The sequence below is a fragment of the Pseudomonas extremorientalis genome, assembly GCF_001870465.1.
GTDB classification, from domain to species: domain Bacteria; phylum Pseudomonadota; class Gammaproteobacteria; order Pseudomonadales; family Pseudomonadaceae; genus Aquipseudomonas; species Aquipseudomonas extremorientalis.
This window is the reverse complement of record NZ_MDGK01000009.1, coordinates 1-56,689: the sequence shown is the minus strand read 5'-3', so window position 1 is coordinate 56,689 and position 56,689 is coordinate 1. Positions and strand designations below refer to the sequence as shown.

The window sequence follows — 56,689 nt, the reverse complement described above, 5'->3', positions numbered from 1 at the left end:
ATGAGTACTGACGAAAAACGCATAAAAGAGTTGGCGCACCAGATCTGGGAGTCCGAAGGCAAGCCCCATGGGCAAGACGCGCGGCATTGGGAGATGGCGCGCAAACTGGCCGAAGCCGAAGCGCTGACGCCGAGCAAACCCAAGGCGGCCGCCAAGCCCAAGCCAGCCGCCAAAGCCAAGCCTGCGCCCAGCAAGCCGGCGCCACCGGCCGCGAAAAAACCACCCGCGCCGAAGAAACCCAAGCCTTGATACCCCCTCTTGTCGGCACGGTCGGCAAGAGGTGATTCCACCTTCCAGATTCTCAGCTGAAATTTCGTCGGCACGGCCGCGTTCGGCCTGAAAAACATCTTTGCAGGAGCAAGTTTTCAATGAGCAAACCCGATAAAACCCCACCGACGCCGGGCAATGAACCGTCGCGGATCCGTGAAGGTTTGCCCTTCCCGCTGGGCGCCACCTGGGATGGTCTGGGCGTCAACTTCGCCCTGTTCTCGGCCAACGCAACCAAGGTCGAACTGTGCCTGTTCGATGATTCCGGCGAGGTCGAGCTGGAACGTATCGAACTCCCCGAATACACCGACGAGACCTTCCACGGCTATCTGCCCGACGCCCACCCCGGGCTGATCTACGGCTACCGCGTGTACGGTGCTTACGACCCGGCCAACGGCCACCGTTTCAACCACAACAAATTGCTGATCGACCCCTACGCCAAGCAGTTGGTGGGCGAGCTCAAGTGGTCGGAGGCGCTGTTCGGCTACACCATCGGCCACCCGGATGACGACCTCAGCTTCGACGAGCGCGACAGCGCACCCTTCGTGCCCAAGTGCAAGGTGATCGACCCGGCGCACACCTGGGGCAACGACCAACCGGTACGCGTGCCGTGGGACCGTACGATCATCTACGAGACCCATCTTCGCGGTATCAGCATGCGTCACCCTTCCGTAGCCGATGAAGTACGCGGCACCTGCGCCGGGCTGATGGAAGACGACGTGCTCAAGCACATCCGCCAACTGGGCGTGTCGTCGGTGGAGCTGCTGCCGGTGCATGCCTTCGTCAATGACCAGCACCTGCTGCAAAAAGGCATGACCAACTACTGGGGGTACAACAGCATCGCGTTTTTTGCCCCCGACCCGCGCTACCTGGCCAGCGGCAAGATTGCCGAGTTCAAGGAGATGGTCGCGCACCTGCATGAACAGAAGCTCGAAGTGATCCTCGACGTGGTCTACAACCACACCGCCGAAGGCAACGAGCGCGGCCCGACACTGTCCATGCGCGGCATCGACAACGCTTCGTACTACCGACTGATGCCGGACGACAAGCGTTTCTACATCAACGACTCCGGCACGGGTAACACCCTGGATCTGAGCCACCCGTGCGTATTGCAGATGGTCACCGACTCGCTGCGTTACTGGGCCACCGAGATGCACGTCGACGGCTTCCGTTTCGACCTGGCGACCATTCTCGGCCGCTACCGCGAGGGTTTCGACGAGCGTCACAGCTTCCTCGTGGCTTGCCGCCAGGACCCGGTGCTGCGCCAGTTGAAAATGATCGCCGAGCCCTGGGACTGCGGCCCCGGTGGCTATCAAGTGGGCAATTTCCCGCCGGGCTGGGTGGAATGGAACGACCGTTTCCGCGACACCGTGCGTGCATTCTGGAAAGGCGATGACGGCCAACTGGCCGACTTCGCGGCCCGCATGACCGCCTCCGGCGAAATGTTCAACCACCGTGGGCGCCGTCCCTACAGCTCGGTGAACTTCATCACCGCGCATGATGGTTTCACGCTGCATGATCTGGTCTCCTACAACGACAAGCACAACGAAGCCAACGACGAAAACAACCAGGATGGCAGCAACAACAACCTGTCCTGGAACCACGGCGTCGAAGGCCCGACCGACGACCCGCAAATCAACGCCCTGAGGCTGCGCCAGATGCGCAACTTCTTCGCCACATTGCTCCTGTCCCAAGGCACGCCGATGCTGGTGGCTGGCGATGAGTTTGCGCGCACCCAGCACGGCAACAACAACGCTTACTGCCAGGACAGCGAGATCGGTTGGATCAACTGGGACCTGGACGAAGATGGCAAGGCGCTGCTCAAGTTTGTGAAGCGCCTGATCAAGCTGCGCCTGGCCTACCCGATCCTGCGTCGTGGCCGCTTCCTGGTGGGCGACTACAACGAAGACATCGGCGTGAAGGACGTCACCTGGCTGGCGCCGGATGGCAACGAGATGACCACCGAACAGTGGCAGGACAGCAACGGTCGCTGCCTGGGCATGTTGATGGATGGTCGCGCCCAGGAAACCGGGATTCGCCGTCCCGGCGCCGACGCTACCTTGCTGCTGGTGGTCAATGCCCATCACGACATGGTCAACTTCCGCTTGCCGCCGGTGCCTGAAGGTGAGTTCTGGACCTGCATGCTCGACACCAACGAGCCCGCCGTACGCGGCCAGGAACGCTTTGAGTTCGATCACGAGTACGCCGTGACCGGGCGCTCGCTGTTGTTGTTCGAGTTGCAGCGCGAAGACGAGGTGTGAGATGGCTCTGCATGGATTCCTTCAAGGCTTCCAGGGCTATGCGGACACGCAAGCCCTGGGCGACGCCCTGAAGGCCCTTCAGGAAGAAGGCCTGGACCAACTGCCGTTGCCCGGCGGCGGTCAGACCCTGGCGCGATTCAGTCGCCTGGCGCAGGTGGCGGGTCATGACCTGCGCCTGTGCAAGCTGTTCGAAGGCCACACCGATGCCCTGGCAATCATTGCCGAGCTCAACTCCCCACTGCCGCCCCTGGGCAGCACGTGGGGCATGTGGGCCGCCGAGCCGCCAACGGCGAAGGTGCGCGTGCGCCAGGAGGGCCATCGCCTGCGGGTGCAAGGCCGCAAGGCCTGGTGCTCCGGCGCGGCGGTGGTGAGCCATGGGTTGTTGACCGCCTGGGACGAAGACGATCGCCAGCAGTTGGTGGCCGTGCACATGGATCAACCCGGCATTGTGGTCACGGATGAGGGGTGGAACGCGGTGGGTATGGCGGCCACCGGCAGTGTGGAAGTCGTGTTCGACGGGGCCTGGGGATTGGCGGTGGGCGGACCGGGGGATTACCTCGCCCGCCCAGGCTTCTGGCAAGGCGGTATCGGTATCGCCGCCTGCTGGTACGGCGCCGCGCAACGCCTGGCTGAGGTCTTGCGCGCGCAGTGCAGTAAACGCCCGGAACCCCACGCCATGGCTCATCTAGGCGCCGTCGACAGCGCACTGAACAGCGCCGCCTGTGTGCTGCGTGCCAGCGCGGCACAGATCGACCTTGAGCCCAAGGCTGACGCCCGGCAATTGGCCCAGCAGACGCGGGCCTGTATCGAAGACACGGTTGAACAGGTCATACGCCATGTCGGGCGCGCCGTCGGCGCCGGTCCTTACTGCAAGGACCCGCACTTTGCCCAGTTGATGGCAGACCTGCCGGTGTATGTACGCCAGAGTCATGCCGAACGCGACTTGGCCGGGCTCGGAGAGCTGGTGGCCGGTGAACCCACAGGGAGGTGGCAGTTATGAGACCCAATCCAATCGTTGGCCAGGGCACGCCGCTGCATCACTGGCAGGCCTCGCCTAAAATGGCCGATTTACCGTCGATCAGCGTCGAGCAGTTGGTGCCCGCCGGCCACCGTGCGGTGATCATCGCACCACATCCGGATGATGAAGTCCTCGGCTGCGGCGGCCTGATGCAGGGCCTGGCGGCACTGGGTCGGCCGATCCAGCTGATCTCAGTCACTGATGGCAGCGCCAGCCACCCCGGTTCACAGCGTTGGCCGGTGGAACGTCTGAGCGTAGTGCGCCCGCAGGAATCGGCACAGGCCCTGCACCGCTTGGGGTTGCCGCTGCACAGCCTGAAATGGCTGCGCGCCGGTTTTACCGACAGCCAGGTGGCGGCGCGGGAACAGGAACTTGTAGGGTTTATCCAGCGCTACCTCAAACCTACCGACGTAGTGTTTACCACCTGGCGCGAAGACGGTCATTGCGACCATGAGGCCGTTGGGCGTGCAAGCGCCCAGGCCTGCACGGCGGTCGGCGCTACCCTGTATGAGCTGCCGGTGTGGACCTGGCACTGGGCAACGCCCGAAGACAGCGGGGTGCCCTGGCACCGTGCACGCAAGATTCCGCTGACCTGTGAAGCCGTTGCCCGCAAACGGCATGCCATCCACGCCTTCGCCAGCCAACTGGAAGGCGACCCGCAGATCGGCCTCGCGCCGGTGCTGGCGCCCTATGTGGTGGAGCGTCTGCTGCAACCCTTTGAAGTGGTATTTGTATGAGTGTGGCCACGCCTTACTTCGACCAACTGTTCGCCGACAGCGATGATCCCTGGGCCTTTCGCCAACGCTGGTATGAGCGGCGCAAACGTGCGCTGACCCTGGCGATACTCACGCGGCCACGCTACGCCTCGGTGTTCGAACCCGGCTGCGCCAATGGTGAGCTGAGTTTCGAACTGGCACCGCGATGTGATCGCCTGCTGTGCTGCGACACCGCCGCGGCCGCCGTGGCCCTGGCGCGCACTCGCTTGCTGGGGTTCCCCCAGGCCCAGGTGCAGCAGTGCCGCTTGCCCGAACAGTGGCCGGCGGGCCAGTTCGAGCTGATCGTATTGAGCGAGTGGTGCTACTACCTCGACGCCGATGACCTGCGCCAACTGATCGATCGCGTCCGCACCGCGCTGACCGCCGACGGCCAACTGCTGGCCTGTCACTGGCGCGCGCCTATCGACGGTTGCCCGCAAACCGCGGAGCAGGTACACGCCCTGCTCCAGGAACGCCTGGACATGCCTCGCGTCGCCAGCCACCACGAACCTGATTTCCTGCTCGACCTCTGGAGCCGCGACGGCACCTCGGTCGCCACCCTTGAGGGCCTGCGATGATCGGCATTCTGATCCCGGTGCATAACGAAGAGGCGTTGCTCGGCGACTGCCTGGAAGCCGCGTTGGTCGCCGCCCGCCATCCTGGCTTGCTCGGCGAAACCGTGACTATCCTGGTGGTGCTCGACAGCTGCAGCGATGCCAGTGCCGCCATTGCCCAGGCCTACCCGGTGCAGTGCCTGGAAGCCCAGGCGCGCAACGTGGGGCATGTGCGTGGCGTGGGTGCGCGGCATTTGCTCAATCAGGGCGCACGCTGGATCTCCTGCACCGATGCCGACAGCCGGGTAGCCCCCGACTGGTTGGTGGCCCAATTGGCGCTGGAGGTGGACGCGGTGTGCGGCACCGTCACGGTCGATGCGTGGAGCGAGGGTTTCGACCCCGTCGCGCAGATTCGCTACCACCAGGGCTACGAGGCGCGCGACGGTCATCGGCATATACACGGGGCCAACCTGGGGGTGAGCGCCGGTGCGTACGTACGCGCCGGTGGTTTCGAGCCGTTGGCGTGCCATGAGGATGTGCAATTGGTGCGCAACCTGGAACTATGCGGCGCCTCCATCGCCTGGAGCCACGGCCCGCAGGTGATTACCAGTGCGCGCCTGGACGCCCGTGCACAAGGGGGATTCGGTGATTACTTGAAGAGCCTGATGCACGCCACTTGAAAAAACGCCGTTACCGAATGTGAAACCGAGCAATCCTTGTCTATGCTGAGAACGCCTTGCTGGCATTCCAGGGTTGGGATGCCATGCAGCCACTGCGGCGGAGCCTGTGGTGGAAACAAGAGAGTCGTCCCGTCAACGGGGCACGACCCCGCATCAACCGACAAGGATGTGACACCCCATGAAGCTTGCTTCCTTAAGCGACGGCCGCCGCGGCCCCGCGCAAGTCTGGAACAGCGCCCCGCAACTGGCGCTGATCCCCCCCGTTACGCCCTACTCATTAGTGCCGCCTGGCGCACGCGTGGTGATCATCGCGCCTCATCCCGGCGATGAAGTGCTGGCCTGCGGCGGCTTGCTGCAATTGCTCAGCACGCTGGAACACCCGCTGCAACTGATCTCCATCACCGACGGCAGCGCCAGCCATCCTGGGTCCAACGTGTGGCCGGCGAGCCGCTTGAGCGTGGTCCGCCCCCAGGAAAGCGCTGAAGCCCTGCGCCGCCTGGGCATGCCGCTGCACAGCCTGAAGTGGATTCGCGGTGGTTTCTGCGACAACGCCCTCGCCGCTCGCGAGCCGCAACTGAGCCAATTCATTGCGCGTTACCTGCAGCCCGGCGACGTGGTGTTCAGCACCTGGCGCAACGACGGCAATGATGACCATGACGCGGTCGGTCGTGCCAGTGCCAAGGCGTGCAGCCTGGTGGGCGCGCAGTTGCACGAACTGCCGATCTGGGCCTGGCACTGGCCTGCTCGCGAAGGCGCGCTCATCCCCTGGCAACGCGCGCGCAAAGTACGCCTGGACACCTGGACCGTGGCGCGCAAACTCCACGCCGCCCATGCCTATGCCAGCCAGTTGGCCGGTGACCCGCAAATCGGCTTGCCGCCCATACTGGCCCAGGTGCTGCTGGAACGAATGCGTGAACCTTATGAAATCGTGCTGTCCTGACACCCAACTCGTTCATACCTGTTAATTCTGACAGTGGCGGCCTGGCGAATGGGTGGCTAGGGTGGAAAAAGCGCTGCACCACGTCAGGTGCAGTCGAGAAAGCCATGCCAACCCTTTGCATTGGCCGGTGTTTTCAGAACGGGTAACCCGCTGTCCCTGCTCCGTATCGCGCATCACGTTGTCATGGTCTGGCCCACACTTGCCTTTGCAGGCGCGGGCAACCATCACCTCGAGCGAGGAGCGATCATGCGCGTACGGACACTCTCCTGGTTGTACCCGATTGTCATAGCGATATGGCCGCTGGCCTCTTATGGGGCCTGCACGATCAACAATACGGTCGGCGATGACATCTCCACCTGCGACAGCGACTCAGCACCAGGCTTTACCGACACTGGGGGCAACAACACGCTCAATGTTTCCGGAACGGGCCAGGTGAACGGCAATGTAACGTTTGGCGGGGGGGTAGATAAGGTGGAGATCAGCGGCGGTCAGGTCGGCGCTATCAGCCAGGGGGCCGGTATCGACAGCTATGCCCAGAGCGGCGGCACTGTAGCGTCCGTGGCTCAAGGCGACGGCCGGGATACCTTCAGAATGAGCGGTGGCACCATCACAGGCGCCTTCGAAGACGGCGACGATGCCAAAATGACCGGCGGCACCATCGGCCGCGTCGACATGAAACTCGACAACAACATCTTTGATATGTCGGGTGGCCGCATCATCGGCAACCTGGTCACCGGCTTAGGCAACGACACCATCCTGATCTCGGGCACCGCATTTGTGGGCGGCAACATCAGTGTCAGCGGCGGTGACGACCACGTGACCGTCTCGGGCGGTGAGGTGAACGGGCAGATCCTCCTCAGTTTCGGCAATGACGACTTCATCTGGACCGGCGGCAACCTGCATTCGTTTGTGCTGATGGGTGCGGGGGATGACACGGCACTGCTGCAGAATCTGACAAGCGCTCAATTGGCGGCAGCGCAACTGGTGGACGGCGGCCTGGGCAACGACAAACTTACCCTGGACAACACCAAGGCCGGGGACCCAGGCCTGCTGCCCAACTGGGAAACCATCCAGCTGGACAACGGTTCCGAACTGACGCTGAGCGGTACGACGCTCAAGCTGGGTGACAGCGGCTCCGGTACCGGCACGCTGGGGCTGGATGGCACGAGTACATTGCTGGTCGGTACCGGGGTCATCGAAGCCTTTACCGCCGGCCAATTGGTGAGCGTCAGCAACAGCGGCCTGATCGACATGACCACGGGCAGTTCCAGCCCCAACGACACACTGACCCTCAAGGGCAATTACACCGGCAATGGCGGGCGCCTTGCACTGCAAAGTGTTCTGGGGGGCGACGGTTCGCCCAGCGACAGGCTGGTGATTGACCAAGGTGTCATTGGGGGTAGCACAGCGATCAGCGTGACCAACCTGGGGGGAGCGGGCGCGGCGACGCTGCAGGATGGTATCCAGGTGGTGCAGGCCCTTAATGGTGCCTCCGGCAGTGCCAACGCCATCACCCTCGCCGCCCCGGTCTCCGCGGGTGCGTTCGACTACCGCCTGTTCAAGGGCGGTGTAACCGCAGGCACGGCAGAGAATTATTACCTGCGCTCCACTGTCCCGGTGCAGCCACCAGGCCCTGAGATCATCGTACCTTTACCGAGCCCGGGCGAGCGTCCCTTACCCCCTAACCCAGGGACCGAGCCAGAACCTATCTACCGCAAGGAAGTGCCGATCTACGCCGCACTGTTTCCGGCCGCCGACCAGATCGTGCGCGCCATGCTGGGGACCTATCACGAACGCATGGGGGACCAGAGCCAACAACAGAGCGGCAACGGCTTGGCCGGCTGGGGCCGAGTCTACGGCAGCAGCAGCCGTCAAGGGTTTGCTGGCACGGTGAGCCCGACGCTGGACAGCACGGTCAAGGGCTTCCAGGCAGGCAGCGATGTCTACACCGCTACCGACGACAGCGGGCGTACCCATCGCGTGGGGCTGTTTGTGAGCCACAGTACGCTCAAAGGCAGCGTCAAGGGCTTCAACGGTGGCTGGCAAGATCTGGACGCCGGCAAGACCACCTTGCGCGCTGACAGCCTGGGAGTGTATTGGACGCTGATCGGTGCCAATCAGGCGTATCTGGACCTGGTACTGACGGGTAGCCGTTTCAATGGCAACAACGAATCGGACCGTGGCGTGAAGATGAAAACCCGTGGGCATAACATCACTGCGTCCGCTGAAGTCGGCTGGCCAGTTCAGGTCACCCAGGACTGGAAGGTGGAGCCGCAGGCTCAATTGATCGTCGGCAAGACAAAGCTCGATAGCCAGAACGACGGCATTTCCGACGTCAAGTACGACGCCGATACCAGCGTCACCTCCCGCCTGGGTGTAAGGCTACGCGGTGATTACAACGTCCGTGGCATGCCGTGGCAGCCCTATGCGCGCGCGAACGTCTGGCATGCCAGCGCCGGGGACAACAGTGTGATTTACAACCGCACCACCCGGATCGATACCGAACAGAAATCCACCACCCTGGAAGTGAGCCTGGGCGCCACTGTGCAGGTTGCGCCCGATGTGAGCCTGTATGGCGAAGTCGGCTACAACCGCAATCTGGACAGCAACACTTACAACGGCCGCGAAGGCACTGTGGGTGTCAGGGTGGCGTTCTAGGTTTGTATCGCAGTGTGTACGCAGCCCGCTGCGATACACAGCCTTTAACTCGGCGGGTTTCCTGAAACAGGCCAGATACAGCCGGGCGTTCAACTGAGCACCGGCACACATCCAGCCGCAGGAGGCTCGCCATGCACGCTCAGTTGAACCGCCGCTCCACACCACTTTTCCTGGCCATTGCCCTGGCGCAATTCGGCATCCTGGGCATGGCCCACGCCGAAATGCCCGAGGCACCCACCAAAGTTGTCGCCAGTGCGCAAACCGCCTTCGGTGCCCTCAAGCACGTCAAGGCCGGCCTGCTCGATGTGGCCTACGCCGAAGTCGGCCCCGCCACCGGCCCGGCGGTGATCCTGCTACATGGCTGGCCCTACGACATTGACAGCTACGCCCAGGTCGCGCCGTTACTGGCGGCCAAGGGCTATCGCGTGTTGATCCCTTACGCACGGGGTTATGGCGACACACGTTTCCTCTCGAATGACACCCTGCGCAACGGCCAACCGGCGGCGCTGGCCAGTGATGTGATCGACTTCATGGACGCCCTGAAGATCAAGCAAGCGGTACTCGGCGGCTACGACTGGGGCGCGCGCTCGGCGGACATCGTCTCGGCATTGTGGCCGGAGCGGGTCAAGGCGCTGGTGTCGGTCAGCGGTTACCTGATCGGCAACCAGGCCGCCGGCAAGAACCCACTGCCCCCCAAAGCCGAGTTGCAATGGTGGTACCAGTTCTACTTCGCCACCGAGCGCGGCGCCGCCGGCTACCAGAAAAACACCCACGACTTCGCCAGGCTGATCTGGCAATTGGCGTCGCCGCAGTGGAAATTCGATGACGCCACATTCGACCGCAGCGCCAAAGGCCTGGAAAACCCGGATCACGTGGCAATCACCCTCTTCAACTACCGCTGGCGCCTGGGCCTGGTCCAAGGCGAGACGAAGTACGACCCGCTGGAGCAGAAACTCGCCCAGGCGCCGTCCATTGGCGTGCCGACCATCACCCTCGAAGGCGACGCCAACGGCGCCCCGCACCCGCAGCCCGAGGACTACGCCAAGCGCTTTACCGGCAAGTACGAGTTCCGCCTGATCAAAGGTGGCATTGGCCACAACCTGCCGCAGGAAGCGCCCGAGGCATTTGCCAAGGCGGTCATCGATGCGGATCACTTGTGATGAAGCGCCTGTGCATGGCCGCATTGGCCCTCGCGAGTTCGACCGGCGCCTTCGCCGACAGCGCAGCCTCGCCGATCTACGGCGTGACCATCCCCGACGGCTACCGCCAATGGGAACTGGTGGCGCCGGCCCAGGAAGCCGACCCGTTGAACGAACTGCGCGTGGTGCTGGGCAACAGCGCTGCGCTCAAGGCTTACCGGGAGGGCAAGTTGCCTTTCCCGGATGGCACCGTCCTGGCCAAGTTGGCGTGGAAACACGAGCCGTCACCGGACTTCAAGACCGCGTCCATCCCTGGCGCGGCGACCACGGTGCAGTTCATGGTCAAGGACTCGAAAAAATACGCTTCCACCGGTGGCTGGGGGTTTGGACGCTTCATCAATGGCAAACCCGCCGATGAAGCGCAGCACCAGACGTGTTTTGCCTGCCACCAGGCGTTGGTGAAAGACCGCGATTACGTCTTCACTAGGCTGGCACCCTGAAAGCCAGCCCGTTAAAGGTCTGGCGATAAGTACCCTGTGGCGAGCGGGCTTGCCCCGCGCTGGGCTGCGGAGCAGCCCCAACACCAGCGGCCGAAGAGTGCCTGATTCACCGCATGCCTCCTTCCAGGGTCGCTTCGCAACCCAACGCGGGGCAAGCCCGCTCACCACAAATGGGAGGGTATCAGCCAGATATGGCCGGTTTTTCAACGACCTTGAAAGCGCAGACCCTGAAAGCGCGAAAACTGATAGGCGATTCCCAGCCAGATGAACCAGGCCGGCATCACGCACAGCGCCAGGCGTGTATCCGGCCGCAACGCCAGCAGGCCCAGTACAAACGCGAGAAACGCCAGGGCAAACCAGGCCATCGGCACGCCGCCTGGCATCTTGTAGGTGGATTGGGCGTGCAGGTCCGGGCGTTTTTTGCGGTAGGCGAGGTAGGACGCGAGGATGGTCGACCAGGTAAAAATCACCAGGATCGCCGACACTGTCGACACGATGGTGAAGGCGGTCATCACCTCCGGCACCACAAACAGCAACACCAGCCCCAGCAACATCAGCAAACTGGTAAACGCCAGGCTGATAAACGGCACGCTGCTGTTGGACAAGCGCCGGAAGATACCCGGCGCATCACCCAGGTCGGCCAGGCCGAACAACATGCGGCTGGCGGAAAACACCCCGCTGTTGGCCGACGACGCTGCCGAGGTCAGCACCACGAAGTTCACGATGCCCGCTGCGGCGGGAAACCCTGCGACGAGGAACAACTCGACAAACGGGCTCTTGCTCGGCGACACCTGCTGCCAGGAGGTCACCGCAATGATGCACGCCAGGGCCAGCACGTAGAACAGGATGATGCGCAGCGGGATCGAGTTGATTGCCTTGGGCAAGGTCTTTTCCGGCGCACGGGTTTCGGCGGCGGCCGTGCCGATCAACTCGGTGCCGGCAAAGGAAAAGATCGCCATCTGGAAGCCAGCAAAAAAGCCGAACAGGCCATTGGGAAATGCCGCCTGTTTATCCAGCAGGTGGCTCAACGAAGCGGTGACACCGGTGGGCGAGACGAACGAACTGGCGATCAGCACTCCACTCACCCCGATCAAGGTCACCACGGCGACGATCTTGATGATCGCGAACCAGAACTCCACTTCGCCGAACAGCCTGACCGTCAGCACATTCACTGCGAACAGGGTCAGCAACATGCTCACCGCCGGCATCCAGGCCGGTACATCGGGGAACCAGTACTGGAAGAAACCGCCGACCACAACGGCGTCCCCCACCACCGCCACGCTCCAGCTCAACCAGTACGACCACCCGAGAAAGAACGCCGCGCGCGGCCCCAGGTAAGCACCGGCAAAGTCGGCGAAACTCTTGAAGTTGAGGTTGGACAGCAGCAGCTCGCCCATGGCACGCATCACGAAGTACACGAACAGCCCGATGATCATGTAGATCAGGATGATCGAGGTGCCGGACAGCGCGATGATCTTGCCGGAGCCCATGAACAGGCCGGTGCCGATTGCGCCGCCCATGGCCATCAACTGGATATGGCGGTTGCTCAGGGTGCGTTGCAACGCAGGCTGTTCACACAGCCCGGGCGTGGTTGTTTTCATCACAAAACCTCTTGTTATGTTTTTGAGTTTTGGCAGAAGAAAAGTCGAGGGGTCGTTGTTATTGGCTGTGGTGTTCGAAACCGTGCAGCACGTTGACCGCATTGATGCCGATCTCATCGACCATGTAGCCGCCTTCCATCACGAACAGCGTGGGCACGCCGACGCTGGCGATAATCTCCCCCATGCGGAGGAAGTCTTCGCTGTCGAGCAGGAAGTGGCTGATAGGGTCGTCCTTGAAGGTGTCGACACCCAGGGAAATCACCAACACTTCAGGGGCGAAGCGGCGCAGTTGCTGGCAGGCGTCGATCAGGGCGGTGCGGTAATGGGTCCAGGTGGTGTTTTTCGGCAATGGGTAGTTCAGGTTGAAGCCCTCACCAGCGCCGACGCCGCGCTCGCTGCCGGCACCGGAAAAGTACGGGTAGGACACCGCCGGATCGCCATGCAGGGAGATGAACATCACGTCCGGGCGGTCGTAGAAAATATTCTGGGTGCCATTGCCATGGTGGAAATCCACATCCAGCACCGCCACGCGCCGGGCGCCCTGGGTGATGGCGTGCTGCGCGGCAATCGCGGCGTTGTTGAGGTAACAGTAACCACCCATGTATTCACGGGCTGCGTGATGGCCCGGTGGGCGGCACAGGGCAAAGGCGCTGCGATGGCCTTCGTCGAGCAACGCCAGGCCGGTCAGTGCGATGTCGGCGCTGGTCTTCACCGCCTGCCAGGTGGTGCGGGTAATCGGTGAACCGGCGTCCATCGCGTAAAAACCGAGCTTGCCGTCGATGAACGCCGGCACCTGCTGGTTGGCCAGGTCGCGTACCGGCCACACCAGGGGCAAGGCGTCATGGCTGCGGCCGATGGCGGTCCATTCGGCCCAGGCGGTTTCAAGGAACGCCACGTAGCGTTCGCTGTGGGCGGCGACGTAGCAGGCCCGGTCAAAACGGCGCGGCGTGATGATATCGCCCAGGCCAACCTGACGGACCCGGTCACGCACGGTGTCGGCGCGGCTGGGTTGTTCGAACGAGGGCTTGAGCACGCCGTCCTTGAGTTCGGTGCCATGGTGCAAACGGTGGGCTTCGCTGAAAACAGTCAACATGTGAGGGCATCCGCCAATAAAAGACAGGGTCTATTTTGTTCTGGCGGCAGTGGGCTTTCTTTGCTTTTACTTACGGCACTGTTAGGTTTATCGGGAATATTTACCTCAGCGGCGCATGATTATGAAAAATAAAACCAAACAGGTCGTTCTTGACGACACCGATCTCGCCATCCTCGCCCTGTTGCAGCAAGACGCCAGTATTTCCAACGCGCAGTTGAGTGAGCGCCTGTCCCTGAGCCTCACGCCCTGCTGGCGCCGACGCAAGCGCCTGGAAGAAGAAGGCGTGATCAAGGACTACCAGGCCAACCTCGACCGCAAGATGCTCGGGCTGGACATCCTGGCGTTCGTGCATGTGCGTTTTGCGATCCATACCGACCATGCGCCCGACGCTTTCGAGGCCGTGGTGAAGGAACTGCCGCAGGTGTTGTCGTGCCACAAGATCACCGGGGATGCCGATTACCTGTTGCAGGTGCTGGCCGAAGATCTGGACAGCTACAGCGAGTTCGTCGAGAGCGTGTTGCGGCGCCAGTTAGGGATTGCGTCGATTCAATCGAGCCTGGCGCTGAGGGAGGTCAAGGCGACGAGTCGGGTGGCGATTCCACAGCGCGAATAACCGGCGCATTTCAGGGGGGCGATGTGGCAAATCGCCGCCACTGCGATGTGAAAAATTCGTTAACTAATTCTCCCTGAAGGCTTTTTCCTGCAAGAACAATCTGCCAGACTAATGCGAATAATTATCAACAGATTTATTATTCGCCAGGGACGGCGTTCGGGGAGAGTCAGTTCCATGTCTGTGCAACAACACGGCGGTAACGTTTTTTCACCCAGCCTGATGGCACTGGCGGTCTGTCTGGCCAGTTCTTCCGCGGTCTTTGCCGCCGATACCCAGGCACCGGCCGCCACCCTTGAGTTGGGCGCCACGCAAATCTCCGGCGAAGAGCAACTGGGCGAAACCACTGAAGGCACCCAGTCCTACACCACTGGCGCGATGAAAACGGCAACCAAGCTGCCGTTGACCATGCGCGAAACCCCACAGGCCGTCACCGTCATTACCCGCCAGCGGATGGATGACCAGGCGATGACCAGCATCAACGATGTGGTCAAGGCCACCCCGGGTTTGTTCCTGAATTTTTCCAGTGGCCCTGGCCGGCAGTCCTACACGTCACGCGGCTTCGATATCGACAACCTGATGTATGACGGCATCCCCAGCGGCTACAACGGCGTCACTGTCGGCGCACAACCGAACCTGGCGATGTTCGATCGCGTCGAAATCGTGCGCGGCGCCACGGGCCTGGTCACCGGCGCGGGCAACCCTTCCGCCGCCATCAACCTGGTCCGCAAGCGCCCACTGGACGAGCAGAAAGTCACGCTGACCGGCGCCGCTGGCAGTTGGGACGACTATCGCGGCGAACTCGACGCCTCCAGCCCGCTCAACGACAGCGGCACCTGGCGCGGTCGCGTGGTTACCTCGTACCGCGATGCCAACAGCTTCATCGACAACGCCGAGGAGTATCACGGCCTGTTCTACGCCGTCACCGAAGCCGACCTGAGCGAAGACACCACCCTGACCCTGGGTTTCTCCAACCAGAAGGACAAGACCAATTACTTCTGGGGCTCGTCGATGGTCGGCCTGGATGGCCATCACCTTAACCTGCCGCGCTCCTACAACCCCGGCACCGACTGGGAAAACAAGGACCAGGAGATCAACACCGTATTCGCCGAACTGCGCCAGCAACTGGCCAACGACTGGAAACTGCAAGTCAACGCCAACTATGCCGAACAGAACGCGTTGTTCTCCGGTTCCTACCAGTCGCGCTGGGTCGCCAACACACTGGCGCGCACGGTCTACCAGGCGGCCTACGATGAAAACCAGGCAGGTGCCGACGTCTTCGCCAGCGGCCCCTTCCAGGCGTTCGGGCGTACCCATGAACTGGTGGTAGGCGCCAGCCGGCGCATCTACGACATGACCACCCACAACTACAGCCCCTACAACACCAACTGGCCGCTCACAGCGGGCAAACCTGACTTCGTCCATACCACCAATGACCGTGACGTGACCACCCAGGATGGTGTCTACGTCACTACCCGCCTGAACCTGGCCGACCCGTTGAAGCTGATCCTCGGCGGGCGCCTGGACTGGTACGACTACGACGCCCATGGCAGCAACACCGGCGACTACAAGGTTACCCGCAACCTCACCCGCTACGCCGGCCTGATCTACGACCTGGACGACCACCACTCGGTGTATGTCAGCTACAGCGACATCTTCACGCCCCAGAGCGAAAAAGACACCTCCGGTAGCCCGCTCAAGCCCATCGTCGGCAAGAACTACGAGGTGGGTATCAAGGGTGAATACCTGGGGGGTGCGCTCAACGCGAGCGTGGCGCTGTTCCGCGTCGACCAGGAAAACCGTGCCGTCGGCGTGACAGTCGCAAACTGCCCGCAGGCCTCCTGCTCTGTGGCCTCCGGCGAGATTCGCAGCCAGGGCATCGACTTCGAACTGCAAGGCGCCCTGACCGAGAACTGGCAGGTCGGCGGTGGCTACACCTACGCGCGCACGCACACTATCAAGGACGCCGCCAACCCGCAGAAGGTCAACAAGCAGTTCGACACTGACACCCCGGAGCACCTGTTCAAGCTGACCACCAACTACCGCTTCCAGGGCCCGTTGGAAAAACTCCGCGTGGGCGGCAACGTCTCCTGGCAGAGCCGCATGTACAACGACTTCAAAGTCGCGGATGGCAGCACCTACCGCCTGCAGCAGGGCGCCTATGCCGTCACCGACCTGATGGCCGGCTACCAGGTCAACCAGCACCTTGACCTGCAACTCAACGCCAACAACATCTTCGACCGCCGTTACTACCAGTCCATCTCCAACTCCGTGAGCTATGGCGGCGACTCCTACGGCAACCCACGCAATATGATGCTGACCGCCAAGTACAGCTTCTGACCGCCCTCCGAACCACGGCTATCCGCCCGGGTAGCCGCCCCTAAAGTCCCGCCTACCGATGCCGATACACGTTTGGCATCACTGAATCCAATAACAATCAAAAACACCTGATTCGCTCCACCCTGCCCTTCGCTTTGTTCCGGCCAGACCACATGGAGTAAGTGTGAATGCCCACCCGCACGCGTTTTTCCGAGCACTACCGTAAAGCCGACCGCATCATGCTGGCGCTGGTCTGGCTGATGTTCCTGTTTTCCCTGGGCCTGGCGTTCTGGCACGACACCCTGGTGCAGGCCGTGTTAGTCGGCGGTAGTACCAGCGTGGTGCTGACCGCGCTTTACCGCGCCATCGGTGGTACCCGTGTCATGCGCTGCGCGCTCGGCGCGGGCTTGATGGTCATGGCGGCATTGCATATCAACCAGGCCCAGGGCTTGATCGAAGCGCACTTCGGCATCTTCGCGTTGCTCGCGGTGCTGACGTTTTACCGTGACTGGCTGCCGATCCTGGTGGCGGCAGCCACCATCGCCGTGCACCATGTGGTTTTCCATGCGCTGCAACATCAAGGCTTTCCAGTGTTCGTGATGGAACACCACGGCGGCTGGACCATGGTGTTCGTGCATGCGTTCTACGTGGTGATGGAAACCGTCGCCCTGCTCTACCTGGCCGTGCACAGCCAGGCCGAAGCGGTCGAGAGCCAGGAAATGCTCGAGAAGATGCTGGCGGTCACTTCCCAGCTCACCGTTGAAACCGCCCAAGGCGACAAGGGCAAGACCCACGTCTCCCTCGCCAAGCGTTTCGACCATTTTCTGCATCAGTTGACCGGCCTGATCGACGGCGTCGCCCGTGACTCCCACGGCCTTGGCCAACTCGGCCAGGAACTGGCCAGCGCCAGCGGCACCCTGGAAAAAGGCGCACGGCACCAACTGGCGCAAATCACCGAGATGAGCGGCTCGATGCAGCGCATGGAAGACGCCATGGGCCACATTGCCGTGCACGTCGAGCAAGCGGTGGATCATGCCGGCAAGGCCAGCCAACAGATCCTGCGCGGCCAGGAAAGCGTCGGCCGCGCCCAGCAGGAAATCACCCAACTGGCCACCCGCCTCAGCGGCACCCACGACACGGTGCAGGGCCTGGCCCTGCAAACCGAACAGATCGGCACCGTGCTTGAAGTGATCAGCAGCATTGCCAACCAGACCAACCTGCTGGCCCTCAACGCCGCCATCGAAGCCGCCCGCGCCGGCGAGCAAGGCCGTGGTTTCGCCGTGGTTGCCGACGAAGTGCGCAACCTGGCGCAACGCACGGCGGTATCCACCCAGGAAATCAAAACCATCATCGAAGGCCTGCAACACGGCAGCCGGCAGGCGGTGCAAGCCATGCATGATAGCCGCGAGGGCGTAGAGCGCTGCGTGGAGGACAGCCAGGTGGCCGTTGACATGCTGCGCGCAGTGGGCGACGACATCGCCCACATCGATGACCTCAATGGCCGTATCGTGACCACAACCCGCGAGCAGACCACGGCGAACCTGGAGATTGTCGGGCGTCTGCAGTCGGTGCAGAGCATTGCACAAAGCACCGCGGACGATGTGGAAACCCTGGCACGCAGCAGCGAGCGGTTGCCGCCGATCGCGGTGCGCCTGGATGCGTTGGGGAGAAGGTTTCATCCCTAGGCCAGGTAGCCGCTGATGCCGTCCCATAACAGCTTGAGCGCCGTGATAATCAGCAAGCCATAGCACGCGCGATACAACTGGCGCTGATCCAACCGCGCATGCAGGCGCCAGCCCAGCGACACGCCACTGGGCACGGCGAGCAGGCAGATCAGCGCCAGGCCCTGCACATCACCGGTCGGCCTGGCCAGGATCAGCCAAGGGATAGCCTTGAGCAGGTTACCCACGGTGAAAAACAGGCTGGTGGTGCCGGCGTACACCTGCTTGCTCAGGCCAAGCGGCAACAGGTACATCGCCAACGGCGGCCCACCGGAATGCGCAACCATGGTGGTGATTCCGGAGGTGATCCCAGCAGCCACGGCCTTCGGTGCTGAACGCGGCTTCACACTGACATTTCCCCCGGCCCTGAACCACAGGCCGACAAACACCAGGGTGACCACCGCCATCACGATCGCAATCGCACGGTGATCCAATACGCGAAAAAGCAGATAGCCAACGCCAATCCCGACCACCAACCCAGGTACTAGTAAAGTGAGGTCGGGCTTTGACCAGGTCGACGGTTTCCAGTAGCGCAGGCCGAACAGGTCCATGGCAATGAACAATGGCGCCAGCAGGCCGCCGGCGGTGATCGGGTCCATCACCAGCGACAGCAGCGGAATACCGACGATGGCAAAACCGCCGCCGAAGGCGCCCTTCATGAAGCAGATCAAGAACACCCCGGCGAACGTGACCAGGATCGTGGTGAGGCTCAGCTCAAGCTCCATGGCGCGGCCTCCGGATCCAACGGGCCGAGGTTTTCCAGCATGATCTGCGCAAGTGCCGTCTCACCGCGCTCGCGCAAGTGCACGATGGCTGACATGAGCCGTCCGTGGGTGCCGTCGTGCGGTTCAAAATCAAACAGCAGGTGATCGGCGTCCATGCCGCTGTCACCCGGCATCACCACGATGCCCAGTGGGTTGTCATGGATGATTCTGTGCAGTTGTTCCAGGCGTTGTTCGGCAAAGTGATCAGGAATGTACATGGCGAGCATTCATTTTGGCGGGAAGAGAACCCATAATCTCGCCCATCACCTGCAGCGCAAAAAGCACCAGTTTCGAGGTTTTTCCATGGGCCAGTTGTCGAATCCTTCGCGCGGCGCTGAACGCCGAATCTACGCCAGGTTGCGTGCACAGATTGAAGACGGCACGCTTGCGCCCGACACCAAGCTGCTCTCGACCCGTGCGATGGCAGACACACTCGGGGTGTCACGCACCACCGTCACCGCCGCCTACGAACAACTGGCCGCCGAGGGGTTTGTGGTGACTGCCGTGGGCAAGGCCGCCAGGGTTGCCGCCAGAGTCGGGGGGCGGCCGGCGACAGGCCCGATGCCCGACGACCACCGTCCCCCCTTGCTGTCGCTGTACGGACAACGTGTGGCCAGCCTTACGCCCTACAGCATGGCGTCGCCCTCGGCGCGTATCGACTTTCAGTATGGTGCGGTCGCTTCACGGGACTTCCCTGCACTTGGCTGGCATCGCGCCTATCGCGCCGAACTGGTCAAGCGTCAACCCAGTCGGCCTTACGGCCAGCCCGAGGGTGAAGAACGCTTGCGCCAGGCACTGCAAGGCTATCTGCGCCGCGCGCGAGGCCTGAGCTGCGATGCCGAGCAGATACTGGTGGTGCACGGTTCCCAGCAGGGGCTCGATCTGTGCGCTCGGGTGCTGCTCAACCCCGACGATGCGTTCGTGTTCGAGGACCCGGGCTACCGCATGGCCCGGTACTGTTTCGAGGCCACCGGCGCAACCGCGTTATCCATTCCGGTCGACGCCTGCGGCTTGCAGACACAACGCTTACCGGACGACCCTCGCGCACGGCTGGCCTACGTGACACCGTCGCACCAGTTCCCCATGGGCGCGGTACTGCCCATCGCGCGGCGCCTCGAGTTGCTGGACTGGGCGAGCCGCCATCGCGCTTGGATCATCGAAGACGATTACGGTGGCGAATTCCGCTACGGCCAGCGCCCCATCGACGCGCTGCAATCGATGGATACCGAAGCGCGGGTGATCTACGTCGGCACCTTCTCCAAGGCACTCTCGCCGCAATTGCGGCTGGGTTACCTGGTACTGCCCCGTGACCTGGTGGGCGTGTTTCGTGAAGCCAAGCGGCTGACCGACCGCCACTCCGCACGCTGGGAGCAGAACGTACTCGCCTCGTTGATCGCCAGCGGCGCCTATGAACGCCACGTACGTCGCCTGCGCCGTGACAATGAAGCACGCCGTAAAGCGCTGCTGGATGCCGTCGACCGCCACCTGGCGGGGCTTGGCAAACTGCTGGGCATGGCCGCCGGGCTGCATGGGGTATTGCTGCTGCCGTCGCTTGGCTCGCGGGATGAGCCCGCCTTGCAGGCGCTTGCCCTTGAGCTCGGCGTGGGTGTGTATCCCCTGACGCCGTTGTTCACGTCGCAGGGCGACCGACCGGCAGGCCTGGTCATGGGCTACGCCGGGCTCACCGTGGAGCAGATTGATGAAGGGGTAAGCACACTGGCGAAGGTGGCCCGGCGCCTGATGAGCGCGACGCACTTGGCCTGATTCCTGCGTCTGCCGCTCCCGGCAAGTCGCTACTGACTACGCGGACGACTCTTTTGGGCCCCGCCGCCCAAGCACCTGCACCGATAATCGGTCATCCCCCCAGCTATCCCGAGGCCTTTCCCCATGACGAGCCCCTCCACCGAACAGGTCAGCCCGCAAACCCTGCGCAAGGTCATCATCGCCGCCGGCATCGGTAATTTCGTCGAGTGGTTTGACTTCGCCGTCTATGGCTTCCTCGCCACCACCATCGCCCAGCAATTCTTCCCCAGCGGCGACGCCAGCGCGGCGCTGCTCAAGACCTTCGCCGTGTTTGCCGTGGCCTTCGCCTTCCGGCCCTTGGGCGGTATTTTTTTCGGCATGCTCGGCGACCGCATCGGCCGCAAGCGCACCCTGGCCATGACCATCCTGTTGATGGCCGCTGCCACCACGTTGATCGGTCTGCTGCCCACCTACGCCGCCATCGGCGTCACGGCGCCGATTCTGTTGTCGCTGATCCGCTGTGCCCAGGGCTTCTCCGCCGGCGGTGAATATGCCGGTGCCTGTGCTTATCTGATGGAGCACGCGCCGAGTGACAAACGCGCCTGGTATGGCAGCTTCGTGCCGGTGTCGACGTTTTCCGCTTTCGCCGCCGCCGCCGTGGTGGCCTATGCCCTTGAGGCGTCATTGTCCGCCGAAGCCATGGGCAGTTGGGGCTGGCGCCTGCCGTTCCTGATCGCCGCGCCTCTCGGCCTGGTGGGCCTTTACCTGCGCTGGAAGCTGGACGAGACGCCTGCCTTCCAGGCCGTGAAGGAAGAGCACGCCGTCGCCCACTCCCCGCTCAAGGAAACCTTGCGCAACCATGGTGCGGCGATCTGCTGCCTGGGCGCTTTTGTGTCACTGACGGCGTTGTCGTTTTATATGTTCACCACCTACTTCGCGACGTACCTGCAAGTAGCGGGCGGGCTGAACCGGGCGATAGCGTTACTGGTGTCGCTGATCGCATTGATTTTCGCGGCGGCGATCTGCCCGCTGGCGGGGCTGTATTCGGACCGGGTCGGGCGGCGCGTCACGGTGATGACTGCCTGTGTGTTGTTGATCGTGGTGGTGTATCCGTCGTTCCTGATGGCCAGCTCCGGTTCGTTTGCGGCGTCGATTGTCGGCGTGATGTTGTTGGCGGTTGGGGCGGTGCTGTGCGGCGTGGTCACGGCGGCCTTGCTCTCGGAGACCTTCCCGACCCGTACGCGCTATACCGCTTCGGCGATCACCTACAACATGGCGTACACGATCTTCGGCGGCACCGCGCCGCTGGTGGCGACATGGTTGATCAGCACCACGGGCAGCAACCTGTCACCGGCGTTTTACCTGATTGCCGTGGCGTTGCTGGCACTGGCCGGTGGGTTGGCGTTGCCGGAGACGTCGCGGATGTCCTTGCACGACGTGGGTGGTGAGCAAACAAGCACCGCACCTTTGCTTTCACGGTAAACGGCAGGAGGATGAACGCCGCTGGACGCAGGTAGGATCAGTTCGACACCTGCCTGCTGCCGCATCCAGACCATCAACAGCGTTTTCTGCAGGCGCCGCAGTGAACCCTTTGGTGCGCATCTGCTAAACCGCCGCAGCCATGCGCGCTCTAGAACCCCAGGCGAACGTCACGACCATCAGCAACCCCATGCCCGCCATCGCCGCGCCGGCCAGGGAAATCGCCGGGTAGCCCAGCCCTGCGTTGATCACTGCTCCCCCCACCGCTGCACCAATCGCGTTGCCGAAGTTGAAGGCGCCGATGTTCACGGCCGAGGCCAGGTTCGGCGCATCTTTGGCCGCTTCCATCACACGCATCTGCAACGGCGGCACAACGGCGAAGCTGGCGATACCCCAGATGAGGATGCTCACCGCTGCCGGTATCGGCCAACGCATCAGGAATGCAAAGGCCAGCAGGACCAGAATCAGTGCGCTCAGCGAGACGATCAGGGTCCGGTCGATCGAGCGATCTGCCGCCTTGCCACCCCATACATTGCCCAGGGTCAACCCGACGCCGAACAGCACCAGCATGGCCGTGATAAAGGGGGTAGACGCATGGGTCTCGTTGCTCAGGATCGGCGCGATGTAGGTAAACACGGTGAACATAGCACCGGAACCCACCACGGTCAGGGCCAGAGCCGCCAGTACCGAACCACGCCCCAGCACCTTGATTTCGGCCAGCACACCGTCGCTTTTCGGCAGCGGCAGGTCAGGCAGCGCGAACCACAGCGCGACCATGGTCACCAGGCCCAGTCCGCCAATGCCCCAGAACGCCGTACGCCAGCCAAGCAGTTCACCAAACCAGGTCGCCAGTGGCACGCCACCAATGGTCGCCAGGGTCAGGCCCATAAACATCGCGGCGACGGCTCCGGCGCGCTTGTCCGGCGCGACCACACTGGCCGCGACGATGGAACCGACACCAAAAAACGCGCCGTGGTTGAGCGAAGTGATGACGCGGGCAATCAACAGATCGTAATAGCCGGTTGCAAGCGCCGACATCACGTTACCCAGGGTGAAAATGGCCATAAGCCCGACCAGCAAGTGACGACGGGGAATCTTGCCAGTGGTCAAGATCATCAGTGGCGCACCGAACAATACCCCCAGGGCGTAGGCGCTGACCAACAGCCCCGCAGTGGGAATCGAAACGCCCAGGTCATTGGCGATGGTGGGCAACATGCCCATGGGCGCGAACTCAGTGACGCCGATGCCAAAGGCACCGACAGCAAGGGCTACAAGGGGTGGATTGATACGCATGGAAGACTCCTCATTTATGCCGCAAATGCTACGATCAACGCTTTGACGGCACTAGACCGTTTAATTGGCAATCACCTTTGCGCGCGAGGCAAAAATGGATTTCAACGGCAGATCGGGTGAGATGGCGGTATTCGCGATGGTGGCGCAGGAAGGCAGCTTGTCGGCAGCAGCGCGGGCATTACGATTGACGCCCTCGGCCGTCAGCCGCGTCATCGCACGCACAGAACAACGCCTGGGCACCCGTCTGTTGATTCGTACGACCCGCGCCCTCGCCTTCACAGCCGAAGGCGAGGCGTACCTTCGCGGCGCCCGGCGCATCCTGGCCGACATGGCGGAAGTCGAAGACGCCATCGCCGACCAGGGCGCGCCCAAAGGCCGGCTGCGGGTCAGTGCGGCCCTGGGCCACGGCCGCATGGCCATCGTGCCGTTGGTGGCGGCGTTCAGCGCCCGCTACCCAAACATTGTGGTGGACCTGACCTTGGGCGACGAAGTGGTCGACATCCTCGGCGGCCAGGCTGACGTGGCGATCCGCTTTGGCGACCTGCCAGACAGCCCGCTGACCGCGCGGCGCATCGGCGACACCGGCCAGGTCCTGGTGGCGTCGCCGGAGTACCTTGCGCAACACGGCACGCCTCTGGAACCCAACGACTTGCTGCGCCACAACTGCCTGCGCTTCAACTTCCGCCGCGCCCAATCCGACTGGCCCTTCGCCCGTGACGGTAGGGAGTTTTCCCTGAAGATAAACGGCAATATCGAATGCAGCAGTGGCGAAGCCCTCGCTCAACTGGCGCGATTAGGCGCCGGTATCGCACGCATCGGCGAGTTCACGGTTGCACAAGACCTGCAACGCGGTCACCTGGTGCCCCTGCTGGAATCCTGGAACCCCGGCGACCGGGAGCCGATCCACGTGGTGTTTGTCGGCGGTGCGAGCATGCCGGCGCGGATCCGCGTGTTTGTGGACTTTTTGCTGGAGCATCACCGGCTATAAACGTGCAGGCTTGTGCAGCCGCTCAAGCACCTCGTCAGCCGCCTCGCGCCATGCCTGCGTCGCGCCTGTGTTTCTCAACACCGCCAACCCGGCCGCCGTAAAGGTGCCCGGTGTGGCAATGGCGCTACCCAATGCTGCCAGACTCGCGGATGGCTGGTGGCGGGCGCTGGCCAGACAGTCTTGCAGGTTGCCCATCACCAGTTGGGCGGCCTGGTCCTTGGACAGGCCTTTGTCGGTAAACCACTGCTGAAGATCACTCAGGAAGAAATAGAACCAGCCGCTCATGCAGGCCGCGACAGTGGCCAGTTCGAACGCCTCTTCCTCGTCCAATACAACCAATGAACCGAGCGCGCCCAGCAGCGTTGCATGGGGTTCGCCACCGGGCGTGACCACCACGGTCGCCTGGTTGATCTGCGCGGCATAGGACAGCATGGCGCGCACCACACGCGCTTGCGGGAACCGGCGTTGAAGCTCGGTCAGCTTCAATCCCGCCACCAGCGACACCAGCGTTTGCTCAGGTCTGAGCTGCACTTCATTCGAAAGCTGATCGACCACCTCCGGGCGCACGCCCAGGACCAACAAGTCCGCCCCATCGACAACCTGTTGATTGTCAGCCATCACCTCACAGTCCCACTGTTCAGCGAGTTGCTGCGCACGTTGGTGGTTACGCGGGGACAGCAGCACCCGCCCGCCAAACTCGCTGCGCCGCAGGCCGATCACCACCTTTTCCGTCAGCTCACCGACGCCCAGGATTCCAATCTTCAGCACGCTGTCCGCTCCGATTAATTCTGTAGTCGAGTGCATCATAGGCACGATTGCTGTCTTCATGCAGGCAGGCGTTCACGCTACACTCGCCGCTCTTAACATCGGCCAGGAAGGCAAGCATGAGCACTCAAGGGAAAGACCGGCAAATCGACAACATCGAATTCAACGTCAGCGATATTGCCCGCAGCAAAGCCTTCTACGGCGGCGCGTTCGGCTGGACGTTTGTCGATTACGGCCCCACCTATACCGAGTTCAGCGATGGGCGTCTGACTGGCGGGTTCACCTCGGGGGAGCCGGTTCGGCCGGGTGGGCCTCTGGTCATTTTGTACGCCGATGACCTCGAGGCCACGCAGCAGCGACTCAAAAGCCTGGGGGCTGTCATCACCCGCGAGACATTTTCGTTCCCTGGTGGACGCAGGTTCCACTTTACCGATCCGGATGGCTATGAACTGGCGGTGTGGAACGCTGATCAATAGGTCTCTTTGCGAGATCGGGGCGTCGCTGTCGGCTGCGGCTACCGCCCCTTTTTACGTATCAATCGACCTTTATGACGACCTTCCCGAACGCACCTTTGGCCAGATGCTCATAAGCTTCACGCGCTTTTTCGAACGGGTACACCTTATCGATCACGGGACGAATACCGTGTCGTTCAAGGAACACATTCATCCGGTCGAAAGATGAGCGTGGCGCCACGGCAATACCGCGAAGGGTGGTCTGACGGAATATAAGCGGCATCAGGTTGAGTTCCACGGTCTGCCCCGTCAAAAAGCCGATCTGTGCAATACGTCCGGAGGCCTTGGTTGCTACGACCGATTGGTTGATGCCGCTGCCACCGGCCACATCGAGCAGCAGATCGACACCTTTGCCATCAGTGAGTCCAAGCACCTCATCCGCCCAGTTCGGCGAGGTTCGGTAATTGATGCCCGCGACCGCGCCCAAACGTTTTACCGCTTGAAGATTCTCGTCACTGCTCGACGTTGCGATCACTTTCGCCCCCAGCGCTGTTGCGATCTGCACCGCAAATATAGACACGCCCCCGGTACCCTGGACCAACACAGTTTGACCCGGCTGGATGTGCCCGAAGTCGACCAGCGAGTACCAGGCGGTCAGTGCCGCGATCGGCAGCGTGGCCGCCTCCTCATCGGTCATGTTGGCGGGCGCGGCCACGGCACTGTCTTCGTGGATGATCATGTAATCAGCCAATCCGCCAGGCAATGGCGAGCCGAAACAATAGTCCGGTTCGTTTGGCCCTGGCTCGCCATCCAGCCAGCGCGAGTAGAGGTGCGAGTTGACCCGGCCGCCTATGTTGAAGCGCGTGACGCCGGCACCGACTGCGACCACGGTGCCGGCCGCGTCGCTGACCGGGATCAGCAGCTTGGGCACCTTGTGCGGCTCGTAGATACCATCAACGATGGCCTTGTCGCGAAAGTTCAGCGACACCGCGCCGACCTTTACCAGAAGCTCGCCCGCCTTGGGTTGAGGGGTCGGTACCTCTGCGAGTTGCAGGTTGTCCAATCCGAAATCTTTTAACTGCCAGGCTCTCATGATGAATCTCCCACTCCACTTAATGGTTGCCAACCGAGGCCGGTTCGCCTTGGACACATCTTTCGTGATTAGAGACGCGCAATAAATGCACTGGAAAAGACATGATTGTTCTATTCTTTAGCAACAATCATTGGCAGCGCTTCGTTTCACTCGGGCGCATCGGAGACATCATGGAATTGCTGCAATCGATGCGACTATTCGCCCGCCTGGCCGAACTCGGCAGCTTCACAAAAGCAGCCGAATCGCTGGACATCGGTCGACCCCAGGTCACTCGATATATCCAGGAACTGGAGACGTCATTGGGCGTGCGCCTGTTCCAGCGCACCACGCGAAAGGTCGCACTGACCGCCGAGGGCGAGCGGTTCTATGAACGCGTGCAGGACATTCTTGCGCAGATCTCCGCTGCGACCACGATGTTCGACCGCGGCGGAGCGACACTCGTGGGCCGTCTGCGCATTGATATTCCCACGGCTTTCGCGCAAATGGAGTTCATCAAAAGTCTCAAAGGATTCACCGCTGCGTTCCCGGGTATCAACATCGTGCTGGGCGCCACCGACCGAGCCGTTGACCTGATAGGCGAAGGCATCGATTGTGCGTTGCGTATCGGTGATTTGCCGGACTCGACCCTGATCGCCCGCCCTATCGCATTGGCAACCATGGTGACCTGCGCAGCCCCTGAGTACTTGCACACCCAAGGCCTGCCTGAAACGCTCGACGATCTGGCCGCCCACCGAGGCGTCAACTTTTTATCCGGGCAGAGCAACAGGACACTGCCTTGGCACTTTTCAGTCAACGGACAGAGCCGGACATTTATCAGTAATGCCGGCATCACCGTCACCGAGTCGAACGCGTATGTGCAGTGCGGCGTGTCCGGCTTCGGCATCATCCAGGCGCCCGGTATAACCGTTGCCGAGCATCTGGACAGCGGCGCTTTGGTGGAGATATTAAGGCCCTATCGGCCAGCCCCTCGCCCGGTGTCGCTGCTGTACCCAAGCCGAACTCACTTGGCGCCCCAGGTGCAGGTTTTTATCGATTGGCTGCAGAAGCATTTCCCGCAGTTGCATGCTGCGTGGCTGGAGACCCCCACCCCTCTGCGCCTCTAGCCGTAAACCTAGCCGCCGGTGAGTTCAATTTGAACGCAAGCCAAGGCGCGCCCTTCATAGTATGGTTGCGCCCACCAACCATCACAGGACTTGAAGGTTACCCATGCGTTCTCTCTTTCCCCTGGCCCTCAGCTTGACGCTACTCGGCTGCGCCACCACCAAAACCGACGTGCGTAACGAAACCCAAATCAGCCAATACGACCCGGCCAACTCGGCCCGAATCCGGTTTATTACGGGTGACACCACCAACGCGGGTTTCCTCAGCGGCCAGACGTGCGAGATGTTTTACAACAAGTCCCTGCTGACCCAAACACCCGAAGAAGCTGGGTGGCAAAAAGCCCATATCGACTCGGCGGGGCTCTACCCGTTCAGGACCACCGACAGCCAGAACAGCGTGATTGGCATGCCTGCCAGCAAGGCAAGCAAAGCCATCAACCAGTCACCCAAAGTGTTTGACGAGCACGTCATTCCAGCGGGTAAACCCTTTATTGCAGGGTTCGCCATGGGCGGTTCGCAAATGTCCTGTTTTCCCGCGCCTGTCACACTCATTCCCGAGCCCGGTAAAGACTATGAAATGGAACTTCAGATGCTCAAAATCAGCACGTTCAAGGGAGGTTGCGTGATTGCCGTTCGCCAACTCTCGGTTCAGGGCAATGCCACTGTTGAAACACCGCTGAGGCCGCAGGTGTGTGCCAAGACGCCATCGGGTTGGTACACCGTCAATCCAGCACCTTTGCCCTGATAGGCCACAGTGGGACGAAATAGTCGTCCTATTTGTAGGGCAGCTTCCTGACCTGGAGCGAGGTTTGTATTCATGGAAGAAAAGATGCGGATTTACATCACAGGCGCTTCGTGTGCGGGCGTGACGACGCTGGGCCGAAACATCTCCACTCGGCTCGGTATCGGGCAGGTCGATGTCGACGATTACTACTGGATGCCCACAAACCCTCCATTCACAACAAAGCGACCTCCCGGCGACCGCGTTGCCCTGATGCAACAAGCACTCGGTGACGACAACTGGGTGCTGACCGGTTCGTGCATGATCTGGGGCGATGCGTTGATCGCCGATGCTGACTTGATTGTGTTTGTGGTCACACCCACGCCCGTTCGCCTCGAACGGTTGGCGGCCCGCGAAAAGGCCCGCTTTGGCGATCGGATCACACCCGGTGGTGATATGCATGCGATACACGCGGCCTTCCGGGAATGGGCTTCGCAATACGACGACCCGAATTTCTCAGGGCGCAACCGGGCGTGGCACGAATCATGGCTGTCACAGCAGACGGTACCGGTCTTACAGATTAACGGGATGCGCAGTGCTGAACAGATGGCCGCTGAAGTCGCTCAGGCGGTGTCGCAAATGCCGAAACAGCTCAAAACATGAACGGCTGAGACTGTCCAACGACTTCCACTCCCCTTATCCTCACACCTCCCCGCACCCGCGAACCCGGAGCCGCCATGGACCTCGCCACCCTCGCCCTCTTTCTCCCCGGCGGTGGTGTTGCAGACGTCGGAGTTGTTGTTCTACGGGATCAAGATTCTGGGAGCGGCGTAACTGTTTTACCTGGCGTTGCAGTTGTGGCGCGCGAATCCCGAGGCTGAGGCGCAGGCGAGTACGGCCAAGGTCGGTTTGTGGGCATTGGCACGGCAGGGATTTTTAGTGGCGGCGGGCAAGCCAGGCGATGCTCAATATAAACTTGTATGACAGACTACTTTCGGCCCTTTACGGCCGTTGAAGTAGGCAATCGCCTGGCTTACATTCGCTTAAAACCCGGGTTAAATTATTTAAACCCTATCATTTATGCATGCGCTATCGACTCGATAGAAATTCTATTGTGTTGTCTCGTTCAGCTGTTGATTACTATCAAAAAACCAGCCTCCGCCTTAAAAAAGGTCATTTATCAGGACAATAAAATAAAAATTATAGTTATGGGTTTTTCTTCCGACACAGTACTCGCACCAAGCCTGATTGGATAACCAATTAATAATTTTCGAGAGTCTTATGGACACATTACGTAGAACCAAGCTTTCCTCGCGACTGATTTCTGCTTTTTTAGTGTGCGCAATGATCACCTTAGGAGTGGGATTCTTAGGCTATTCAGGTATCACTAAGCAAAAAGAAGCAATAGAAGGCATTGTAAGCAATAATTTAATTTCTGTTTATAATACAGCTAATGCCCGCGCAAGTGTTTTTTCGTACTCCAGATCTTTACACGCTGCTCTACTCTACAAGTACGCAAAAGAAGATCTTAAATTTGACACTGCTGTTCAATCCATGTCTGAAAACGAGAAAGAGGCTGACCGACTTTTCAAGGAGTACCGACAGACTCCTCTCGCTGATGACGAGCGTGCGGCAGGTGATCAGTTCGAAAAAAACTGGCCAGCCTATTTGCAGGATGCACGCACAGTGATCGAATTAGCTAAGGCAGGTGATATTGATGGCGCTACCAAGATTTTCCAGGAGAAAGTCTCGCCGGCATTCAAGGGAGTAAGTGATAATCTTCAAGTTATTGTTGCTTCCAACTATCGCCAAAGCGGTGAGGTAGCAGATGCAGCAAAGGCCGAGACAAAGAGTGCTTACTGGATATTGGGTATAGGTGTAATAATTGCCTTCCTAGCAGCCATCGCTTTGGGACTGATTATCACACGTTCAATCACTCTTCCTCTATCCATCGCGTTGCGAAGCGCTGAGGAAGTGGCTGATGGTGACCTTTCTAAACACATTGTAATCAGTGGACGAGATGAAGTCGGTGTACTGCTGAGCGCACTCGATAAAATGCAGAATAACCTACGAACTACGGTAAGCGAAATTGGCAGCGCTGCTGACCAATTGGCCTCTGCATCTGAAGAGCTAAACGCGGTTACTGAAGAAAGCTCACGCGGCCTGACGCGGCAGAATGATGAGATTCAGCAAGCTGCGACGGCGGTGAACGAAATGACTGCAGCCGTGGATGAAGTCGCCAGAAATGCGGCGGGTGCCTCTGAAGCCTCAGAGCAAGCCAGCCGCAATGCTGTAGAAGGTCGTGATCAGGTACGCAGAGCTGTTAATTCAGTTGGATTGATGGCGGATGAGATTTCAAATTCAACTGCCAAAGTTGAGGTGCTTGCCACCCGCATCAACGAGATCACTAAAGTTCTTGATGTGATCAGAGCCATTGCCGAGCAGACTAACCTCTTGGCCTTGAACGCAGCCATCGAAGCGGCCAGGGCGGGTGAGCAAGGGCGTGGGTTCGCTGTTGTAGCGGATGAGGTGCGCGCTCTTGCCCATAGGACCCAAGCATCGACGGCGGACATTGAATCGATGATGCAACAGGTGCGCTCTGGAGCTGATGAAGCCGTCTTCGCGATGAATAAAAGTAAAGAGCTGGCAGCCGATACGCGGGCGCAGTCCGTGGAGGCTGGCCAGGCTCTTGAACGAATCACCGAGGGTGTTTCAACCATCAGTGAAAGGAACCTCGTGATCGCAAGTGCCGCTGAAGAACAGGCTCAGGTTGCACGTGAGGTTGATCGTAATCTGATAAACATTCAGGACCTTTCAACACAAACAGCGGCCGGAGCACATCAAACCAATGCTTCAAGCTACGAATTGTCGCGCTTGGCCACATCCTTTGGCGTGTTGATTAGTCGATTTAAAGTTTGAGTAATGAACGGTCCTTTCTGTTCCGCTCATACTCGTCTCGGATAAGCCCCACTAACCAGCAAATTGCTGCCTGTCGTAAAGGGCCGGTAGCGGTTGCTTGCATACGTCCGCTTATGGCCGATTGCTGCCTGTCGTGAGGGGCAGCAAGCGGCCAAAAGCAACTGATCGGTATTGGGTGTGGAAAATTTCTTTGAGGGAAAACCCTCATTGCTGGGCCTGCGTCACGCTATTAGCATTGATTTCGGCAATCGGCCCATTCGTAGGAGAAAACCATGACTACCTTGCAGAGTGACGACAAGCGCCCTACTCCGGATCGGGCGGAGGACAATGCCTTTTTCCCCTCTCCATACTCGCTAAGCCAATTTACCTCGCCAAAATCTGATTTGAGTGACGCGGATTACCCTAATCCTTACCAAGGGGGCCGCTGGAAGATTTTGCTGATCGGCGCCGACGAGCGCTATTTACTGACCGATAACGGCACCATGTTTTCCACCGGTAATCACCCGGTCGAGACGTTGCTACCCATGTACCACCTCCACAAAGCCGGTTTCGCGTTCGACGTTGCGACTCTGTCAGGCAATCCGGTGAAGTTCGAGTTCTGGGCCATGCCTTCCGAAGATACCGAGGTAAAGAATTTCTACGCCAAATACCGCGAACAGTTCAAAACACCCTTGAAGCTTTCCGATGTGGTCGAAAAGGCTCTGGGAGAGGATTCGGATTACATCGGCGTTTTTATACCTGGCGGGCACGGCGCGCTGATTGGATTGCCGGAGAGTGCCGACGTGAAAGCGGCATTGCATTGGGCAATCACCAACGACAAATTTGTGATTTCCCTATGTCACGGCCCAGCAGCAATGCTCGCGGCGGGCATTGGCGAGTCGAGGAACACCTACATTTTCAACGGCTACAAGATCTGCGCATTTCCAGACAGTCTCGACGCAAAGACGCCCGACATCGGTTATATGCCTGGGCATCTGACCTGGAAATTTGGTGAGCAATTGAAAGCCCTGGGAGTTGAGATCGTCAATCAGGATATTTCAGGTGCAACGCTCCAAGACCGCAAGCTGCTGACCGGCGACAGCCCATTGGCAGGCAATAATCTGGGCAAGTTGGCAGCTCAAGCATTGTTGAAAGAGGTCGCATCGGAGTGAGCGAATGGCCGGCCGAAACGGCGATGCGAGCTGCTCTGGAGATAGAGTCGGCGCGAACGCTCGAATCAATCAAGAAAGCCGTCAGGGGTTTCGCCACACCCTACGGCTATGATCGATTCGTGCTGTTTTCTGCATCGACGGCAAGTGAAGAAGTGGTTGAGCATATCTACTGGGTCGAAGGCAATTGGTTCGATAACGGTCAAGCGGTGGATGCCGAGACTTATGTTCGACATTGTCCGGTAACTCGCCACCTTCTTAATGCTCGGCAATCCTTCTTCTGGCAGAAAGAGCAAGTCAAGGGAGAAGAGCGTTACCGGGTGATTCGTTCTCCAGGTGAACCAGGGATTCAGGGGTTACAGGTGCCAGTTTTCGGCCCGCAAGGGCTTGAGGGCGCGATGAGCTTGGGGGGGGAGCCGGTGGATGGAAGCGCGCGGGTTCGCTTGGGACTCAGCCTAGTTGCGACGGCCGCTTTTTTCGCAGCTCGGCGGTTGCTTGAGGCTCCACTGGACGAAGCGTTAAGAAGCCTTTCCCCGCGAGAGCGCAAAGTCCTGGAATGGACGGCTGCAGGAAGACGGCAAGCGGATATTGCAGCAACTCTCGGTTTGTCGGAGCGTACGGTTGAAAATCACCTGCGCTCAGCGCGCCGACGTCTAGGCGTGACGACGACGGCACAAGCCATCAGGATGGCCATCCGTAACGGCGAAATCGATGGTTAACAACGCGGCGAGATCGAGTAGTGGACGGTTTGGACCTCCGAGTAATTTCCTTAATCGGCTGATCTGAATGTCGGCTATTGGCCGAAAGCAGCCAAAGCGGACATTCGTGTGTATCAACGCCTAGTCGCTGGGCGCGGTAACCAGGGTGTTGTCAGATACCGAAAATGCGTGAGTCTGAAGGGAGTCGCAAAGCTCTGACAGAAGCGCCAGAAAAACATTGAAGGATGAGTCGGACCAATCTGTGCCGAATCTGAGTGATAAATGGATGGACGTCACCGGTTTTCCTGAATGGCTTCCTTCAACCGTGAATGACTCATCCTTTGCGAATATCCCTTGAATACACCCAGGAAACACCTGCGCCAGAGATCTGAGGACCGATGCTTCATCCCCGATTTCAAGCACTTCATCGACGTTTGCCAAATCATCAGTGCCAGGCCCCATCGGCTTTAAGATGATGATGTCGTAGCTCATGCGCTTTCTTTACTCCATCCCGTGCGTGTGACTCATGATACCTGCGAGAGGAGGTATGCGAATGTTGTCGATCAGTCATTGGCTTGCAGGTCTTCGCTTGAGGGCGAGAGCAGTCATGAATGGCAACGAGCGACCCGGAGCTGACGCTAAGGATTGCAGGCGGGCATAGTTTTCCCGCGCCTCCGTGTGCCGTTATGTTATGTAGTGCAAACATTTTTTTCGGTCAAAGGAATGGCTATGAACCCCTTGAGCTCACTCGTCGGCGTGATCGGCGCCACTTTGTCGCTGGTGACAGCATCACCTGCCCTGTCTGTGTCCCTGTCACCAGTAACGGTCAAACAGGGGCATATCTCCGTGCTGGTCGAAGGCTCGGGACCTGACATTGTATTGATTCCAGGATTGGCTTCGTCCTACGAAGTATGGGCTGATTTGGCATCCAGATTACGACAGACCCACCGTCTCCATCTCGTACAGGTAGCTGGCTTTGCCGGTTCGCCTGCCGTATCCGATCCAGACAGGAAAGTAGCAGCGCCCACAGCCGAGGCGATTGCTGAATATATCCGCAGCCAGCGCCTCGAGGCGCCGGACATCATCGGTCATTCGTTGGGTGGTGAGGTGGCATTGATGCTTGGCGCTCGTCATCCCGACCAGGTTGGACGCCTGATGATTGTCGATGCTCTGCCTTTTTATACGTTGCTGATCGCCCCCTCTGCGACCAGTGAAGCGGCTATCCCGCATGCAGCTGCGACGCGCGATGCGATGATAGCGGCAACACCTGAGCAGGCCGAAGCCATGCAGCATGCGTCCATCGCCCGACTCGTCAAAACTGAAGCGTTCAGGCCAAGCTTGGCTGCAGCGGGGATGAGCTCGGACCGAAAGACCGTAGCCGATGCCATGTACGAACTGATGGTCACTGACCTACGGCCTGAGCTTGGACGCATCAAGGCGCCGGTCGAGGTTGTCTATGCCTACGACCCGCTTTACGGTATCGATGCGTCCAACGTTGATGCAATGTACCGTAACGCCTATGTTTCGACCCCAAACATCAGCTTCCGGCGCATTGACGGAAGTTTTCACTTCATCATGCTCGATCAGTCAGAACTGTTCGCCGCTGCTGTCATCGAGTTCCTAAACCAGTGAGCGGCAGTATGGGGATTGCAACAGTGACGAATCGCCGCAAACGGGGAAGTGAATTCGTTACCGTGCTTGCGTGTCACTGACCGTCCGCTTTTGGCCGACTGCTGCCGGTTGTGAGGGGGAGGAAACGGCCAAAGGCTGCCTGTCGTAATCGCCCTATAGCTGTCATTAAATTGAGGTAACGAAGCGGGTTTCGAGGCCTACACTTACTGGCGGTAGCGCATTAATCAATACGACGGCGTCGTCGCCCTGGTTAAGGTAGATCAATGAGTCTCCGGTCTCGAACGTAACTCTGAATCCGGCCAGCCAAGGCTCTTGCCCGTTGAGAGAGTCAAGAATTCCCTCAACTGCGCAAATTTTTGTGTTCTCGAGGTGGGTTGCTGATAGACCTGCAAGTAGGTTTTCCCTATTCCAGGAGCAGGTCACGTTCGGCTCTATCTCGAAGGAAACCGGCGTATCAGAAGGCAACAAGTCCGCGCCTACTCTATCGCCATCACTCAAGAGATACATGGATAAAACTTCTCGCTCGCCAAAACGCCACTCTAGAGAACCTACGTATCCCAGATCTTTCTCGTCGTTGAAATAGTACTGATAGTGCAGCAGCACGCTCAGCCGCTTTCCCAAAAGCGAACGTGCGTTTTGCAGGTCTAGGGCAGCTCTTGTAGGGGATGGGGAGTGTCGGCTAGACATCGGGCACCTCATACAGGTGGGAAGAGAGGCAGATACTACACAAACGCCATTACGTCCGCTTCTGTCCGAAAGCTGTCGCTACCTACAGGCGACGGACCAAAGCTGATCGAGCTTCGTCGTATAACTCTGACTCATCATATCGCGGCGCATGCCCCAATCAGAATCTGCCGGCACACAAGCCGAGCGCAACGTTCCCCTACCCCATCGCTCATTGATCTGGTCCATGACCGTCATCACCCGAGTCGCCTCCGCCGGCTGTGATATAGCAAACAAATCATCGGTGTACTCTCCAGGCTGGCAGAGGTTCAGCAACATCACCTCAACCTTGCTGTACTTAAACCTAGTCGAAATATCCGATCAAGCGCACCCAGCGCCGCTTGAGTAAGCAGCCGCACGTCATCAGTGGGATATGGCATATCCACCACCACCCCATTGGCATACTTCGCCTCCTCCGGATTGAACATGCCAGTTCGAATGCACACGCGTACCTTCTTACACAGCGATTTCTGAGCGCGGAGCTTCTCAGAGGCACGCATCATGTAGGTGGCCACCGCCTCTCTTATTGGCGGCAGCTCTGTCAGCCTCATGCCGAACATGCGGCTGCAGCAGATCTCCTGCTTTGGAGGATCCGGCTCATCCAGTTCCAGGCAAGGCGTGCCGCCCAACTCCCTGGCAGTCTTCTCGATCACAATGCTGAACTTCTTACGGAGCGTCCAAGGATCGGCCTTAGCCAGGTCCATAGCCGACTTGATACCCATGGCATCAAGATGGAGTTTCATCTTTCGACCGACACCCCACACTTCCGCCACGTCCGTATTGCGTAGCACCCAGTCACGCTTAACCGGATCGGTGATGTTGACCACCCCACCGGTTTGGGATTGCAGGCGCTTCGCGGTGTGGTTTGCCAGCTTCGCCAGAGTCTTTGTGTGAGCGATACCAACACCGACAGGGATACCCGTGCAGCGAAGCACCTGGGCACGAATCTGCCGGCCTAAGGCATCCAACTCACCAATACCAGTCAGGTCGGCGGACGCCTCGTCGATGCTGTACACCTCAACCGCCGGCACCATCGCCTCGATCAGGCTCATCACGCGTTCGCTCATGTCGCCGTACAGCGCATAGTTGGAGGAGAACGGGACAATGCCGTGCTGCTTGAGCTTGTGCTTGATCTGGAAATACCGCTCTAGACTAAGCAGTCCTGGACAATATGACCCTATGTGCGGCTTTGTGCGCCACCATACTCTTACAACCTTCCAGTTGCCCCCAAAAGCCAATGCCGCTTATAGTCCGCCCCGTCGCCCACATGGCGATCAGGTTTGGCGACCTGACTATCGGATGCAAAAGCACTGCGCTCTTTTGTAGAGGCTGTTGCACACCTGCAAAGTTGTCTCAATGGCGGCTGTGCGCGGGAGACCTTCGGGTCTGCCGGGTTTTCCGATACCGGTTCGCCAACCTGCGTACAGCTGTCACCCTATCGTTTGGCGACGATTAAGTGACGGTTAATGACTGCACTTATCGGAGTTTTCAAAATGGAACGTTACATCCCTCTCACTGGAATCGATCTGGTCCCAGCCTCTCTGTTCATTGACTCAGAAGCGCCGCTCGATGTACTGCAAGCGATGGCAGATTACCGCATTCGCACCGTCACTCAGGTGTTGGAAAACATTGCCTTTCGCAGCGAGTTGGAAGCTGATTCCGTCGTGCTTTCTGACTTCGCGCAGTTGCTGGCTATCCCCTTGCGAGATGGCTGCGACCTGATGGATATCATTGGGCAACGCTTACGGGCTGAGGTTTGTACCACTGACGAAGTACCTGCAAGCCAAAGCTAAGTCGGCTCACACGCGTGGGTGCCATCGCAGCCCCCACGCGCACATTGTCCAACCACCCCACTCCCCCTTATCCTCACACCTCCCCGTCCGCCGCGAACCCGGAGCTGCCATGGACCTCGCCACCCTCGCCCTTTTCCTCCCCGCCTGCTTCGCCCTGAACATGGCGCCGGGCCCGAACAACCTGCTGTCCGTGAGCAATGCCACTCGCTATGGCTATCGCACCTCATGCCTTGCCGGTATCGGTCGCCTGCTGGCCTTTGCCGGCATGATAGCCCTCGCCTCTGCAGGCTTGGCGGTGGTGCTGCAGACGTCGGAGCTGTTGTTCTACGGGATCAAGATTCTGGGAGCGGCGTATCTGTTGTATCTGGCGTTGCAGTTGTGGCGCGCGAATCCCGAGGCCGAGGCGCAGGCAGGTACGGCCAAGGTCGGTTTGTGGGCACTGGCACGGCAGGAATTTTTAGTGGCGGCGGGCAATCCGAAGGCGATCCTGATCTTCACGGCCTTCCTGCCGCAATTCGTGGTGCCCGGCGAGCCGATCACGCCGCAGTTCGCGCTGCTGGGCGCGCTGTTCCTGGGACTGGAGTGGATCGCCATCAGTGCGTACGCCTATATGGGCCTGCATATGCGGCGCTGGTTTGCCGAGCCTCGGGGCAAGCGGATCTTCAATCGCTGCTGCGCCGGGTTGTTGTCGGCGGCGGCGTCGGTGTTGTTGATGGCGCGCAGGGCCTGAACGATGACTCGCGACGAACTCGCTGCCTTTTACCAAGGCTATATCGACTGTCTGAACCGTCAGGATTGGGAGCACTTGGGTGACTTCGTGCACCCGGACGTGACCTACAACGGCGAAGTCGTCGGCCTCGCCGGCTACCGCGCCATGCTGGAGCGGGATTTTCGCGAGATACCGGACCTGGTGTTCCGCATCCAGCTGCTGGTGGCCGACCCGCCGACCGTGGCCAGTCGCCTGAACTTCAAGGTCACGCCCAGGGGCGAGTTCTTCGGGTTGCCGATCAATGGACGCCAGGTGACGTTCGACGAAAATGTGTTCTATGAGGTGGTCGACGGCACGTTCGCCCACGTCTGGTCGGTGATCGACAAAGCGACCATCGCGCAACAACTGGGCGGCTAAACTCCACAGCGCCATTCTCACGTGGAGACCGATCATGCCCCACAAAAACACGCTCTGCCTCTGGTACAACGGCACCGCCCTTGAGGCCGCGACCTTCTATGCCCTGACCTTTCCGGACAGCCGGGTGAATGCCGTGCACCTGGCGCCCGGCGATTATCCGTCCGGCAAACAGGGCGATGTATTGACCGTGGACTTCACCGTCTTGGGCATCCCCTGCATTGGCCTCAACGGCGGGCCGATCTTCTCGCATACCGAGGCGTTTTCGTTCCAGGTGGCCACCGATGACCAGGCCGAAACCGACCGTTACTGGAATGCCATCGTCGGCAACGGCGGCCAGGAAAGCGCCTGCGGCTGGTGCAAGGACAAGTGGGGGCTGTCGTGGCAGATCACCCCACGCGTGCTGACCGATGCGGTGACCCACCCCGACCCGGCGACGGCAAAGCGCGCCTTTGACGCGATGATGACCATGAGAAAGATCGACATCGCGACGATTGAGGCGGCGATAGCGGCGGGCTAAGGCAGGGCATCCAGCATGGCGTTGGCCGCCAGGGCATGGACCTTGCGGGTGGGGTGCCATTCGTCCCAGTAATAATGCGCGTCGGGGTTGGCGCACACCGGTTCAGCCTCCGGATAAGTAGCCTGGCACGGCGTATCGAGGTCGGTGAAACCATGGGCTGTCGGGTTGGCGCGCAGTGTGTCGCTGAAAGCAAGGTGGTCGAAGTAGCTGACCTTCGCGGTACCGATCTGCGCCAGCACGGCCGGGAGTTTCTGCGCGAGCAACTGCTGGTATTTCTTCGCATTGTCGACTTGGTTGCCCTGCACCACCGCAGGCACATGGCTGAGGTCTGTGGTACCCACCACCATCACATGCCGGGCACCCGCTGCCACCAGTTGCTCAGTGGCTTTGCGGATATTCGCCAGGCTCGATTCGCTCAGTGCCTCAAGGGTTTGCGAGTGGGAGAAGTCGGCCCACTCGAAAAAGTCATTGGCCGAGATGAAGATGAAGTACAGCGCCTTGGGGTCGGCCTTGTGGGACTTGGCAGCCTGCAAGTGCTCGGCGACCTGCCCCAGGACGCCGGTGTCCTGGGAAGGCATTATCCAGGCGTAGTAATTGCCGTGGCCACTTTTGGCGCCGCCCACCGCGTAGTCGGTCAGCGGTGTGTGCAGAGCCTGGGCCAGGCCCTCGACGGCGGTCGGGCCGTTGCTCCAGCGCCCCTTCCAGTACAGCGGCCCAGGCAACGCCTGGGCGTCCTTTATGTTCTGTGCGGCGAGCTGTGTGGTGAGCGCTTCGCCCGCGCCGTTGTCGGAATAGCTGTCACCGAAGGCATACAGGTGATCGTAGGTCGAGGCGCCAAAGGCGGTCGAGGCGGACAGGCTCAGCAGAGCGGCCAAACACGCACGTCGGATCATTGCGTTTCTCCCGGAATGTCTGCACAGACTACCGGTTGGCGGCAACCACACAGGAACGATTGCGACGCGCACATATCCAGCGGCGGCCACATCACGGCTGTACAGCGACCACCCGGCTGGTTAGGCTTGGCGCCTGCAACATCCCGTTAAAGTTTCCGCGTCACCCGCCGTCACCCTGACATCCCGAATGGACTCAACGAGGCTCTCGTGCGTTTTATCACTCCGCTTTTGCTGATCGGTGGCATCGCCACCCTGGCCGGTTGTGCCACCCAGAAAACCCAGGTCGAAACCATGCTCGCCGGCGCCCTCGCCCAACCCCTGGTGGAAAACAGCATCGTGCGCGAAGGCGACGTGCTCAGCTTCGAGCTGTTGATGCCTGGCGATCCGGGCGCCCTGCGCCGCACGTTGCAAGTTGAGGCCGCCTGTTCCTCGCCGCAACTGCACCTGCTGTACCTGGATGGTTCGCAACGGGTCTACCCCGCCAGTGCCGGCCGCTACAGTTCGCCCCGCAGCTTGTCGCCGCAGTTGCGTGCAACCCTGGCCGCCAACCAGACCTTCGTCCGTGCCTGCGCCGAAACACCGAAGCCCGACTGGCGCCTGGTACAGACCAACGAGCGCGACAACCAGGTGCTGATCGACGCCAACAGTATCAAGAACGTCAACGGCGAAACGCGCTTCTGGGCCGCCTTCGATAACCCGACGGTGCTCAACGACCTGCCCTACAACGCCCCGTACGCGCAAAAACGCGAGCACTTTGCGGTGTCGTGCAAAGGCGGCACCTACAAGCAGTTGGCCGGCTACGACATGGATGCCAACAACCGCGTCAGCGACGGCCGGGTCGACAGTTTCCCTACGCCGCAGAACATCGCTGGCAGCAATGCCGACTACGAATTGCTGTTCAACAAAGTCTGCGTCAGCCCGGAAAAGATCGCCGCACTGCCCGCGTTCAAACCGCGCATGAAAGCGCCGGCCACCATTGCCCTGACCTCGGTGCAACCGGCGGTGCTGGCGGCCATCACCCAGTTGAACCTGGACAAGCCCACCCGCTCGTTCAAATACGTCCAGTTCGTGGGCACCAGCAACTACCGTGGCAAGACCAGCGATAACCAAAGCACGCAGTTCATCAGCCAGGACACACCAAGCGGCCAGTTGGCCCTGGCCACCCGTGGCGACGGCTATGAGAGCCAGGCCGTGAGCTGGCGCAACCTGTTCCACCTGGTGTCCAAAGCCACCTACGGCGGTTCGGGCATGGCGGAAAGCTCGACCCTGACCCAACTGAGCTTCACCGGTAACTGGAAGGCCCTGCCCGTGGGCGAGACCGTCACCTACACCACCGTACGCTCCAGCCTCAACAGCCTGATCGGCAGCAGCACCAACACGCAGACCAACCGTTGCCAGGTCGAGCGTGAACTGCCGGCCAGCGAACTCAACGCGAAACTGGCGGGCAGCGCCAAGGCATTGTCCTGCCGAACCGACGACGACAAGTACAAGCGCGTCAACCACCTGTACTTCCTGACCGACTACGCCTACTTCTTTGAATCGAGCACCGACAAGAACGAGTTTTTCTACTCTGACTCGCGTATCGATAAATTCGAATAAGCCCCGTTGACACACTCTGCAATATTCCATGAAGATGGAGGCCTTGCTCAGGGTGTGTCAGCTTATGTCCGCAATGCCTTCCGTTAACCGTTCCGTCATTGGCTTGATTGCCAAGGCGCAAGGTTGCGTTGCGCACGCCCTCAAATCGAAGAAACAGTCGCTCATGTGACCGGGGCGCGCTGTCCCGTCAGATGAGCTGACAGGACATTGAGCGCGACGGTCTACTCTCCCTTGCACAATTGCCCCTGCCCTTCTGACGGTGACTCAAGCGGTCAATCATCAGGAGAAAGTGCATGTCATCGTTTCAAGGTATCTGGGTTCCCGTGGTCACGCCGTTCCATGACGGCGCCATTGATTTCATTGGCCTGCACCGCCTGGTCAACCACCTGCTGGAAAAACACGTGGCCGGGATCATGGTGTGCACCACCACCGGCGAAGCGGCGTCGCTGAGTCGGCAGGAACAATTGGCGGTGCTCGATGCGGTGTTGCAATGGGTGCCGGCGCACCGCGTAGTGATGGGCCTGGCGGGCTATAACCAGATTGAGCTGCTGCACTTTCAGCGTGAAATCCTGCAACGCCCGGTGGCTGGGCTTTTGGTACCGGCGCCGAGTTACATCCGCCCGTCCCAGGCCGGCCTGGAAGCGTTCTTCCGCACCGTGGCCGATGCCTCCAGCGTACCGATCATTCTGTACGACATTCCCTACCGCACCGGCGCCATGTTCGAGCAGGCCACCTTGCTCAACATCGTCGCCCACGAACGCATCGTGGCGATCAAGGACTGTGGCGGCAACCTGGACAATACCCTCGCACTGCTGGCCAGCGGTGAGGTGGATGTGTTGTGTGGCGAAGACCTGCAGATCTTCAACGCGCTGTGCCTGGGCGCGACGGGCGCGATTGCAGCCTCGGCGCACGTCAACACGGAACAGTTCGTGGCGCTGTGCCAGCAAGTCCGCGACAACCAGTTGGCCGACGCGCGGGCAACGTTCATGCAGTTGGTGCCGCTGATCAACACGCTGTTCATGGAGCCCAACCCGGCACCGGTGAAAGCCGCCCTGGCCCTGCAAGGCTTGATCGGCAGCGAGTTGCGCGCACCGATGCAGGCAACCAGCGTGGCAGTTGTCGCCCGTTTGCGGCAGGTGCAGAACCTGCTCGGCTAATGCGCCAAAAACAGACAACGAGCGGACCGTCCGGTTGCGACCGGACCGATCCCGGCCTATCGTCGAACCCAGGCTTTGCCTTTTGCTGTCCAACCCATCCGTATTCAGGTGACGACATGCCCACGCTGCCCCGCCCCGCCGTGCTCGAACTGATCGGCAACACGCCGCTGGTTCGGGTCAGCCGGTTCGATACCGGCCCTTGCACGCTGTTTCTCAAACTCGAATCCCAGAACCCCGGTGGCTCCATCAAGGACCGCATCGGCCTGGCCATGATCGACGCCGCCGAACGCGATGGCCGCCTGCGCCCCGGTGGCACCATCATCGAAGCCACCGCCGGCAACACCGGCCTGGGCCTGGCGCTGGTCGGCCGGGCCAAGGGCTATCGGGTGGTACTGGTGGTGCCCGACAAGATGTCAACGGAAAAAGTACTGCACCTCAAGGCCATGGGCGCGGAGGTGCATATCACCCGCTCCGATGTGGGCAAGGGCCATCCCGAGTATTACCAGGACGTGGCCGCACGCCTGGCCAGGGATATTCCGGATTCGTTCTTCGCCGACCAGTTCAACAACCCCGCCAACCCCCTGGCCCACGAAACCAGCACCGCGCCGGAGATCTGGGCACAAACCCAGCACGATGTGGATGCGATCGTGGTGGGCGTCGGCTCGGCCGGCACCCTCACCGGCCTGACGCGCTTCTTCAAGCGCGTGCAACCGGCACTGCACATGGTGCTTGCCGACCCGGTGGGTTCGGTGATGGCCGAGTACAGCCGCAGCGGCAAGCTGGAAAAGCCAGGCTCCTGGGCGGTAGAAGGCATCGGCGAAGACTTCATCCCGTCGATTGCCGACCTGTCCAGCGTGCGACACGCCTATTCCATCAGCGATGAGGAAAGCTTCGATCACGCCCGGCAGTTGCTCAAGGCCGAGGGCATTCTCGGCGGTTCCTCCACCGGCACTCTGCTCGCCGCCGCCCTGCGTTATTGCCGCGAACAGAGCACGCCCAAGCGTGTGGTCACCTTTGTCTGCGACACCGGCACGCGATACCTGTCGAAGGTCTACAACGACCAATGGATGACCGACGCCGGCCTGTTGCACTACAAACACTACGGTGACCTGCGCGACCTGATTGCGCGGCGCTTCGAGGACGGCCGCGTGATCAGCGTGAGCCCCGACGACACCCTGCTCACCGCGTTCCAGCGCATGCGCCTGGCGGATGTCTCGCAACTACCGGTACTGGTGGACGGCCAGCAACTGGTCGGTGTGATCGACGAATCCGATATCCTGCTCGGCCTGCACCAGGACGCCAGCCACTTCACCCTGAACGTCGCCAGCGCCATGACCACGTCCCTGCAAACCCTGGCCCCCAGCGCCAGCCTCGCGCAGTTGCAAGCCGAGCTAGATCGCGGCCTGGTCGCCATCATTGCCGACGCGTCGGGCTTCCATGGCCTGATCACCCGCGTCGACCTGCTCAACCACCTACGGAGATCCCTTGCATGAGTCAGTCCGATAAAAGTGCGTTTGCCACCCGCGTGATCCATGCCGGGCAATCTCCCGACCCAACCACCGGCGCGCTGATGCCGCCGATCTATGCCAACTCCACCTACCTGCAAGACAGCCCCGGCGTGCACAAGGGCTTTGACTATGGTCGCTCCCACAACCCTACGCGGTTTGCCCTGGAACGCTGCGTGGCCGACCTGGAAGGCGGCAGCCAGGCGTTTGCCTTTGCCTCCGGGCTGGCGGCGATTTCGACGGTGTTGGAGTTGCTGGACGCCGGCGCCCATGTCGTGTCCGGCAATGATTTGTACGGCGGCACCTTCCGCCTGTTCGACAAGGTGCGCCAACGCAGCGCCGGGCACCGCTTCAGCTTTGTCGACCTGAGTGACCTGTCGGCCTTTGAAGCGAGTCTGCAGGACGACACGCGCATGGTCTGGGTCGAAACCCCGAGCAACCCGCTGCTGAGCCTCACCGACCTCAGCGCCATCGCACGCATCTGCCGCGCTCGCGGGATCATCTGCGTGGCCGACAACACCTTCGCCAGCCCGTGGATCCAGCGCCCGCTGGAGCTGGGCTTTGATGTGGTGGTGCACTCCACCACCAAATACCTCAACGGCCATTCCGATGTGATCGGCGGCATTGCCATCGTCGGCGACAACCCCGAACTGGCCGAACGCCTGGGCTTTTTGCAGAACTCGGTCGGCGCCATTGCCGGGCCCTTCGACGCCTTCCTCACCCTGCGTGGCGTGAAAACCCTGGCCCTGCGCATGGAGCGCCATTGCAGCAACGCCCTCGACCTGGCCACCTGGCTGGAACAACAGCCGCAAGTGGCGCGGGTTTACTACCCGGGCCTCGCGTCCCACCCGCAGCATGAACTGGCGCGCAAACAGATGCGGGGGTTTGGCGGGATGATTTCAATCGACCTGAACAGCGACCTGGCCGGCGCCAGGCGCTTCCTGGAAAACGTCAGGATCTTCGCCCTGGCCGAAAGCCTGGGTGGTGTGGAAAGCCTGATCGAACACCCGGCGATCATGACCCACGCCAGCATCCCGGCGGCGACGCGGGCGCAACTGGGAATTGGCGATGGGTTGGTGCGGTTGTCGGTGGGGGTTGAGGATGTGGAGGATCTGCGCGCGGACCTGGCGCAGGCCCTGGCGCTCATATAAACAGCTTGCCTTGATCTATGTGGCGAGCAGCCCGCTCGCCACAACAGGCCCGCTCACCACAGCACACCTGCTCAGCACAGCAAGCCAGATAGGCGTCAGGCCAAGGCGACCTTGGCCCGCGCCGCATGCAGCTTCTTGTAGCTGTCGATCAAGCGCAGATGCCGGTCCAACCCTTCCAGCTTCATGCTGGTCGGCGTCAGGCCATAAAAACGCACATCGCCCTTCACCGAGCCAATCACCGCATCCATCCGCTCATCGCCAAACATGCGGCGGAAGTTGGCTTCGTAGTCGGCCAGTTCCAGGTCGTCGTCCAGTTCCATCTCCAGCACCGCATTCATCGCCTGGTAGAACAGGCCGCGCTCGACGGTGTTGTCGTTGTATTGCAGGAACATCTCCACGCACTCCTTGGCCTCTTCATATTGTTGCAAGGCCAGGAAGATCAGCAGTTTCAGTTCCAGGATGGTCAGTTGGCCCCAGGCGGTGTTGTCGTCGAATTCGATGCCGATCAGGGTGGTGATATCCGTGTAGTCGTCCAGCTCGCTTTCGATCAGGCGCTCGACCAACGCCTGCAATTCTTCCTCGTCGAGGCGGTGCAGGTTGAGGATGTCCTCGCGGAAAAACAGCGCCTTGTTGGTGTTGTCCCAGATCAGGTCATCCACCGGGTAGATTTCCGAGTAGTCCGGCACGAGGATGCGGCAGGCGGTGGCGCCGAGGTGTTCGTACACGGCCATGTAGGACTCTTTGCCCATGCCTTCGAGAATGCCGAACAGGGTCGCGGCTTCCTGGGCATTCGAGTCTGCGCCTTCGCCAGTGAAGTCCCACTCGACGAATTCGTAATCCGACTGGGCACTGAAGAAGCGCCACGACACGACGCCGCTGGAGTCGATGAAGTGCTCGACAAAGTTGTTGGGTTCGGTCACCGCCTGGCCTTCGAAGGTCGGCTGCGGCAAGTCGTTCAGGCCTTCGAAGCTGCGGCCTTGCAGCAGTTCGGTAAGGCTGCGCTCCAGGGCCACTTCCAGGCTTGGGTGGGCGCCGAAGGACGCAAACACGCCGCCGGTGCGCGGGTTCATCAGGGTCACGCACATCACCGGGAATTCGCCGCCCAGGGAGGCGTCTTTGACCAACACCGGGAACCCCTGGGCTTCAAGGCCCTGGATGCCGGCGAGGATGCCGGGGTACTTGGCCAGCACCTGCGCCGGTACGTCCGGCAAGGCGAACTCGCCTTCGATGATTTCACGCTTCACGGCACGCTCGAAGATCTCCGACAGGCACTGCACCTGGGCTTCGGCCAGGGTGTTGCCGGCGCTCATGCCGTTGCTGAGGTAGAGGTTCTCGATCAGGTTGGACGGGAAGTACACCACTTCGCCATCCGACTGGCGCACGAACGGCAGCGAAACAATGCCGCGTTGTTCATTGCCGGAGTTGGTATCGAACAGGTGCGAACCGCGCAGTTCGCCGTCGCGGTTGTAGATTTTCAGGCAGTAGGCATCGAGGATCTCGCTCGGCAGCTCGTCGTTGGGGCCTGGCTGGAACCAGCGCTCATCCGGGTAATGCACGAACGGTGCGTTGGCCAGTTCCTCGCCCCAGAACTGATCGTTGTAGAAGAAATTGCAGTTGAGCCGCTCGATGAACTCGCCCAAGGCCGACGCCAGGGCGCCCTCCTTCGTCGCACCCTTGCCGTTGGTGAAGCACATCGGCGAATGCGCATCGCGGATGTGCAACGACCAGACGTTGGGCACGATATTGCGCCACGACGCGATCTCGATCTTCATGCCAAGGCCTGCGAGGATGCCGGACATGTTGGCGATGGTCTGTTCCAGCGGCAGGTCTTTGCCGGCGATATAGGTGCCGCCCTCGGAAGTCGAATTCGGCATCAGCAACGCCTGGGCATCGGCGTCGAGGTTCTCGACTTCTTCGATGACAAACTCAGGCCCGGCCTGTACCACTTTCTTGACGGTGCAGCGGTCGATGGAACGCAAAATGCCCTGGCGGTCCTTCTCGGAGATATCCGCCGGCAACTCGACCTGGATCTTGAAGATCTGGTTGTAGCGGTTTTCCGGGTCGACGATGTTGTTCTGCGACAGGCGAATATTGTCGGTGGGGATATTGCGCGTCTGGCAGTACAACTTCACGAAGTACGCCGCGCACAGCGCTGACGACGCCAGGAAGTAATCGAACGGCCCCGGTGCCGAGCCATCGCCTTTGTAGCGAATGGGCTGGTCGGCAATCACCGTGAAGTCATCGAACTTGGCTTCAAGCCGGAGGTTGTCGAGAAAGTTGACCTTGATTTCCATGGGGGCACACCAGAATAACGGCTAAACAAAAATGGCCGCCATTATGAGGTGTTTCACCGCGAAGTTTCAGGCTTTTGACCAATGGCTGGCGAATTGGCCAATGTGGATTAACCTTTTTGCGTTTGGCGCCGATGGACTGAGGGCAACCAGGGAGTAGTCGGAATGCGCAATAACCAGCCCGTAACACAGCGTGAGATTTCCCTCGCGCCTTCGCAAAAACTCATCTCCGCCACGGATGTCCGAGGGGTCATCACTTACTGCAACGACGCCTTTGTCGACATCAGCGGCTTTGAACGCGCCGACCTGATCGGCGCGCCGCAGAACATCGTGCGCCATCCGGATGTGCCGCCCGCCGTGTTTGCGCACATGTGGGGTGCACTCAAGCAAGGCCTGCCGTGGATGGGCATCGTCAAGAACCGCTCGAAAAACGGCGATCACTATTGGGTCAACGCCTACGTCACGCCGATCTTCGATGGCAGCCAGGTCGTCGGTTTCGAGTCGGTGCGGGTCAAGCCCACGGCCGATGAAATCCGCCGGGCCCAGGCCCTGTATCAACGGATCAGCCAAGGCAAACCGGCCGTCCCGCGCCAGGACGCCTGGCTGCCGGCCGCACTCGGTTGCGTGCCTTACGTGGCCACCGCAGTGGCCGGCAGCCTCGCCGGTCTGTTCTTCGACGCGCCGCTCGCAATTGCCGTGGCCGTCGCCGTCGCGGTGCCGGTGGGCGTGCTCTGCTCACGCTGGCGCCAAGGCAGCACACTGCGCCTGCTGCAGGGCGTAGAACCCTCGACTTCGGACGCCTTGATCGCCCAGATGTACAGCGACGCCAGCGGACCACAGGCGCGCCTGGAAACTGCGTTCCAAAGCCAGGCCGCGCGCCTGAAAACCTGCCTCACGCGCCTGCAGGACAGTGCCGAACAATTGAGCGCCCTGGCCGGGCAATCCGATCAGTTGGCCACCGCCAGCTCCAAGGGCCTGGACCGCCAGCGCGTCGAAACCGAACAGGTCTCGGCCGCCGTCAACCAAATGGCCGCCACTACCCAGGAAGTCGCCAGCCACGTCCAGCGCACGGCGGATGCCACCCAGCAAGCCAATGTGCTGACCGGGCGCGGCCGTGAAGTGGCACGGGACACCCGTGAGGCCATCGAACGTTTGTCCAGCGTGGTCAGCGAAACCGGCGCGACCGTAGCGCAACTGGCGCGGGACAGCGACGAAATCGGCAGCGTGGTGGACGTGATCAAGGCCATTGCCGACCAGACCAATCTGCTGGCCCTCAACGCCGCCATCGAAGCCGCGCGGGCCGGTGAGCAAGGCCGTGGCTTTGCCGTAGTCGCCGATGAAGTGCGCCAACTGGCACAGCGCACGTCCCAATCCACCACCCAGATCCACGGGCTGATTACCCAACTGCAGGCGTCGTCCAACAACGCCGTGCAAAGCATGGAGAACGGTCAACGCCAGGCCCAGGAAGGCGTGGCCTGGGTACTCGAAGCCGACCAGGCCCTGGTGGGCATCAGCGAGGCGGTGTCGCATATCACCGACATGACTACCCAGATCGCTGCCGCCACCGAGGAACAGAGCACGGTAGCCGAAGAGATCAGCCGCAACATCACCACCATCGCCGAACTGGCCGACCAGACGTCGACCCAGGCCCGTCAATCCACGGACCTGAGCAAGGAACTGACGAACACTGCGTCCACCCAGTATGCGTTGGTGGAGCGGTTCAACCGCTGAGCCTTCGCTGAACGCCTGGCTAGCCGGTTTGTTGTGGCTAGCCGGTGACCTGTGGCGAGCGGGCTTGCCCCGCGTTGGGCTGCATAGCAGCCCCAAAACCAGACACTGAGGAATACCTGACACATCGCAGCTCTCATTGATGGGGCTGCTGCGCAGCCCAACGCGGGGCAAGCCCGCTCGCCACAACAATCTCCTTCACTACAACATAGTATGCTTGGGTTCACCTCCACCCAATCACGAAGCCCGCCCATGTCCATCACGGATAACCTCCTCGCCTTCACCTTCGCCGCCACCCTGCTCACGCTCACACCCGGCCTCGATACAGCCCTGGTGCTCAGGACGGCGACGGTGGAAGGCAAGCGCCAGGCGCTGCAAGCTACGCTGGGCATCAACGCCGGCTGCCTGCTGTGGGGCGCAGCGGTTGCCTTCGGTCTGGGCGCACTGATCGCTGTGTCGGAAGTCGCCTTCAACCTGCTCAAGTACTGCGGCGCCGCGTACCTGGCCTGGCTGGGGTTGAACATGCTACTGCGTCCGCGCCGCTCACTGGCCAGCGCCGAGGTGCAGGGCAAGCCGGCCGGCAACTGGTTTATCAAGGGCATGCTGGGCAATGTGCTCAACCCCAAGGTGGGGATTTTCTATGTGTCGTTCCTGCCGCAGTTCACCCCCCAGGGCCAGCCGTTGATCCTGTGGACGTTCGGCCTGGTGGGCATCCATGTGCTGCTCGGCCTGGTGTGGTCACTGGTGTTGATGGGTGCCACGCAGCCGCTGTCCGGTTTCCTGCGCCGGGAAAAGGTCATCCAGTGGATGGACCGCACCACTGGAATGATCTTCATAGTGTTTGCAGCGCGGTTGGCATTCAGCAGGCGCTGAGCCGTATGGACAGTTCGATGTCATCGGCAAACGGTACAGACACGTAGCCGTTCTCCGGGGCGCGTACGTGGGCCAGGTATTCAGGGCAGTAATCGGTGTTGTCCGCCACCACCAGCGCGCCGGGGCGCAGGTGCTTTTCCACCAGGCCCAGCACGTCGCCATACAGCGTCTTGGCGCCGTCCAGCAGCAGCAAGTCCACACTGTCCGGCAGGTCGCTGGCCAGGGTGACCAGTGCGTCGCCTTCGCGGATATGGATCAAGTCACTCACCCCGCCTTCGATGAAGTGCTCACGCGCCAGGGCAATCTTCGAGGCTTCGAATTCGCTGCCGATCAGCACACCGCCGCCGTTGTCACGCAGCGCAGCGGCCAGGTGCAAGGTGGACAGGCCGAACGACGTGCCAAACTCCACAATCGCCCGCGCCTTGCTGCTGCGCGCCAGCAGGTAGAGCAGCTTGCCGGTGTCCCGCGAGACCGGCAGCCACAGGTCCTTGAGCAGCGAATACAGCGCCACGTATTCTGTCTTGCTGCGCATCAGCCGATCGCGTTCCTCCTTGGATACCGAGTTCACCAAGGGGCTGGTAGCGGCGCTGGCTTGGGTATAAAGACGTTCGATCAGGGGCGCCAAAGGCGCAGTGGTCAGACTCGACATAATGGATTTCCGTAGGGTTGGGGCTAAGATGCGACTCATTCGTCGCATTAAAAGTATGCGAGTGATTCCCATCCTTCGCTATTCGCATTCGCCCTGCTTACGGAGCCCCGTATGACCCGCCGTCAGCCCCCGTGTATTTCCACGCGCAAACAGCCACAACAGGCGCGTTCCACCGAGCTGGTGGCGGCGATTCTCGAAGCGGCTGTTCAGGTTTTGGCCAAGGAAGGCGCCACCCGTTTCACCACCGCTCGGGTCGCTGAAAAGGCCGGCGTGAGCGTAGGGTCGGTGTACCAATACTTCCCCAACAAAGCGGCGATTCTGTTCCGTTTGCAAAGTGATGAGTGGCAACAGACCACCCGGATGCTGCGCAACATCCTGGAGAAACACGATGAAGCGCCGCTGGATCGCCTGCGCACGTTGGTGCATGCCTTTATCCAGTCGGAATGCGAGGAAGCGCAGATGCGCGGGGCATTGAGCGATGCGGCGCCGCTCTATCGCGATGCACCGGAAGCGCTGGAAGTCAGGGCGGCGAGCCGGGAGACTTTCGACGCATTCATGCTGGAGTTACTGCCTCAGGTCTCCGAGCAGACGCGCGCGCTGGCCTGCGACTTGATTCTCACAACGCTCAGTTCGGTGGGTAAGGATTTTTCTTGCAGCCCACGCACGGCGCAAGAAATCGCTGTGTATGCCGAGGGGATGGCTGATATGTTTCGCGCTTATGTGAATGCGCTGAACCATCCCTGAAGCGCTCTCCCTCCAGCAAAGGACTGCCCATGAATTTCTTCAAGAAACTGTTCGGCTCGTCAAAAACAATCGATACCCCAGTGGTTGAAGTGGATTCGCCCGACCCCGACAGCGCCAACCTGGCCGCACGCCTGGCCAGCGCCGAATGCCTGGACCGTCACTGGCAGTCTGTGGGCACCGTCGAACAAGACGTCCTAGCCTACCTGATCAGCCCTAGCTTCACCGGCGGCCCTTACTGGCCGTCCACGCGCCAGGCCTACCGCGTGGTACGCCGCGCCAACAGCATCGTGCTGGCAACCGAAGGGTTATCCGACCCGTTCGACGATGCCGAAGGCCTCGGCAATGGCTTCGAAATGGAACTGTTCCTGGAAACCCCCGACATCCCCGAAAATGCCCGCGGCAACCTCGGACACGTCGACCCGCTACGCCATAGCTGGGCATTCGAACTGCTCGAACACGTCGCCAAAACCGTCGCCAACGCCGGCGGCATCACCCAGCAACTGGAAAGTCATGGCGTCCTCTCCCTGGAGCTGCCCGGTTTCAGCCAGTCGCACCTGATGAGCGATCAGTTGCCCAACTTGTTCGTCACCGCAGACGACGCCACCGGCGTCCTGCTGGGCGGACCCGCCCCGGACTTCCCTACCCGCCTCGACGACATGCCGCTCTCACCGGTGCAACTGGTGCCGGTGGTGTTGATCACGGCGGCGGAGCTTGAATATGTGCGTGAAGGTGGGCGCGCAGCGCGGGAGGATCTGGTGGCACGGTTGCAGGCGGCGGGGGTTGGGCATGTGAGTTGTGTTGGTCGGGAAAGTTTGGTTTAGGTGTTTTCATGGGGGGCGGAAATAGCTGCCTCTCGCGACAGGCATAAAACGGCCACACGGAGCCTGTCGGATGCCGCCGGGAAATCAGGGGCAATTCAGTGAGGCTGACTTGGGAACCACACATCAGGCTCTCCATACTGGCCTTCCATGGTGGTAAATAGAGCGCAAAATATGCCCGTCACACCCGATCTAAATTCCCCAGTCATTCTGGTCCCAGCTCAACAAGACGACCTGGACAATCTCGTAGCCATTCGAATTGAGGCTATGCGTGAAAGTCTGGAGCGTGTCGGGCGATTTGATCCGGTTCGCGCGCGAGAGCGGTTTCTTAGCGGTTTTGAAGCTCGCAACACACACTACATCGAGGTACTTGGAGAGAAGGTTGGTTTTGTAGTGGTCAAGCATCACCACAATGAACTCTTGCTCGACCACTTGTATGTGAGACCGAGCGCGCAAGGATCAGGTATAGGCTCTGTTGTTCTCACTCAGATTTTTAAAGTAGCGGATGCGGTTGCGCTCCCTATTAGAGTTGGAGCTCTCAAAGACAGCGCTTCGAATCGCTTTTATATCCGCCATGGCTTCCAATTCGTCGAAAGCAGTGAATTCGACAATTATTATGTTCGTCAGAGCGTTCCGGGGGTTGGCCCAGCTTGCTAGCTGGATGTGTCAACCCTGTTGTGCAGAAAAGGCCAACCGATACCTGACTTCCTCGAGTGTTGCACCGCCTCTCACCAGGTTGCGCTCAGTGCCAGGGTCTGCGACACAGCCCGCCCGGCGATAAAACCGTATAGCTCGTTCATTACGGCTCAACACCCAAAGTGTCAGGCCCTGATGGCCCTGCTCGCTCAGATACTCAACACCGGCCTTCCACAACGCCAGCCCCACGCCTGTTTGCCAGTACCCGGCCAACACATAGATGGCCATGACCTCACCGGTGTTGGCACCCGCAGCCTCCTCGTCACGGCTGGCACCGACCGATATCCAACCGACCACCTGCCCGTCCACCTCCGCGACCCAAACCTTGGGCTCGTCCGACTCAATCGAGCGCATCCAGAAGGATTCACGCTGCGCCAGGGTCGCTTGCAACCCGCTCAAATACTCGGCCGGCATCAGGTCACGGTAGGCGTCCTGCCAACTGCTGATATGCACCTGGGCAATGGCCCTTGCGTCGTCGGGTAATGCCTTGCGGATCATGCCGGTATTCCTTTTTCGAGCAATGGTCTTCCAGTAAACCCAAGCCTCATGACCGTTTGTATTCGCCGGGTGGCGACGGGGCTATCCGGCTTCGAACAAATCGCTGTCTGGGCGCCCAGGTTGGCTGATATGTTGCGAGCCTCACGAGCAAAGGGATGCACCATGCCACCGTTAGCCAGCAATGCCGCACTGCTGATCATCGACATGCAGCAAGGCATGAACCAGCCGAAGCTTGGGCGACGCAACAACCCCGGCGCCGAAGCGCAGATACAGCGCTTGCTGCAGGCGTGGCGGCAGTCCAACCGCACGGTGGTGCACATCCGCCACATATCCCGCTCGCCCGACTCGGTGTTCTGGCCGGGCCAACCGGGTTGCGAGTTCCAGCCGACCCTGCAACCGCTGGCGCATGAGCACGTGGTGGAAAAGAACGTCCCGGATGCTTTCACGGCCACGGGGCTGGAGCGCTGGCTGCATGTGCGTGGGATCCGCCAACTGGTGATCGTCGGCGTGATCACCAACAACTCGGTCGAGTCCACGGCACGTTCGGGCGGCAACCTGGGTTTTGAGGTGGCGGTGGTTGCCGACGCCTGCTACACCTTCGACCAGACCGATTTGTCCGGGCGCCTGTGGCCGGCCGAGGATGTGCATGCGCTGTCGCTGAGCAATCTGGCGATGGACTATGCCAAGGTTGTAGAGACCACTGAAATCCTGGATAGGTTGTGAGCATGACGCATCAGACCGGCAAGCGAATCGCCTTGCGCAGGTCTCCATGCTCGCTTTCGGCATGTGGCAGCGCATGCGTCCAGTCATAAAACGGCCCGCACGCGCCTCGATATCAGTTTATATGACGAACTGATCCAGAGTTATCAGGCCGACGGGCTTATCCCGGCGTGAACCAACAGATAGGCCTCCAGTTCCTCTCGTTGCCCGGACGTTACAATCGCGCCGATATACCCATCAGGCCGCACCAGCACCCACTCGCCAATCGCCAGTTGGTAGGCACGTTGAAACTGACCTTGCTCGTCAATCACATCTCCCTCAGGCCCAACGATATGGACCTGCACGCCCGGCCAAGCGGGCACTGAATCACGCGTGACGTCATACCCCAGCAGTGTCCAGTGCGTGCCCTGGAACAGATGGAACAGCCGCAGCGCCTGCCCGGCGGCACCTCGGACCGGCGCGTCCGGCGCCCGGTCGCCCGCTGCAATGCCGCTACGCACGGGGTGCTGCAACGCCAGTGAGGACTCGGGGTAGCCGATGTCCAGTTGATGAACTTCCCTGCCCCGGCGCAGTTCGCCGTGCTGCATTTCTCCCAGCAATCTGGTGGACAAACCGAGCACGGAGGCGGCCACCGGCCGGCGCTCTTCTTCATAGGTATCGAGTAAAGCCTCGGGGGCGCCCTGCACCACCGCTGCCAGCTTCCAGCCGAGGTTGTAGGCGTCCTGCACACTGGTGTTGAGGCCCTGGCCCCCGGTGGGCGGGTGGATATGCGCGGCGTCACCCACCAGCAGCACCCGGCGCAGGCAGTAGTGATCGGCCAGGCGTGCATTCATGGTGTAGGCCGATGACCAGCTCACGCTGTGCACCTGGACATCGGCGCGACCGGTGCGTTGGGCGATCAGTGCGGTGAGCCCTTCGGCGCTGAAGTCGATGTCGCCCTCGGCCGGGATCGGCCCCTGAAGCTGGAACAGGTCGGTGCCAGCCAGCGGACAGATCGCAATCTGGCGTTGCATATCCCCTTCGCCAAAGCGATGCCAGGCCTCACGCGTCAGGCCGGTAAGCACCCCATCCGCCACCAGGGCGCGCACGCCCAGGGTCTTGCCGGGGAAGCCGATAGCCAGCGCATGCCGGACAAAGCTGCGACCACCATCAGCCCCCACCAGCCAGCGGGCACGCAGGCTTTCTTCACCGCCCTGGCCGGCCAGCCTGGCGGTGACGCCATCGGCATCCTGTTCGAAGCCGACCAGCTCACAACCGAACTCAGGCCAGTGGCCCAGTTCAAGCAGGCGCTCGCGCATCACCTGTTCCGTCAGAAACTGCGGCACCATCAAGGGTTGCCGGTAGGGCTCGGCCGGTGTCGGCGCCTTGGATGCAGTGAATTCGGCATCGCTGTAGCTGCCATCGTCGCGGTAGCGCCGGTCAGTCGGATAGACTCCACCCACCGCCATCAAACGGTCGAGAATCCCCAGGTCCTCGAAGACTTCCTGGGACCTGGGCTGGATACCCTTGCCACGTGAGCCCTGGAATGGCTGGTGGTTTTTTTCGATCAGGCGGAAGCTGATGCCCCTTCTCGCCAGGTCGATCGCCAGGGTCAGGCCGGCGGCACCGGCACCGCAAATCAGTACATCGACAGCCAATTGCGCTTTCATATGGATCACCTATATGTGCAATACGCACATATTAAGAGAGGCCAACACCGTGTCAATTAAAAGCGTGCAAAAGGCACATATATCCGCCCAGCTGCGTGACCTGCATGGCTCGTTGGTCGAGATCGTAGGGGTGATGAACCGCCCTCAGCGCGACGAAGCAATGGTGCGCGAAGCCGGGATTTCCCTGGACCGCGCCCTGTTTCCGTTGCTGGTGCTGGTCGAGCGCCTGGGGCCGATTGGCGTGGTCGAACTCGCCGACCGCGTGGGCCGCGACTACACCACGGTGAGCCGGCAGGTGGCGAAGCTGGAAAGCCAGGGGCTGGTTACGCGCCAGGCAAGCGCACTCGACCGCCGTGTGCGCGAGTCGGTGATCACCGAGAAAGGCAAGGCCATGACCGACCGCGTCGATGACGCGCGGGAAAGGATCGGTATGTCGATCTTCTCCACCTGGGAGGAAGGCGATTTCGACAACCTGGTGCGACTGATGCGCAAGTTTGCCGAGGACATCAAGGAGGATTCCGTGCGTGCGACGAAGGGTATTTCCTGAAGCCATCCATCTGCAGGTTTGCTGTGGCGAGCGGGCTTGCCCCGCGTTGGGGCGCGAAGCGGCCCCCTCTCTCAGGGCCACATCGCTGTTTCAGGTAGACC

53 protein-coding genes and 4 pseudogenes are annotated in these 56,689 nt (G+C 60.8%); 42 read left to right on the top strand and 15 right to left on the bottom strand.

The window, feature by feature from the left end:
- The 10 genes from BFN10_RS01720 (at position 1) to BFN10_RS01675 (ending at position 10,772) form a co-directional block, all read left to right on the top strand.
- Positions 1-249 carry a DUF2934 domain-containing protein gene (locus tag BFN10_RS01720; RefSeq protein WP_071488164.1) on the top strand — a complete coding sequence of 83 codons (249 nt, stop codon included), beginning with the start codon at positions 1-3 and terminating at the stop codon, positions 247-249.
- A gap of 119 nt (positions 250-368) precedes the next feature.
- Positions 369-2,528, top strand: coding sequence for a glycogen debranching protein GlgX (glgX, locus tag BFN10_RS01715; RefSeq protein WP_071488163.1), 2,160 nt, complete (start codon positions 369-371; stop codon positions 2,526-2,528).
- Between the two features lies 1 nt (position 2,529).
- On the top strand, positions 2,530-3,528 hold the full coding sequence (locus BFN10_RS01710; protein WP_071488162.1) for an acyl-CoA dehydrogenase family protein: 999 nt from the start codon (positions 2,530-2,532) through the stop codon (positions 3,526-3,528).
- Positions 3,525-4,283 carry a PIG-L deacetylase family protein gene (locus BFN10_RS01705; RefSeq protein WP_071488161.1) on the top strand — a complete coding sequence of 253 codons (759 nt, stop codon included), beginning with the start codon at positions 3,525-3,527 and terminating at the stop codon, positions 4,281-4,283. The genes BFN10_RS01710 and BFN10_RS01705 overlap by 4 nt, the downstream gene beginning before the upstream one ends.
- Entirely contained in the window at positions 4,280-4,879 is a 600-nt protein-coding gene (locus tag BFN10_RS01700; RefSeq protein WP_071488160.1) for an SAM-dependent methyltransferase, read from the top strand. Before BFN10_RS01705 ends, BFN10_RS01700 begins: the two co-directional genes overlap by 4 nt.
- Positions 4,876-5,535 (top strand): glycosyltransferase family 2 protein, encoded by a 660-nt coding sequence (locus tag BFN10_RS01695; protein WP_071488159.1) that lies wholly within the window; start codon positions 4,876-4,878, stop codon positions 5,533-5,535. The genes BFN10_RS01700 and BFN10_RS01695 overlap by 4 nt, the downstream gene beginning before the upstream one ends.
- 178 nt (positions 5,536-5,713) lie before the next feature.
- Entirely contained in the window at positions 5,714-6,475 is a 762-nt protein-coding gene (locus BFN10_RS01690) for a PIG-L deacetylase family protein (RefSeq protein ID WP_071488158.1), read from the top strand.
- Between the two features lie 246 nt (positions 6,476-6,721).
- Positions 6,722-9,133 (top strand): autotransporter family protein, encoded by a 2,412-nt coding sequence (locus BFN10_RS01685; RefSeq protein ID WP_071488157.1) that lies wholly within the window; start codon positions 6,722-6,724, stop codon positions 9,131-9,133.
- Between the two features lie 131 nt (positions 9,134-9,264).
- A complete protein-coding gene (locus tag BFN10_RS01680) occupies positions 9,265-10,293 on the top strand; it encodes an alpha/beta fold hydrolase (RefSeq protein WP_071488156.1) in 1,029 nt (342 codons plus the stop codon).
- Positions 10,293-10,772 carry a cytochrome P460 family protein gene (locus tag BFN10_RS01675; protein WP_071488155.1) on the top strand — a complete coding sequence of 160 codons (480 nt, stop codon included), beginning with the start codon at positions 10,293-10,295 and terminating at the stop codon, positions 10,770-10,772. Before BFN10_RS01680 ends, BFN10_RS01675 begins: the two co-directional genes overlap by 1 nt.
- A gap of 203 nt (positions 10,773-10,975) precedes the next feature.
- Here BFN10_RS01675 and BFN10_RS01670 read toward each other — a convergent pair whose 3' ends face one another.
- Positions 10,976-12,373, bottom strand: coding sequence for an amino acid permease (locus BFN10_RS01670; RefSeq protein WP_071488154.1), 1,398 nt, complete (start codon positions 12,371-12,373; stop codon positions 10,976-10,978).
- A gap of 58 nt (positions 12,374-12,431) precedes the next feature.
- The gene (locus BFN10_RS01665) at positions 12,432-13,466 is read right to left on the bottom strand and encodes a histone deacetylase family protein (RefSeq protein ID WP_071488153.1); all 1,035 of its coding nucleotides are present in this window, start codon (positions 13,464-13,466) and stop codon (positions 12,432-12,434) included.
- Positions 13,467-13,587: 121 nt separating this feature from the next.
- Here BFN10_RS01665 and BFN10_RS01660 point away from each other — a divergent pair, with 121 nt between their 5' ends.
- The 3 genes from BFN10_RS01660 to BFN10_RS29845 all read left to right on the top strand — a co-directional run bounded on the left by BFN10_RS01660 (position 13,588) and on the right by BFN10_RS29845 (position 18,080).
- A complete protein-coding gene (locus tag BFN10_RS01660; protein ID WP_058426187.1) occupies positions 13,588-14,079 on the top strand; it encodes an Lrp/AsnC family transcriptional regulator in 492 nt (163 codons plus the stop codon).
- Between the two features lie 174 nt (positions 14,080-14,253).
- Positions 14,254-16,416, top strand: coding sequence for a TonB-dependent siderophore receptor (locus tag BFN10_RS01655; RefSeq protein WP_071488152.1), 2,163 nt, complete (start codon positions 14,254-14,256; stop codon positions 16,414-16,416).
- 167 nt (positions 16,417-16,583) lie between these two features.
- Positions 16,584-18,080 carry a methyl-accepting chemotaxis protein gene (locus BFN10_RS29845; RefSeq protein WP_071488151.1) on the top strand — a complete coding sequence of 499 codons (1,497 nt, stop codon included), beginning with the start codon at positions 16,584-16,586 and terminating at the stop codon, positions 18,078-18,080.
- On the opposite strand, the gene BFN10_RS01645 is transcribed toward BFN10_RS29845, so the two are convergent.
- Both BFN10_RS01645 and BFN10_RS28590 read right to left on the bottom strand, forming a co-directional pair.
- Positions 18,077-18,841, bottom strand: a complete 765-nt coding sequence (locus tag BFN10_RS01645; RefSeq protein ID WP_071488150.1) for a sulfite exporter TauE/SafE family protein — start codon at positions 18,839-18,841, stop codon at positions 18,077-18,079. The two genes, BFN10_RS29845 and BFN10_RS01645, sit on opposite strands and share 4 nt — an antisense overlap.
- The gene (locus BFN10_RS28590) at positions 18,826-19,098 is read right to left on the bottom strand and encodes an FMN-binding negative transcriptional regulator (protein WP_083351454.1); all 273 of its coding nucleotides are present in this window, start codon (positions 19,096-19,098) and stop codon (positions 18,826-18,828) included. Before BFN10_RS28590 ends, BFN10_RS01645 begins: the two co-directional genes overlap by 16 nt.
- An 85-nt stretch (positions 19,099-19,183) precedes the next feature.
- Here BFN10_RS28590 and pdxR point away from each other — a divergent pair, with 85 nt between their 5' ends.
- Positions 19,184-20,644, top strand: a complete 1,461-nt coding sequence (gene pdxR / locus BFN10_RS01635) for a MocR-like pyridoxine biosynthesis transcription factor PdxR (RefSeq protein ID WP_071488148.1) — start codon at positions 19,184-19,186, stop codon at positions 20,642-20,644.
- Between the two features lie 123 nt (positions 20,645-20,767).
- Positions 20,768-22,105 carry an MFS transporter gene (locus BFN10_RS01630; protein ID WP_071488147.1) on the top strand — a complete coding sequence of 446 codons (1,338 nt, stop codon included), beginning with the start codon at positions 20,768-20,770 and terminating at the stop codon, positions 22,103-22,105.
- Positions 22,106-22,228: 123 nt separating this feature from the next.
- Here BFN10_RS01630 and BFN10_RS01625 read toward each other — a convergent pair whose 3' ends face one another.
- A complete protein-coding gene (locus tag BFN10_RS01625; RefSeq protein ID WP_071488146.1) occupies positions 22,229-23,395 on the bottom strand; it encodes an MFS transporter in 1,167 nt (388 codons plus the stop codon).
- Positions 23,396-23,489: 94 nt separating this feature from the next.
- Here BFN10_RS01625 and BFN10_RS01620 point away from each other — a divergent pair, with 94 nt between their 5' ends.
- Complete coding sequence (locus tag BFN10_RS01620; protein WP_083351455.1) at positions 23,490-24,383, top strand: LysR family transcriptional regulator; 894 nt, start codon at positions 23,490-23,492, stop codon at positions 24,381-24,383.
- Here the strand turns inward: BFN10_RS01620 and BFN10_RS01615 are convergent.
- Positions 24,378-25,151: an NAD(P)-binding domain-containing protein gene (locus BFN10_RS01615; protein WP_071488144.1), complete on the bottom strand. Its 774-nt coding sequence runs from the start codon at positions 25,149-25,151 to the stop codon at positions 24,378-24,380. The two genes, BFN10_RS01620 and BFN10_RS01615, sit on opposite strands and share 6 nt — an antisense overlap.
- Positions 25,152-25,267: 116 nt before the next feature.
- Between BFN10_RS01615 and BFN10_RS01610 the strand changes: the two genes are divergently transcribed.
- Positions 25,268-25,624, top strand: a complete 357-nt coding sequence (locus BFN10_RS01610; RefSeq protein WP_071488143.1) for a VOC family protein — start codon at positions 25,268-25,270, stop codon at positions 25,622-25,624.
- A 58-nt stretch (positions 25,625-25,682) separates the two neighbouring features.
- Here the strand turns inward: BFN10_RS01610 and BFN10_RS01605 are convergent, their stop codons facing one another.
- Positions 25,683-26,693 (bottom strand): zinc-dependent alcohol dehydrogenase family protein, encoded by a 1,011-nt coding sequence (locus BFN10_RS01605; RefSeq protein ID WP_071488142.1) that lies wholly within the window; start codon positions 26,691-26,693, stop codon positions 25,683-25,685.
- Positions 26,694-26,863: 170 nt separating this feature from the next.
- On the opposite strand from BFN10_RS01605, the gene BFN10_RS01600 reads away from it, so the two are divergent.
- The 8 genes and pseudogenes from BFN10_RS01600 to BFN10_RS01575 all read left to right on the top strand — a co-directional run bounded on the left by BFN10_RS01600 (position 26,864) and on the right by BFN10_RS01575 (position 33,300).
- Positions 26,864-27,796: a LysR family transcriptional regulator gene (locus BFN10_RS01600; RefSeq protein WP_071488250.1), complete on the top strand. Its 933-nt coding sequence runs from the start codon at positions 26,864-26,866 to the stop codon at positions 27,794-27,796.
- A gap of 103 nt (positions 27,797-27,899) precedes the next feature.
- Positions 27,900-28,538, top strand: coding sequence for a hypothetical protein (locus tag BFN10_RS01595; protein WP_071488141.1), 639 nt, complete (start codon positions 27,900-27,902; stop codon positions 28,536-28,538).
- Between the two features lie 84 nt (positions 28,539-28,622).
- Positions 28,623-29,177 (top strand): ATP-binding protein, encoded by a 555-nt coding sequence (locus tag BFN10_RS01590; protein WP_071488140.1) that lies wholly within the window; start codon positions 28,623-28,625, stop codon positions 29,175-29,177.
- A gap of 108 nt (positions 29,178-29,285) precedes the next feature.
- Positions 29,286-29,471, top strand: a pseudogene (locus BFN10_RS28585) (LysE family transporter); the annotation flags it as partial.
- Between the two features lie 324 nt (positions 29,472-29,795).
- A pseudogene (locus BFN10_RS29970) lies at positions 29,796-30,578 on the top strand (MCP four helix bundle domain-containing protein); the annotation flags it as partial.
- Entirely contained in the window at positions 30,570-31,433 is an 864-nt protein-coding gene (locus tag BFN10_RS29965) for a methyl-accepting chemotaxis protein (RefSeq protein ID WP_371322058.1), read from the top strand. The pseudogene BFN10_RS29970 and the gene BFN10_RS29965, both read left to right, overlap by 9 nt.
- A 272-nt stretch (positions 31,434-31,705) precedes the next feature.
- On the top strand, positions 31,706-32,584 hold the full coding sequence (gene hchA / locus BFN10_RS01580) for a glyoxalase III HchA (protein WP_071488138.1): 879 nt from the start codon (positions 31,706-31,708) through the stop codon (positions 32,582-32,584).
- Entirely contained in the window at positions 32,581-33,300 is a 720-nt protein-coding gene (locus BFN10_RS01575) for a PA1136 family autoinducer-binding transcriptional regulator (protein ID WP_071488137.1), read from the top strand. The genes hchA and BFN10_RS01575 overlap by 4 nt, the downstream gene beginning before the upstream one ends.
- A gap of 120 nt (positions 33,301-33,420) precedes the next feature.
- On the opposite strand, the gene BFN10_RS01570 is transcribed toward BFN10_RS01575, so the two are convergent.
- Positions 33,421-33,771: a hypothetical protein gene (locus tag BFN10_RS01570; protein WP_071488136.1), complete on the bottom strand. Its 351-nt coding sequence runs from the start codon at positions 33,769-33,771 to the stop codon at positions 33,421-33,423.
- A 237-nt stretch (positions 33,772-34,008) separates the two neighbouring features.
- On the opposite strand from BFN10_RS01570, the gene BFN10_RS01565 reads away from it, so the two are divergent.
- Positions 34,009-34,911, top strand: coding sequence for an alpha/beta fold hydrolase (locus BFN10_RS01565; protein WP_071488135.1), 903 nt, complete (start codon positions 34,009-34,011; stop codon positions 34,909-34,911).
- Positions 34,912-35,076: 165 nt separating this feature from the next.
- Here the strand turns inward: BFN10_RS01565 and BFN10_RS01560 are convergent, their stop codons facing one another.
- On the bottom strand, positions 35,077-35,514 hold the full coding sequence (locus BFN10_RS01560; RefSeq protein WP_231999500.1) for a hypothetical protein: 438 nt from the start codon (positions 35,512-35,514) through the stop codon (positions 35,077-35,079).
- A 162-nt stretch (positions 35,515-35,676) separates the two neighbouring features.
- Positions 35,677-36,782: pseudogene (locus tag BFN10_RS29615) on the bottom strand (Y-family DNA polymerase); the annotation flags it as partial.
- A gap of 345 nt (positions 36,783-37,127) precedes the next feature.
- On the opposite strand from BFN10_RS29615, the gene BFN10_RS01550 reads away from it, so the two are divergent.
- The 4 genes from BFN10_RS01550 to BFN10_RS01535 all read left to right on the top strand — a co-directional run bounded on the left by BFN10_RS01550 (position 37,128) and on the right by BFN10_RS01535 (position 39,070).
- The gene (locus BFN10_RS01550) at positions 37,128-37,427 is read left to right on the top strand and encodes a hypothetical protein (RefSeq protein ID WP_071488133.1); all 300 of its coding nucleotides are present in this window, start codon (positions 37,128-37,130) and stop codon (positions 37,425-37,427) included.
- A gap of 109 nt (positions 37,428-37,536) precedes the next feature.
- Entirely contained in the window at positions 37,537-38,157 is a 621-nt protein-coding gene (locus tag BFN10_RS01545; RefSeq protein WP_071488132.1) for a LysE family translocator, read from the top strand.
- 3 nt (positions 38,158-38,160) lie between these two features.
- Positions 38,161-38,553 carry an ester cyclase gene (locus BFN10_RS01540; protein ID WP_071488131.1) on the top strand — a complete coding sequence of 131 codons (393 nt, stop codon included), beginning with the start codon at positions 38,161-38,163 and terminating at the stop codon, positions 38,551-38,553.
- A gap of 34 nt (positions 38,554-38,587) precedes the next feature.
- Complete coding sequence (locus BFN10_RS01535) at positions 38,588-39,070, top strand: VOC family protein (RefSeq protein WP_071488130.1); 483 nt, start codon at positions 38,588-38,590, stop codon at positions 39,068-39,070.
- Here the strand turns inward: BFN10_RS01535 and BFN10_RS01530 are convergent.
- Complete coding sequence (locus tag BFN10_RS01530) at positions 39,067-39,963, bottom strand: SGNH/GDSL hydrolase family protein (protein WP_071488129.1); 897 nt, start codon at positions 39,961-39,963, stop codon at positions 39,067-39,069. The genes BFN10_RS01535 and BFN10_RS01530 overlap by 4 nt on opposite strands.
- 207 nt (positions 39,964-40,170) lie before the next feature.
- On the opposite strand from BFN10_RS01530, the gene BFN10_RS01525 reads away from it, so the two are divergent.
- The 4 genes from BFN10_RS01525 to BFN10_RS01510 all read left to right on the top strand — a co-directional run bounded on the left by BFN10_RS01525 (position 40,171) and on the right by BFN10_RS01510 (position 45,375).
- The gene (locus BFN10_RS01525) at positions 40,171-41,562 is read left to right on the top strand and encodes a hypothetical protein (protein WP_071488128.1); all 1,392 of its coding nucleotides are present in this window, start codon (positions 40,171-40,173) and stop codon (positions 41,560-41,562) included.
- A gap of 293 nt (positions 41,563-41,855) precedes the next feature.
- Complete coding sequence (dapA, locus tag BFN10_RS01520; protein WP_071488127.1) at positions 41,856-42,719, top strand: 4-hydroxy-tetrahydrodipicolinate synthase; 864 nt, start codon at positions 41,856-41,858, stop codon at positions 42,717-42,719.
- 116 nt (positions 42,720-42,835) lie between these two features.
- The gene (locus BFN10_RS01515; RefSeq protein ID WP_071488126.1) at positions 42,836-44,212 is read left to right on the top strand and encodes a pyridoxal-phosphate dependent enzyme; all 1,377 of its coding nucleotides are present in this window, start codon (positions 42,836-42,838) and stop codon (positions 44,210-44,212) included.
- On the top strand, positions 44,209-45,375 hold the full coding sequence (locus BFN10_RS01510; protein WP_071488125.1) for a cystathionine gamma-synthase: 1,167 nt from the start codon (positions 44,209-44,211) through the stop codon (positions 45,373-45,375). The genes BFN10_RS01515 and BFN10_RS01510 overlap by 4 nt, the downstream gene beginning before the upstream one ends.
- Positions 45,376-45,470: 95 nt before the next feature.
- On the opposite strand, the gene BFN10_RS01505 is transcribed toward BFN10_RS01510, so the two are convergent.
- On the bottom strand, positions 45,471-47,669 hold the full coding sequence (locus BFN10_RS01505; protein WP_071488124.1) for an OsmC domain/YcaO domain-containing protein: 2,199 nt from the start codon (positions 47,667-47,669) through the stop codon (positions 45,471-45,473).
- Between the two features lie 162 nt (positions 47,670-47,831).
- Between BFN10_RS01505 and BFN10_RS29960 the strand changes: the two are divergent.
- The 3 genes and pseudogenes from BFN10_RS29960 to BFN10_RS01495 all read left to right on the top strand — a co-directional run.
- A pseudogene (locus BFN10_RS29960) lies at positions 47,832-48,104 on the top strand (PAS domain-containing protein); the annotation flags it as partial.
- Positions 48,105-48,362: 258 nt separating this feature from the next.
- Positions 48,363-49,397 (top strand): methyl-accepting chemotaxis protein, encoded by a 1,035-nt coding sequence (locus BFN10_RS01500; RefSeq protein WP_414860445.1) that lies wholly within the window; start codon positions 48,363-48,365, stop codon positions 49,395-49,397.
- A 249-nt stretch (positions 49,398-49,646) separates the two neighbouring features.
- A complete protein-coding gene (locus tag BFN10_RS01495) occupies positions 49,647-50,267 on the top strand; it encodes a LysE family translocator (RefSeq protein ID WP_071488122.1) in 621 nt (206 codons plus the stop codon).
- Here the strand turns inward: BFN10_RS01495 and BFN10_RS01490 are convergent.
- Complete coding sequence (locus BFN10_RS01490; protein WP_071488121.1) at positions 50,254-50,916, bottom strand: O-methyltransferase; 663 nt, start codon at positions 50,914-50,916, stop codon at positions 50,254-50,256. The two genes, BFN10_RS01495 and BFN10_RS01490, sit on opposite strands and share 14 nt — an antisense overlap.
- A gap of 111 nt (positions 50,917-51,027) precedes the next feature.
- Here BFN10_RS01490 and BFN10_RS01485 point away from each other — a divergent pair, with 111 nt between their 5' ends.
- From BFN10_RS01485 to BFN10_RS28575, 3 genes are all read left to right on the top strand, one after another.
- On the top strand, positions 51,028-51,660 hold the full coding sequence (locus tag BFN10_RS01485; RefSeq protein ID WP_071488120.1) for a TetR/AcrR family transcriptional regulator: 633 nt from the start codon (positions 51,028-51,030) through the stop codon (positions 51,658-51,660).
- 29 nt (positions 51,661-51,689) lie between these two features.
- On the top strand, positions 51,690-52,481 hold the full coding sequence (locus tag BFN10_RS01480) for a suppressor of fused domain protein (RefSeq protein ID WP_071488119.1): 792 nt from the start codon (positions 51,690-51,692) through the stop codon (positions 52,479-52,481).
- A 171-nt stretch (positions 52,482-52,652) separates the two neighbouring features.
- Positions 52,653-53,135: a GNAT family N-acetyltransferase gene (locus BFN10_RS28575; RefSeq protein ID WP_083351456.1), complete on the top strand. Its 483-nt coding sequence runs from the start codon at positions 52,653-52,655 to the stop codon at positions 53,133-53,135.
- A gap of 9 nt (positions 53,136-53,144) precedes the next feature.
- On the opposite strand, the gene BFN10_RS01470 is transcribed toward BFN10_RS28575, so the two are convergent.
- Positions 53,145-53,672, bottom strand: a complete 528-nt coding sequence (locus tag BFN10_RS01470; protein ID WP_071488117.1) for a GNAT family N-acetyltransferase — start codon at positions 53,670-53,672, stop codon at positions 53,145-53,147.
- Positions 53,673-53,834: 162 nt separating this feature from the next.
- Here BFN10_RS01470 and BFN10_RS01465 point away from each other — a divergent pair, with 162 nt between their 5' ends.
- On the top strand, positions 53,835-54,395 hold the full coding sequence (locus BFN10_RS01465; protein WP_071488116.1) for a cysteine hydrolase family protein: 561 nt from the start codon (positions 53,835-53,837) through the stop codon (positions 54,393-54,395).
- A gap of 143 nt (positions 54,396-54,538) precedes the next feature.
- Here BFN10_RS01465 and BFN10_RS01460 read toward each other — a convergent pair whose 3' ends face one another.
- A complete protein-coding gene (locus tag BFN10_RS01460; RefSeq protein ID WP_071488115.1) occupies positions 54,539-56,041 on the bottom strand; it encodes an FAD-dependent oxidoreductase in 1,503 nt (500 codons plus the stop codon).
- Between the two features lie 49 nt (positions 56,042-56,090).
- Between BFN10_RS01460 and BFN10_RS01455 the strand changes: the two genes are divergently transcribed.
- Complete coding sequence (locus BFN10_RS01455; RefSeq protein WP_231999501.1) at positions 56,091-56,588, top strand: MarR family winged helix-turn-helix transcriptional regulator; 498 nt, start codon at positions 56,091-56,093, stop codon at positions 56,586-56,588.
- Positions 56,589-56,689: the final 101 nt, after the last annotated feature.

Bases quoted from the DNA above. Each gene is read 5' to 3' on its own strand.
- BFN10_RS01720 (WP_071488164.1), top strand. From the start codon at position 1: ATGAGTACTGACGAAAAACGCATAAAAGAGTTGGCGCACCAGATCTGG.
- glgX (WP_071488163.1), top strand. From the start codon at position 369: ATGAGCAAACCCGATAAAACCCCACCGACGCCGGGCAATGAACCGTCG.
- BFN10_RS01710 (WP_071488162.1), top strand. From the start codon at position 2,530: ATGGCTCTGCATGGATTCCTTCAAGGCTTCCAGGGCTATGCGGACACG.
- BFN10_RS01705 (WP_071488161.1), top strand. From the start codon at position 3,525: ATGAGACCCAATCCAATCGTTGGCCAGGGCACGCCGCTGCATCACTGG.
- BFN10_RS01700 (WP_071488160.1), top strand. From the start codon at position 4,280: ATGAGTGTGGCCACGCCTTACTTCGACCAACTGTTCGCCGACAGCGAT.
- BFN10_RS01695 (WP_071488159.1), top strand. From the start codon at position 4,876: ATGATCGGCATTCTGATCCCGGTGCATAACGAAGAGGCGTTGCTCGGC.
- BFN10_RS01690 (WP_071488158.1), top strand. From the start codon at position 5,714: ATGAAGCTTGCTTCCTTAAGCGACGGCCGCCGCGGCCCCGCGCAAGTC.
- BFN10_RS01685 (WP_071488157.1), top strand. From the start codon at position 6,722: ATGCGCGTACGGACACTCTCCTGGTTGTACCCGATTGTCATAGCGATA.
- BFN10_RS01680 (WP_071488156.1), top strand. From the start codon at position 9,265: ATGCACGCTCAGTTGAACCGCCGCTCCACACCACTTTTCCTGGCCATT.
- BFN10_RS01675 (WP_071488155.1), top strand. From the start codon at position 10,293: ATGAAGCGCCTGTGCATGGCCGCATTGGCCCTCGCGAGTTCGACCGGC.
- BFN10_RS01670 (WP_071488154.1), bottom strand. From the start codon at position 12,373: ATGAAAACAACCACGCCCGGGCTGTGTGAACAGCCTGCGTTGCAACGC.
- BFN10_RS01665 (WP_071488153.1), bottom strand. From the start codon at position 13,466: ATGTTGACTGTTTTCAGCGAAGCCCACCGTTTGCACCATGGCACCGAA.
- BFN10_RS01660 (WP_058426187.1), top strand. From the start codon at position 13,588: ATGAAAAATAAAACCAAACAGGTCGTTCTTGACGACACCGATCTCGCC.
- BFN10_RS01655 (WP_071488152.1), top strand. From the start codon at position 14,254: ATGTCTGTGCAACAACACGGCGGTAACGTTTTTTCACCCAGCCTGATG.
- BFN10_RS29845 (WP_071488151.1), top strand. From the start codon at position 16,584: ATGCCCACCCGCACGCGTTTTTCCGAGCACTACCGTAAAGCCGACCGC.
- BFN10_RS01645 (WP_071488150.1), bottom strand. From the start codon at position 18,841: ATGGAGCTTGAGCTGAGCCTCACCACGATCCTGGTCACGTTCGCCGGG.
- BFN10_RS28590 (WP_083351454.1), bottom strand. From the start codon at position 19,098: ATGTACATTCCTGATCACTTTGCCGAACAACGCCTGGAACAACTGCAC.
- pdxR (WP_071488148.1), top strand. From the start codon at position 19,184: ATGGGCCAGTTGTCGAATCCTTCGCGCGGCGCTGAACGCCGAATCTAC.
- BFN10_RS01630 (WP_071488147.1), top strand. From the start codon at position 20,768: ATGACGAGCCCCTCCACCGAACAGGTCAGCCCGCAAACCCTGCGCAAG.
- BFN10_RS01625 (WP_071488146.1), bottom strand. From the start codon at position 23,395: ATGCGTATCAATCCACCCCTTGTAGCCCTTGCTGTCGGTGCCTTTGGC.
- BFN10_RS01620 (WP_083351455.1), top strand. From the start codon at position 23,490: ATGGATTTCAACGGCAGATCGGGTGAGATGGCGGTATTCGCGATGGTG.
- BFN10_RS01610 (WP_071488143.1), top strand. From the start codon at position 25,268: ATGAGCACTCAAGGGAAAGACCGGCAAATCGACAACATCGAATTCAAC.
- BFN10_RS01605 (WP_071488142.1), bottom strand. From the start codon at position 26,693: ATGAGAGCCTGGCAGTTAAAAGATTTCGGATTGGACAACCTGCAACTC.
- BFN10_RS01600 (WP_071488250.1), top strand. From the start codon at position 26,864: ATGGAATTGCTGCAATCGATGCGACTATTCGCCCGCCTGGCCGAACTC.
- BFN10_RS01595 (WP_071488141.1), top strand. From the start codon at position 27,900: ATGCGTTCTCTCTTTCCCCTGGCCCTCAGCTTGACGCTACTCGGCTGC.
- BFN10_RS01590 (WP_071488140.1), top strand. From the start codon at position 28,623: ATGCGGATTTACATCACAGGCGCTTCGTGTGCGGGCGTGACGACGCTG.
- BFN10_RS29965 (WP_371322058.1), top strand. From the start codon at position 30,570: ATGCAGAATAACCTACGAACTACGGTAAGCGAAATTGGCAGCGCTGCT.
- hchA (WP_071488138.1), top strand. From the start codon at position 31,706: ATGACTACCTTGCAGAGTGACGACAAGCGCCCTACTCCGGATCGGGCG.
- BFN10_RS01570 (WP_071488136.1), bottom strand. From the start codon at position 33,771: ATGAGCTACGACATCATCATCTTAAAGCCGATGGGGCCTGGCACTGAT.
- BFN10_RS01565 (WP_071488135.1), top strand. From the start codon at position 34,009: ATGAACCCCTTGAGCTCACTCGTCGGCGTGATCGGCGCCACTTTGTCG.
- BFN10_RS01550 (WP_071488133.1), top strand. From the start codon at position 37,128: ATGGAACGTTACATCCCTCTCACTGGAATCGATCTGGTCCCAGCCTCT.
- BFN10_RS01545 (WP_071488132.1), top strand. From the start codon at position 37,537: ATGGACCTCGCCACCCTCGCCCTTTTCCTCCCCGCCTGCTTCGCCCTG.
- BFN10_RS01540 (WP_071488131.1), top strand. From the start codon at position 38,161: ATGACTCGCGACGAACTCGCTGCCTTTTACCAAGGCTATATCGACTGT.
- BFN10_RS01535 (WP_071488130.1), top strand. From the start codon at position 38,588: ATGCCCCACAAAAACACGCTCTGCCTCTGGTACAACGGCACCGCCCTT.
- BFN10_RS01530 (WP_071488129.1), bottom strand. From the start codon at position 39,963: ATGATCCGACGTGCGTGTTTGGCCGCTCTGCTGAGCCTGTCCGCCTCG.
- dapA (WP_071488127.1), top strand. From the start codon at position 41,856: ATGTCATCGTTTCAAGGTATCTGGGTTCCCGTGGTCACGCCGTTCCAT.
- BFN10_RS01515 (WP_071488126.1), top strand. From the start codon at position 42,836: ATGCCCACGCTGCCCCGCCCCGCCGTGCTCGAACTGATCGGCAACACG.
- BFN10_RS01510 (WP_071488125.1), top strand. From the start codon at position 44,209: ATGAGTCAGTCCGATAAAAGTGCGTTTGCCACCCGCGTGATCCATGCC.
- BFN10_RS01505 (WP_071488124.1), bottom strand. From the start codon at position 47,669: ATGGAAATCAAGGTCAACTTTCTCGACAACCTCCGGCTTGAAGCCAAG.
- BFN10_RS01495 (WP_071488122.1), top strand. From the start codon at position 49,647: ATGTCCATCACGGATAACCTCCTCGCCTTCACCTTCGCCGCCACCCTG.
- BFN10_RS01490 (WP_071488121.1), bottom strand. From the start codon at position 50,916: ATGTCGAGTCTGACCACTGCGCCTTTGGCGCCCCTGATCGAACGTCTT.
- BFN10_RS01485 (WP_071488120.1), top strand. From the start codon at position 51,028: ATGACCCGCCGTCAGCCCCCGTGTATTTCCACGCGCAAACAGCCACAA.
- BFN10_RS01480 (WP_071488119.1), top strand. From the start codon at position 51,690: ATGAATTTCTTCAAGAAACTGTTCGGCTCGTCAAAAACAATCGATACC.
- BFN10_RS28575 (WP_083351456.1), top strand. From the start codon at position 52,653: ATGCCCGTCACACCCGATCTAAATTCCCCAGTCATTCTGGTCCCAGCT.
- BFN10_RS01470 (WP_071488117.1), bottom strand. From the start codon at position 53,672: ATGATCCGCAAGGCATTACCCGACGACGCAAGGGCCATTGCCCAGGTG.
- BFN10_RS01465 (WP_071488116.1), top strand. From the start codon at position 53,835: ATGCCACCGTTAGCCAGCAATGCCGCACTGCTGATCATCGACATGCAG.
- BFN10_RS01460 (WP_071488115.1), bottom strand. From the start codon at position 56,041: ATGAAAGCGCAATTGGCTGTCGATGTACTGATTTGCGGTGCCGGTGCC.